The 57,469-nt window shown below is 59.0% G+C and carries 51 protein-coding genes and 1 pseudogene (2 of these 52 only partly in view); 35 read left to right on the plus strand and 17 right to left on the minus strand.

Translation table 11 applies throughout. The features are described from left to right. Positions 1–504, minus strand: partial view of a chalcone isomerase family protein gene (locus tag ACA060_RS17590; protein ID WP_497312083.1) — the 5' portion only. Its footprint begins 30 nt before the window's first position; 504 of the gene's 534 nt are visible here — the first part of the coding sequence; it begins with the start codon at positions 502–504; the stop codon falls past the left edge of the window. Positions 505–668: 164 nt separating this feature from the next. On the opposite strand from ACA060_RS17590, the gene ACA060_RS17595 reads away from it, so the two are divergent. The 3 genes from ACA060_RS17595 to ACA060_RS17605 all read left to right on the plus strand — a co-directional run bounded on the left by ACA060_RS17595 (position 669) and on the right by ACA060_RS17605 (position 3,154). Continuing rightward, positions 669–1,463 carry a hypothetical protein gene (locus ACA060_RS17595; RefSeq protein ID WP_497312085.1) on the plus strand — a complete coding sequence of 265 codons (795 nt, stop codon included), beginning with the start codon at positions 669–671 and terminating at the stop codon, positions 1,461–1,463. 56 nt (positions 1,464–1,519) lie between these two features. Next, complete coding sequence (gene yddG, locus ACA060_RS17600; RefSeq protein ID WP_497312087.1) at positions 1,520–2,443, plus strand: aromatic amino acid exporter YddG; 924 nt, start codon at positions 1,520–1,522, stop codon at positions 2,441–2,443. Positions 2,444–2,566: 123 nt separating this feature from the next. Continuing rightward, positions 2,567–3,154 carry a hypothetical protein gene (locus ACA060_RS17605; protein ID WP_497312089.1) on the plus strand — a complete coding sequence of 196 codons (588 nt, stop codon included), beginning with the start codon at positions 2,567–2,569 and terminating at the stop codon, positions 3,152–3,154. A gap of 3 nt (positions 3,155–3,157) precedes the next feature. Here ACA060_RS17605 and ACA060_RS17610 read toward each other — a convergent pair whose 3' ends face one another. The 3 genes from ACA060_RS17610 to ACA060_RS17620 all read right to left on the minus strand — a co-directional run bounded on the left by ACA060_RS17610 (position 3,158) and on the right by ACA060_RS17620 (position 6,063). Then, on the minus strand, positions 3,158–3,874 hold the full coding sequence (locus tag ACA060_RS17610) for an alpha/beta hydrolase (RefSeq protein WP_497312091.1): 717 nt from the start codon (positions 3,872–3,874) through the stop codon (positions 3,158–3,160). A 184-nt stretch (positions 3,875–4,058) separates the two neighbouring features. Further along, positions 4,059–5,171: a succinylglutamate desuccinylase/aspartoacylase family protein gene (locus ACA060_RS17615; RefSeq protein ID WP_497312093.1), complete on the minus strand. Its 1,113-nt coding sequence runs from the start codon at positions 5,169–5,171 to the stop codon at positions 4,059–4,061. Positions 5,172–5,283: 112 nt separating this feature from the next. After that, positions 5,284–6,063, minus strand: coding sequence for an ABC transporter substrate-binding protein (locus ACA060_RS17620; RefSeq protein WP_109632824.1), 780 nt, complete (start codon positions 6,061–6,063; stop codon positions 5,284–5,286). A gap of 245 nt (positions 6,064–6,308) precedes the next feature. On the opposite strand from ACA060_RS17620, the gene ACA060_RS17625 reads away from it, so the two are divergent. Continuing rightward, entirely contained in the window at positions 6,309–6,956 is a 648-nt protein-coding gene (locus ACA060_RS17625; protein ID WP_497312095.1) for a type 1 glutamine amidotransferase, read from the plus strand. Positions 6,957–7,104: 148 nt separating this feature from the next. On the opposite strand, the gene ACA060_RS17630 is transcribed toward ACA060_RS17625, so the two are convergent. Next, on the minus strand, positions 7,105–7,539 hold the full coding sequence (locus tag ACA060_RS17630; RefSeq protein WP_109632829.1) for a rhodanese-like domain-containing protein: 435 nt from the start codon (positions 7,537–7,539) through the stop codon (positions 7,105–7,107). A 103-nt stretch (positions 7,540–7,642) separates the two neighbouring features. Here ACA060_RS17630 and ftrA point away from each other — a divergent pair, with 103 nt between their 5' ends. Continuing rightward, a complete protein-coding gene (gene ftrA, locus ACA060_RS17635) occupies positions 7,643–8,617 on the plus strand; it encodes a transcriptional regulator FtrA (protein ID WP_497312097.1) in 975 nt (324 codons plus the stop codon). A 117-nt stretch (positions 8,618–8,734) separates the two neighbouring features. Here the strand turns inward: ftrA and cobF are convergent, their stop codons facing one another. Together cobF and ACA060_RS17645 are read right to left on the minus strand one after the other, a co-directional pair. After that, positions 8,735–9,490, minus strand: coding sequence for a precorrin-6A synthase (deacetylating) (gene cobF / locus ACA060_RS17640; protein ID WP_497312099.1), 756 nt, complete (start codon positions 9,488–9,490; stop codon positions 8,735–8,737). After that, positions 9,490–10,050 (minus strand): histidine phosphatase family protein, encoded by a 561-nt coding sequence (locus tag ACA060_RS17645; RefSeq protein ID WP_497312101.1) that lies wholly within the window; start codon positions 10,048–10,050, stop codon positions 9,490–9,492. Before ACA060_RS17645 ends, cobF begins: the two co-directional genes overlap by 1 nt. A gap of 342 nt (positions 10,051–10,392) precedes the next feature. On the opposite strand from ACA060_RS17645, the gene ACA060_RS17650 reads away from it, so the two are divergent. The 8 genes from ACA060_RS17650 to ACA060_RS17685 all read left to right on the plus strand — a co-directional run bounded on the left by ACA060_RS17650 (position 10,393) and on the right by ACA060_RS17685 (position 18,799). After that, entirely contained in the window at positions 10,393–11,247 is an 855-nt protein-coding gene (locus ACA060_RS17650) for a MurR/RpiR family transcriptional regulator (RefSeq protein ID WP_109632836.1), read from the plus strand. Between the two features lie 2 nt (positions 11,248–11,249). Beyond that, complete coding sequence (locus ACA060_RS17655; RefSeq protein ID WP_109632838.1) at positions 11,250–11,894, plus strand: cysteine hydrolase family protein; 645 nt, start codon at positions 11,250–11,252, stop codon at positions 11,892–11,894. Then, on the plus strand, positions 11,891–13,222 hold the full coding sequence (locus ACA060_RS17660; RefSeq protein WP_497312104.1) for a glutamine synthetase family protein: 1,332 nt from the start codon (positions 11,891–11,893) through the stop codon (positions 13,220–13,222). The genes ACA060_RS17655 and ACA060_RS17660 overlap by 4 nt, the downstream gene beginning before the upstream one ends. Then, positions 13,206–13,958, plus strand: a complete 753-nt coding sequence (locus ACA060_RS17665) for an N-formylglutamate amidohydrolase (RefSeq protein WP_109632841.1) — start codon at positions 13,206–13,208, stop codon at positions 13,956–13,958. The genes ACA060_RS17660 and ACA060_RS17665 overlap by 17 nt, the downstream gene beginning before the upstream one ends. A 56-nt stretch (positions 13,959–14,014) precedes the next feature. Further along, positions 14,015–15,364 (plus strand): APC family permease, encoded by a 1,350-nt coding sequence (locus tag ACA060_RS17670; protein WP_497312106.1) that lies wholly within the window; start codon positions 14,015–14,017, stop codon positions 15,362–15,364. 119 nt (positions 15,365–15,483) lie between these two features. Further along, positions 15,484–16,500, plus strand: a complete 1,017-nt coding sequence (locus ACA060_RS17675; RefSeq protein WP_109632845.1) for an arginine N-succinyltransferase — start codon at positions 15,484–15,486, stop codon at positions 16,498–16,500. Positions 16,501–16,561: 61 nt separating this feature from the next. Further along, positions 16,562–17,596: an arginine N-succinyltransferase gene (gene astA, locus ACA060_RS17680; protein ID WP_497312108.1), complete on the plus strand. Its 1,035-nt coding sequence runs from the start codon at positions 16,562–16,564 to the stop codon at positions 17,594–17,596. 333 nt (positions 17,597–17,929) lie between these two features. Next, a complete protein-coding gene (locus ACA060_RS17685) occupies positions 17,930–18,799 on the plus strand; it encodes an isocitrate lyase/PEP mutase family protein (protein ID WP_010455567.1) in 870 nt (289 codons plus the stop codon). Between the two features lie 176 nt (positions 18,800–18,975). On the opposite strand, the gene ACA060_RS17690 is transcribed toward ACA060_RS17685, so the two are convergent. Both ACA060_RS17690 and ACA060_RS17695 read right to left on the minus strand, forming a co-directional pair. After that, positions 18,976–20,217 carry a M20/M25/M40 family metallo-hydrolase gene (locus tag ACA060_RS17690; protein WP_497312110.1) on the minus strand — a complete coding sequence of 414 codons (1,242 nt, stop codon included), beginning with the start codon at positions 20,215–20,217 and terminating at the stop codon, positions 18,976–18,978. 301 nt (positions 20,218–20,518) lie between these two features. After that, the gene (locus ACA060_RS17695; RefSeq protein ID WP_497312112.1) at positions 20,519–21,592 is read right to left on the minus strand and encodes a diguanylate cyclase; all 1,074 of its coding nucleotides are present in this window, start codon (positions 21,590–21,592) and stop codon (positions 20,519–20,521) included. Positions 21,593–21,854: 262 nt separating this feature from the next. Between ACA060_RS17695 and ACA060_RS17700 the strand changes: the two genes are divergently transcribed. The 3 genes from ACA060_RS17700 to hglS all read left to right on the plus strand — a co-directional run bounded on the left by ACA060_RS17700 (position 21,855) and on the right by hglS (position 25,954). Continuing rightward, entirely contained in the window at positions 21,855–23,309 is a 1,455-nt protein-coding gene (locus ACA060_RS17700) for a flavin-containing monooxygenase (protein WP_497312114.1), read from the plus strand. 22 nt (positions 23,310–23,331) lie between these two features. Continuing rightward, on the plus strand, positions 23,332–24,279 hold the full coding sequence (locus ACA060_RS17705; RefSeq protein ID WP_497312116.1) for an alpha/beta fold hydrolase: 948 nt from the start codon (positions 23,332–23,334) through the stop codon (positions 24,277–24,279). A gap of 289 nt (positions 24,280–24,568) precedes the next feature. Further along, positions 24,569–25,954, plus strand: a complete 1,386-nt coding sequence (gene hglS / locus ACA060_RS17710; RefSeq protein ID WP_497312118.1) for a 2-oxoadipate dioxygenase/decarboxylase HglS — start codon at positions 24,569–24,571, stop codon at positions 25,952–25,954. Positions 25,955–26,111: 157 nt separating this feature from the next. Here the strand turns inward: hglS and ACA060_RS17715 are convergent, their stop codons facing one another. Continuing rightward, positions 26,112–26,789, minus strand: coding sequence for a type 1 glutamine amidotransferase domain-containing protein (locus tag ACA060_RS17715; protein ID WP_109632854.1), 678 nt, complete (start codon positions 26,787–26,789; stop codon positions 26,112–26,114). Between the two features lie 416 nt (positions 26,790–27,205). Between ACA060_RS17715 and ACA060_RS17720 the strand changes: the two genes are divergently transcribed. The 9 genes and pseudogenes from ACA060_RS17720 (at position 27,206) to ACA060_RS17760 (ending at position 38,320) form a co-directional block, all read left to right on the plus strand. Beyond that, complete coding sequence (locus ACA060_RS17720) at positions 27,206–27,721, plus strand: Hcp family type VI secretion system effector (RefSeq protein WP_010455578.1); 516 nt, start codon at positions 27,206–27,208, stop codon at positions 27,719–27,721. Positions 27,722–27,852: 131 nt separating this feature from the next. Then, complete coding sequence (locus ACA060_RS17725) at positions 27,853–29,895, plus strand: type VI secretion system Vgr family protein (protein ID WP_497312121.1); 2,043 nt, start codon at positions 27,853–27,855, stop codon at positions 29,893–29,895. Beyond that, complete coding sequence (locus ACA060_RS17730; protein ID WP_497312123.1) at positions 29,888–30,787, plus strand: DUF4123 domain-containing protein; 900 nt, start codon at positions 29,888–29,890, stop codon at positions 30,785–30,787. The genes ACA060_RS17725 and ACA060_RS17730 overlap by 8 nt, the downstream gene beginning before the upstream one ends. Further along, positions 30,784–34,146, plus strand: coding sequence for a toxin VasX (locus tag ACA060_RS17735; RefSeq protein WP_497312125.1), 3,363 nt, complete (start codon positions 30,784–30,786; stop codon positions 34,144–34,146). Before ACA060_RS17730 ends, ACA060_RS17735 begins: the two co-directional genes overlap by 4 nt. Next, positions 34,146–35,246 (plus strand): DUF6708 domain-containing protein, encoded by a 1,101-nt coding sequence (locus ACA060_RS17740; protein WP_497312127.1) that lies wholly within the window; start codon positions 34,146–34,148, stop codon positions 35,244–35,246. Before ACA060_RS17735 ends, ACA060_RS17740 begins: the two co-directional genes overlap by 1 nt. A gap of 315 nt (positions 35,247–35,561) precedes the next feature. Continuing rightward, positions 35,562–36,606: pseudogene (locus ACA060_RS17745) on the plus strand (RHS repeat domain-containing protein); the annotation flags it as partial. A 268-nt stretch (positions 36,607–36,874) separates the two neighbouring features. Beyond that, a complete protein-coding gene (locus ACA060_RS17750) occupies positions 36,875–37,189 on the plus strand; it encodes a hypothetical protein (RefSeq protein WP_497312129.1) in 315 nt (104 codons plus the stop codon). Then, complete coding sequence (locus tag ACA060_RS17755; protein WP_497312131.1) at positions 37,186–37,356, plus strand: hypothetical protein; 171 nt, start codon at positions 37,186–37,188, stop codon at positions 37,354–37,356. The genes ACA060_RS17750 and ACA060_RS17755 overlap by 4 nt, the downstream gene beginning before the upstream one ends. A 361-nt stretch (positions 37,357–37,717) precedes the next feature. Then, positions 37,718–38,320 carry a hypothetical protein gene (locus ACA060_RS17760; protein ID WP_497312133.1) on the plus strand — a complete coding sequence of 201 codons (603 nt, stop codon included), beginning with the start codon at positions 37,718–37,720 and terminating at the stop codon, positions 38,318–38,320. Positions 38,321–38,411: 91 nt separating this feature from the next. Here the strand turns inward: ACA060_RS17760 and ACA060_RS17765 are convergent, their stop codons facing one another. The 7 genes from ACA060_RS17765 to ACA060_RS17795 form a co-directional block, all read right to left on the minus strand. Beyond that, on the minus strand, positions 38,412–39,233 hold the full coding sequence (locus tag ACA060_RS17765) for a VanW family protein (RefSeq protein WP_497318297.1): 822 nt from the start codon (positions 39,231–39,233) through the stop codon (positions 38,412–38,414). Positions 39,234–39,588: 355 nt separating this feature from the next. Continuing rightward, complete coding sequence (locus ACA060_RS17770; protein WP_497312135.1) at positions 39,589–40,167, minus strand: hypothetical protein; 579 nt, start codon at positions 40,165–40,167, stop codon at positions 39,589–39,591. Between the two features lie 271 nt (positions 40,168–40,438). Continuing rightward, the gene (locus tag ACA060_RS17775; protein WP_109632873.1) at positions 40,439–40,681 is read right to left on the minus strand and encodes a hypothetical protein; all 243 of its coding nucleotides are present in this window, start codon (positions 40,679–40,681) and stop codon (positions 40,439–40,441) included. Between the two features lie 62 nt (positions 40,682–40,743). Beyond that, positions 40,744–41,799, minus strand: a complete 1,056-nt coding sequence (locus ACA060_RS17780; protein WP_497312137.1) for a lipocalin-like domain-containing protein — start codon at positions 41,797–41,799, stop codon at positions 40,744–40,746. Next, positions 41,789–44,260 (minus strand): ABC transporter permease, encoded by a 2,472-nt coding sequence (locus ACA060_RS17785; protein WP_497312139.1) that lies wholly within the window; start codon positions 44,258–44,260, stop codon positions 41,789–41,791. The genes ACA060_RS17780 and ACA060_RS17785 overlap by 11 nt, the downstream gene beginning before the upstream one ends. Position 44,261: 1 nt before the next feature. After that, a complete protein-coding gene (locus ACA060_RS17790; RefSeq protein WP_497312141.1) occupies positions 44,262–44,930 on the minus strand; it encodes an ABC transporter ATP-binding protein in 669 nt (222 codons plus the stop codon). Between the two features lie 180 nt (positions 44,931–45,110). After that, positions 45,111–46,808 carry a sulfatase-like hydrolase/transferase gene (locus tag ACA060_RS17795; RefSeq protein ID WP_497312143.1) on the minus strand — a complete coding sequence of 566 codons (1,698 nt, stop codon included), beginning with the start codon at positions 46,806–46,808 and terminating at the stop codon, positions 45,111–45,113. Positions 46,809–47,196: 388 nt separating this feature from the next. On the opposite strand from ACA060_RS17795, the gene ACA060_RS17800 reads away from it, so the two are divergent. The 10 genes in view from ACA060_RS17800 to ACA060_RS17845 are tightly spaced (at most 22 nt apart) and all read left to right on the plus strand, a layout consistent with a single transcriptional unit that may run on beyond the window. Further along, positions 47,197–48,549: a UDP-glucose dehydrogenase family protein gene (locus ACA060_RS17800; protein ID WP_497312145.1), complete on the plus strand. Its 1,353-nt coding sequence runs from the start codon at positions 47,197–47,199 to the stop codon at positions 48,547–48,549. Further along, positions 48,546–49,604 (plus strand): NAD-dependent epimerase, encoded by a 1,059-nt coding sequence (locus ACA060_RS17805; RefSeq protein WP_109632883.1) that lies wholly within the window; start codon positions 48,546–48,548, stop codon positions 49,602–49,604. The genes ACA060_RS17800 and ACA060_RS17805 overlap by 4 nt, the downstream gene beginning before the upstream one ends. Beyond that, on the plus strand, positions 49,601–50,347 hold the full coding sequence (locus ACA060_RS17810) for a sugar transferase (RefSeq protein ID WP_109632885.1): 747 nt from the start codon (positions 49,601–49,603) through the stop codon (positions 50,345–50,347). Before ACA060_RS17805 ends, ACA060_RS17810 begins: the two co-directional genes overlap by 4 nt. Then, a complete protein-coding gene (locus tag ACA060_RS17815; RefSeq protein WP_497312148.1) occupies positions 50,348–50,995 on the plus strand; it encodes a CpsD/CapB family tyrosine-protein kinase in 648 nt (215 codons plus the stop codon). It abuts the gene before it with no gap. A 22-nt stretch (positions 50,996–51,017) separates the two neighbouring features. Continuing rightward, positions 51,018–52,043, plus strand: a complete 1,026-nt coding sequence (locus ACA060_RS17820; RefSeq protein ID WP_497312149.1) for a polysaccharide biosynthesis/export family protein — start codon at positions 51,018–51,020, stop codon at positions 52,041–52,043. Between the two features lie 17 nt (positions 52,044–52,060). Continuing rightward, the gene (locus ACA060_RS17825; RefSeq protein WP_497312151.1) at positions 52,061–53,653 is read left to right on the plus strand and encodes a GumC family protein; all 1,593 of its coding nucleotides are present in this window, start codon (positions 52,061–52,063) and stop codon (positions 53,651–53,653) included. Next, entirely contained in the window at positions 53,650–54,738 is a 1,089-nt protein-coding gene (locus tag ACA060_RS17830; protein WP_256597444.1) for a glycosyltransferase family 4 protein, read from the plus strand. Before ACA060_RS17825 ends, ACA060_RS17830 begins: the two co-directional genes overlap by 4 nt. After that, positions 54,735–56,102, plus strand: coding sequence for an O-antigen ligase family protein (locus ACA060_RS17835; RefSeq protein WP_497312154.1), 1,368 nt, complete (start codon positions 54,735–54,737; stop codon positions 56,100–56,102). The genes ACA060_RS17830 and ACA060_RS17835 overlap by 4 nt, the downstream gene beginning before the upstream one ends. Beyond that, the gene (locus ACA060_RS17840; RefSeq protein WP_497312156.1) at positions 56,099–57,067 is read left to right on the plus strand and encodes a glycosyltransferase family 2 protein; all 969 of its coding nucleotides are present in this window, start codon (positions 56,099–56,101) and stop codon (positions 57,065–57,067) included. Before ACA060_RS17835 ends, ACA060_RS17840 begins: the two co-directional genes overlap by 4 nt. Next, positions 57,060–57,469, plus strand: the 5' end (the start) of a protein-coding gene (locus ACA060_RS17845; RefSeq protein WP_497312158.1) for a glycosyltransferase. The gene runs 727 nt beyond the window's last position; only the first 410 of its 1,137 coding nucleotides appear in the window; its start codon is at positions 57,060–57,062; its stop codon lies off the right edge, out of view. The genes ACA060_RS17840 and ACA060_RS17845 overlap by 8 nt, the downstream gene beginning before the upstream one ends.

Here is a 57,469-nt window from a genome sequence, read left to right on the forward strand (position 1 = left end):
GCGCAACTCGGGATTACGCGTACGTGGGTCGAGCCAGATAGCGAAAAAGGCCCGAGCGAATTGCGGGTCTTTCACTTCGTGTTGCGGCTGCTGGCCGACAAAGAACCGCGCGCCCTGCCCCGGCAAATAAATGCCGGTAATGCGGGTACCGGCTTTTACATCGACGAACGACTGTTGCATCTGCACCTTCCAGCGCTCGAGCTGCTCGGTGCTGACCGAGGCGCCGGACAATCGCTTGATTTCATTGACACTGGCCTGCACCAGATCATCGCGGGAAATGCTGCGTTGATAGATCAGTTCCAGGGCAAACGGCTGGTCCGGCGCCAATGGCCGTGCCGCACTCCATAACCGGGCGTTGTAGACATCAAACCCGAACACCCGAAACTCGCCGGCGCCGATGATCTGCGCGCCGGGCAATGCCTCCTGCCAATTGGCCAGGCTCTGGGTGCTTAACAATCCCAGTAACAACACACTGTGGTGCAGGCGTAATCGGGGTCTGTTCATCGCGTTCTTTTCACCGTGGGCATCTGCTAAAAACTTATACGCAAAGTACCATCTTGTACAATTATTTGAGCTGCAAGCTTTGTATACAAAACTCCTTCACTTCTAGAGCAATCCAATGTCTTCAGTGCTAACGTTGGCGCCTCACTCAGGTCGGAGACGCGTGCGTGCTGATGCTTAAACTGCTGGTGATCCCAGGCTTTCTCTTGTTGATTTCCCTGGCGGGCAAACGCTGGGGCCCTAGCGTGGCGGGTTGGCTGTCGGGGTTGCCGGTGGTGGTCGGGCCGATTCTGTTCTTCCTCGCCATCGAGCAAGGCGAAGTGTTTGCCGCACAGTCAGCGACGGCGGCGTTGTCGGCGATGTTCGCGATGATTGCCTTTTGCGTGACCTACGCCCAGGTCGCTCAACGGGCGGGATGGCCATGGGCGTTGGTGATTTCACTGTCGGTCTGGGCCGCCGTGGCGGTGGTGCTGTCGCTGATCCCACCCTCGCGGGTGTTCTCGGTGATCGCGGCCGCCACCGCGCTGCTGGCGGCGCCGTACCTGTTTCCCAGCGTGCAACCCATCGTTTCCGGCCCGGCGCCGAAGTCCGACAAACTGCTGCTGCGCATGATCGCCGGCGCCCTGCTCACCCTCGCCGTCACGCTGCTCGCCAGCACCGTCGGCGAAGGCTGGAGCGGTCTGCTCGCAGTGTTCCCGGTGCTCGGCAGCGTGATGGCGGTGTTTTCCCAGCAAACTCGTGGCCCGGCGTTTACGGCCGCGCTGCTGCGGGCGACGGCAACCGGCATGTATTCGTTTGCGGCGTTTTGCCTGGTGTTGGCGCTGGCGTTGCCCGAGATGGGCATGAGCGCCTTTGCGCTGGGGGTTGCGGTGTCCGTGGGAATGCTGGGCATCACCCGGCGCTTGCTGGCGCGACCGGCCAACCCGACGACCGAGGCTGGACGAGCCGCGATCAAACGCTAAGCTCCTTCACATCCCGAGGGCCAGGATGTCGCCCGCTACGTGCTGAAGGAACAGACATGAGTCTCACAACGTCGCTCGTCCGTACTCCTCATTCAGCCACCGCCGTTGGCGTCATCGCGATATTTCTCTGGTCCTGCCTCGCGCTGTTGACCACCCTCACCGAAGGCATTCCACCCTTTGAACTGCTGACGTTGAGCTTTGGCATCGCGTTTGCGGCGAGCCTGGTGATACTGGGTCGACGCGGGCTCGCCGGCTTCAGCAGTTGGCGACAACCCTGGGCGGTCTGGGTGACCGGCTTCGTGGGCATTTTCGTTTATCACGCGCTGTATTTTTTCGCGCTCAAAGTCGCCCCGGCCGCTGAGGCCAGCCTGATCAATTACCTGTGGCCGCTGTTGCTGGTGCTGCTCTCGGCGTTTTCGGCCGGGGAGAAGCTGCACAAACGGCAAATGCTCGGCGCGCTGCTGGGTCTGGCCGGCACGGCGTTTATCATGCAACAACACGGCCCGGAGACTGACGCATCGATGCCCATCGCCGGTTATCTCGCGGCCTTTGGCTGTGCGGTGATCTGGGCCGGGTACTCGGTGGTCAACCGACGGTTCAACGACGTACCCAGCAGCATCATCGGCGGGATCTGCGGCATGTCGGCCGTGTCCGGCCTGATCTGTCACCTGGCCTTCGAAACCACGGTGCAGCCTGATCTCGGCCAATGGGCCGCGATTGTGGTGCTCGGCCTCGGGCCGGTGGGAATGGCATTTTTTGCCTGGGACCACGCCACCAAACACGGCAGTCTGGCAACGCTGGGAGCGCTTTCCTATCTCGCACCATTGATTTCGACGTTGTTACTGATCGCCGTGGGACGCAGCCATGCCGGTCCGATCCTGATCGTCCCCGCCGTGCTGATTATCGCCGGGGCGGTGATTGCCACGTCGCGAACAAGCGATAAGGCCCCCGCAACGCGTTCGATTGTTCCGAACGAGTAGAGCAACAACCTCGCGCGTCAATCGAACGGGTTTGCTACAGAACCAGGCCTGACACTGCTGTGCTACGAATCGTATTCCATGGGATGATTGCGGCGAATGCGCGATCATCCCTGGAGTTTTCGAATGTCATTGTTGAGTAAAAAAGCCGTTGTCCTGTTACTGACGGCGGCCGCCAGCCTGGGGGCTTTGAATGCCTATGCCGCCAAGGCCACTGCCAGCGACAAAGCGCCTGCACAAGTCGTCTCGATGCTCGGCGGCAAGTTCAAGTTCACCCTGCCCAAGGGCTTCATCGCCAACCCGTTGCCCGCCGGCGACGCGGCGACCGGTACCGCCGGGGCCACGGGCACCATGTACACCAATGAGGCCACCAAAACCGTGGTGATCGCCGCTGAAAACACCATCCCCGGTGGCGCCAACGTCAAGGACAACGACGGTCCGTTCCTCGACTCCGCCGCGGCCGACTTCGCCACCGAACAAGCCAAGGCACTGCCGGACTTCACCAAGCTCAGCGAAAAAAGCCTGACCCAGAAAGGCACCGGCCTGGGGCTGAGGCAGATCGACAGCACCGCCACCCAGGGCGGTGGCAAAACCCTCGACACCACACTGATGGCCGCGTCCAACACGCGCATGGCGATCGTTCAGGTGATTTCCCGCCTCAGCGACAATGGCGGTCACGAGACGCTGGTCAAACAGATCGTCACCGGCAAATAAGACTCATCGATTGAGGCGCTGCAACCAGGCGCTCAAGTCCTGCATCTCGGTGGCGCTGATGCTGTGACCGACGCCCGGGTAGGCATGAAACTCAGGCTTGAGTGACAGGCTCTGTAACAGGCTGTTGGCGTCGGTGCCATCGATGTAGGGCAGGCGTTTGTCTGCCGTGCCGTGACCGATAAAGATCGCCAGTTTCTGGCGTTTTTCATCCGGTTTGAGTTCGGACCTGAGCACCGGCAGAATCCGCCCGCTCAGCGCCGCGATCCCGCCCACAGCCTCGGGATGACGCAACGCCACCTCGTAGGACATGATCGCGCCCTGGCTGAAACCGACCAGGAACACCTTGTCCGGTTCGGTGTGATATTTCTTCGCCGCCTGTGCGATGAACTCCAGCAACACCTGGCCGCTGGCCTTCAGATCATCGGTTTCACCGTTGTAGGCCCCGCTGCCCTTCTCGCGAAACCACTTGTAACTGCCCTCCTCCATCACCATCGGCGCCCGCACCGACAGGTAGTTGTACTGCGTCGGCAATTCATTCTTGATGTCGAACAGATCCTCCTCGTTACTGCCGTAACCGTGGAGGAAAATCACCAGGGGCTGGTGGCGGGATTCGGGGTTGGCCTGCTCAAGATATTTGAGCGGCAGATCGGTGTGCAGCGGGGTTTCAGCGTGGACGGAGGCCGAGGCCAGCAACGTCAGCAGAGCGAGAAACTTCAACATAAACCTTCCTTCACAGAGCGCAGGATTCGGGGCAGAGCCTAACACCGTGAAGCTTGCCGAGGGACATTCGGTGCTGCTGATGCAGTCATCGCGGGCAAGCCCGCTCCCACAGGTTTTGTGAACACCGCAAATACTGTGGGAGCGGGCTTGCCCGCGATGAGGCCCGAAAAAACAGCGAGAATTTTCAGTCGTTAACCAGTTTCCCAACCCTAATCGGCTCACGCCCCGCCACTTTCGCCTGCCACGTGCCCGGCTGCGTATACCGCCCGCGATCAATCGCGAACAACACACCGCGGGTCCCGGCGCGCACGGTGGTGACGCGGTCGCTCAGCGGATCAACCACCTCAAACAATGCATCGCCCTGCTCCACCCACTCCCCCGAATCACGCAGAAAACTCACCACCCCGTGATGCGGCGCGAACAGGTATTCGGTGCCCTCGAACGGCATGCCTTCGCAGCATTCGCTCGGTGCCTCTGGCCAGGTGCCGGCGATGAAGCCCTGCTCGGCGAGAAACCCGAGAATCGCCTCGCAATTGGCCTGGGCCTGATCCACCCGGGTGTCGCCCATGCTGCCCAGTTCCAGCGTCGTCGCCAGGTTGGCCGGGGGAATCGCCGCCTCGGGGAAAGCCCGCGCCAGGCGCAACCATGGCGAAGAACAGGACTCATCGAATGAACTGCCGCCGGAATCTTCACACAGCAACGCCACCCCGGCCTTCAGGCGCGCCGCCAGTGATTGCCACTGCGGCCAGTGTTGCGGCAAGGCGTAGAGATGAATCGCCGCATCGAAATCGCAATGCAGGTCCAGCGTGATGTCCGCGTCGCACGCGTGGCGCAGCAGCCAGCGGTGCATGGCTTCCAGCTGCGAGGCCGGTGCCGGCAAGTCGTCGAGGACCTGGCCCATGGTCTGGCGAATCAGCGCGATGTTAGCCTGCGCATCGTGACCCAACCGGTCGCCGATCAACGCGGCCACCGGGGTGCTGAGTTCGACGAAGGCGCGGTTGAAGTTCTTGCCGCTGCCCAGCTCGAAGCGGCCCATGTGGCTGCCTTGCAAGTGCTGGTCAAGGCCGATCGGATTGGCCACCGGCACCAGTTCGATGACGCCCTGCAACTGGCCCTGGGTTTCGAGTTCGGCCAGGCGTTTCTTCAGCTCCCAGGCGGTACGCATCCCGGGCAACTCGTCGGCGTGCAAGCTGGCCTGGATATAGACCTTGCGAGTGCCGGCGCCATAACGAAACACGCTGAGGGTGCGTTCGGTGCCCAGATGGCTCCAGGGCAGAGGATGGTCGATGCGTTGCATGGAGACTCCGATATAAGGGGCACTGAAATACAGGGGATCTCATTTCAACAGAGAGAGCGCATAAAAAAAGTGGCAACCGCGTCAACGGTTGCCACTTTTTTGAACGGCTTGATTAATGGCCGTAAACGTCAAAGTCGAAGTACTTGTCTTGCACTTGCTTGTACTTGCCGTTGGCGCGGATTTCGGTGATGGCGGTGTTGAATTTGTCCGCCAGAGCGGTATCGCCCTTGCGCACAGCGATACCGGCGCCGCCACCGAAGTACTTGGCGTCTTCGTAGGTCGGGCCAACGAAAGCGAAGCCTTTACCGGCGTCGGTTTTCAGGAAACCGTCGTCCAGGTTGACCGAGTCGGCCAGCAGCGCGTCAACGCGGCCGGAAACCATGTCCAGGTTGGCTTCCTGTTGGGAGCCGTAGCGAACCAGGTTGATACCGGCCGGCACCAGCACTTCAGTGGCGAAGCGGTCGTGTGTACTGGCGCGCAGCACACCGACTTTCTTGCCCTTGAGCTCGGTCAGCGGGTCCTTGATGTCGGTGCCGGCCTTCATCACGAAACGTGCCGGGGTGTGGTAATACTTGATAGTGAAATCGACGTTCTTTTTGCGATCGTCAGTGATGGTCATGGACGACAGGATCGCGTCGATTTTCTTCACTTTCAGTGCCGGGATCAGGCCGTCGAACTCTTGTTCGACCCAGGTGCACTTCACTTTCATCTGCTCGCACAGCGCGTCGCCGATATCGACGTCGAAACCGGTGAGTTTGCCGTCAGGGGTTTTCATCGAGAATGGCGGGTAACCGGCTTCGATACCGATGCGGATCGGCTTGGCGTCATCGGCCACGGCGGTCAGGGACAACATCGACAGTGCCAGGGCACCAAACATCACTAGCTTCTTCATTTATAACTCCTGTGTGCGGAGGCTTTTATTGGCAGCTTTCGAATGACTTTCGGTCGGTGAAGATCGAAGTGGCCGGCAGTCTAGAGCGGCTTTCACAGGGCAAATTGTGTTTAAGCGACAAATACTTATAGAAAAGTGGCCAAGAAATTCAAAGCCCTTGAAGCGTGCGCCAAGGCGGTGCAAGGACTGTAGGACAAGCCCTTTTTTCAGACAAAACCTACACGCAAAAACTACAGAGAGTACCGATGCCAATGTTGAACCTGATCCAGCATCACCCCGCCGAAGGTCCTGGTGCCATTGCTCATTGGGCGAAGTCCCGAGGGGTGACGCTGAACGTCTTTCGCGCCGACCTCGGCCAATTACCGCCAGTGAGTGCGGCGCCCGTGATTGTGTTGGGCGGGCCTTATGAATCCAACGCCGGGCCGGCGTGGCTGGAAGCAGAACGGCAGTGGCTGGCGGCGAGCCTGGATCAGGACACGGCAGTGTTTGCGATTTGTCTGGGGGCGCAGTTGCTGGCACTGAGTCTGGGTGGGAAAGTGCGGCGGATGGAGCGGACCGAAACCGGCTGGACCACCGTGACGTTCACCGATGGCCAGGCGCTGAAGGTGCTGGAGTGGCACGAAGACGCGATCGACCTGCCGCCCAATGCGCAATTGCTGGCCAGCAGTAATCACTGTGAACAGCAGATGTACCGCGTGGGGCCTACGCGGGTGGGTTTGCAGTTTCATCCGGAGTGGAATGCGGAATCGGTGGCGATGCTTAATGCGCACTTTGGAGAAGAGTCGCCGTTGCCTCGCGGGGAACCGGACAGCGCCGCCCATGCAGCCGTGTTTGAGTGGTTGCAGGTGACACTGGATGAGTGGTGGGATTCTGTGGCGAGTAGGCCTTTGTAGCAAAGGAGCTTTTGTGGCGAGGGAGCTTGCTCCCGCTGGAGTGCGGAGCGCTCCCAAAATATTCGACAATTGCCAAGATTGTGGGGCTGCTGCGCAACCCAGCGGGAGCAAGCTCCCTCGCCACAATGTGTTCAGCGGTGTCTGAATGTCAGCATTCGCAACCGATGGCGGTGGTGGCAGGCCGTTGCGCCGCAACACTCAATTGCAGCCCTTCATCCAGCCACCCGGTCACGCCGCCGATCATTTCCTTGACCGGGTAACCCAGCGCCGCCAGTTTCACCGCCGCCTTGTGCACGCCGTTACAGTGCGGCCCGGCGCAATAGACCACAAACAAAGTGGAGGTCGGGTAATCCGCCAGGCTCTCGGCGGTGAGCAGTCGTCCCGGAATGTTGATCGCGCCCGGCACATGCCCGCGTTCGAACGCCAACGGTCCACGCACGTCCACCAGGACAAAATCCACTTCGCCGGCCTGTTGGCTGCCGTACACGTCGGAACAATCGGTTTCATAGGTCAGACGGTTGCTGAAGTGCATCAGGGCAATGGCCGAAGGGGCTGCGGGAATGGCGCGGACCAGGCTGGACATGGGGCTGTACTCCAAAGTCTTGAGTGGGTGTGAGAAGACTTTATCCGCCCGACGCTTGCGGCTACAGTGGCGCACAAGACACTCACCGGGAACTTTCCGCCAAATGCAGCCTAACCCTGGATTGGTCGCGATTCTGGCCTACGACGGCCTCTGTACCTTTGAATTCGGCATCGCCGTGGAGATCTTTGGCCTGGCGCGGCCGGAGTTCGATTTCCCTTGGTATGAGCATCGTATCGTCGCGGTGGATCAGGGCCCGATGCGCGCCATGGGCGGCATTCAGGTGCTGGCCGATGGCGGTATGGAACTGCTTGAAAACGCCCGCACCATCATCATTCCCGGTTGGCGCGACCGTACCGAGCCGGTGCCGGAACACTTGCTCGCCGCCCTGCGCCAGGCCCATGGGCGGGGGGCGCGGTTGCTGTCGATCTGCTCCGGCGTGTTTGTGCTGGCGGCGACCGGCCTGCTGGACGGTCACGGCGCCACCACGCATTGGCGCTACACCACCGAGTTGGCCGAACGCTTTCCGAACATTCTGGTGGACCCGGACGTGCTCTACGTCGACTCCGGTCAATTGATCACTTCTGCCGGCAGCGCGGCGGGGATCGATGCATGCCTGCACCTGGTGGCGCGGGATTTCGGCACTCAGGTGGCCAACTCGGTGGCGCGGCGGCTGGTGATGTCGCCGCAACGCACCGGCGGTCAGGCGCAGTTTATTCCTACGCCCGTCAGTCCTACGCCGCGCAGCGATTTGTCTCGCGTCATGCAATGGGCCCGGGAGCGTTTGCATGAACCACTGGAGGTTCGCGAATTGGCGAGCGAGGCGGCCATGAGTGAACGGACCTTTCTGCGCCGGTTTACCGAAGCCACCGGCATGCCGCCCAAGGCATGGTTGCAGCATGAGCGGTTGGCGCGGGCGCGGGAGTTGCTGGAAAGCACCGGGCAAAACACAGACCAGATTGCCGAGCAATGTGGGTATCGGTCGGTGGAGAGTTTTCGGGTGGCGTTTCGTGGGGTGGTGGGTGTGCCGCCGTCGGTGTATCGGGAGCGGTTTGGGCGTGGGGTCAACGCGATTATCTGAGGTGTGTTTTAGGGCCCCTTCGCGAGCAAGCCCGCTCCCACAGGGGTTTGTGAACACCGCAGATCCAATGTGGGAGCGGGCTTGCTCGCGAAGGCGTCAGCCCAGACACCTCCGTCCTCAAGGCTTACGCAACAGGTACGTATCCATAATCCACCCGTTTGCCACTCGCGCCGCCTTGCGCACTCGCTCGATCTCATCCGCCACATCCTTGATCTTGCCGCTGATCAAAATCTCATCCGGCGTCCCCAAATAAGCCCCCCAGTAAATCTCCGTCTCCGGGTCCGCCACCTGATGGTAGGAATCCTCGGCATCGAGCATCACCACCAGGCTGTCGGCATCGCTCACCTGCCCCGCCGCCAGGCGTCGGCCGGTGGTGATTTCGATCGAGCGGCCAATGCGATTCAGCGGCACCTTATGCTGCGCCGCCAACGCCTGGACGCTGGTAATGCCGGGGATCACTTCATACTCGAACGCACAGCGGCCCGAGGTCAGGATCGCCTGCAAAATCCGCAGGGTGCTGTCGTACAACGCCGGATCGCCCCACACCAGAAAACCGCCGCACTGGTCGTCGGATATTTCCTCATTGATCAGCCGCTCGAAGGTCTGTTGCTTGGCGAGGTTCAGATCTTCAACGCTGGTCTTGTAGTCCACTTCCCCGCGCTCGCGCTCCGGGCTGTGGACCTCGACGAAGCGGTAGTCGTGCTCGGTGATGTAGCGCTCGCAGATCTCACGGCGCAGGTCGATCAATTTGTCTTTGCTCTGGCCCTTGTCCATCAGGAAAAACACGTCGACGCGGTTCAGCGCCTTCACGGCCTGCATTGTGATGTAGTCGGGGTTGCCGGCACCGATGCCGATGACCAGAAGCTTTTTCATCAAATGACTCCTTCAAGCAAACGCAGCCGCCAGCGGCCGGTGAACCGCAACTCGATGGCCGATAACGGTTCGACATCGATCAGGTTGAACGCCTTGGCCTGCAACACCTGGGTCAATGCGGCGCGAATGACAAAGGGATGGGTGATGGCAAGGAAATGCCCCGGTGTTGCCTCAAGGGACTTGAGCCACTGCGCCACGCGCACGGTGAGCTGCGCGGCCGACTCACCGCCATGGGGCGCCGAGGTCGGGTCATCGAGCCAGGCCTGCAGCGCCTCGGGTTCGGACTTTTGCAGGTCATTGATCCGCGCCCCGCGCCACCGTCCGAAGTCGCAATCCCTCAGTGCCGCGATGATTTCAACATCACTGCCAAACAACTCGGCCGTCTGCTGCGTACGCAACTCCGGCCCGCAGAGCAGCCGTGGCGTCTCTTCGAACTGGCCGCTACGCGATCCCTTCGCCCATTGGCCATAAAATTCCAACGGCTCATTCGTAGGAAAACTCGCCAATTTTTGTGCGACGGTTCGCGCGTGGCACATCAGGGTCAAACGGGTTGCCTGCACGGATTATCACCCTGTCGATGAAATGGAAGACGGCACGATGCTGCCGTTAATGACGCAATTGTGCCGCAAGAAGCGCGATCCAGGGCGTTTCCTTTGAACCAGCTATCACGGAGACACAACCTCGACCAACCAATGAATTTAGGCAATCTCTGACACGTTTGCGGGCGATGGACTACAACGCCAGTCGACTTCCATGTAGCCCCCAGCGCACAGGCTTTTCGCCTCATTTTGGCCCCTGAAAAACCCATGGAAAAATTCACTAGACATGTAGCGCGCACTACATAAATACTGTTTTAGCAATTTATGAAACAAAACCGACACACCCATCCAGCAGGAGCCCGGATGCCCTCTCTCAGAGACCTGATCACCGATCCCGGCCTGGACCTTACGCCGTCGGAACGCAAAGTCATTCGTGCCTTATTGGACCAGTACCCCCGTAACGGGCTGGGGCCGATGTCACGTTTGGCCGAACATGCCGGTGTCAGCGACCCCACCATCGTGCGGCTGGTGAAAAAACTGGGTTTCAGCGGTTACGCCGATTTTCAGGACGCCCTGCTCAGCGACATGGACCACCGCCTGCGGTCCCCCAGCGCCTTATTACAGCTTCGCTCTCATCTTCAGAAAGGCGACGCCTGGAGCCATTATCTGGCGGACAGCCATCGGGCGCTGGTGGAAACCCATGCACTGACCCAGCCCGAAGACGTGCGGATTCTGGTGGAATGGCTGCTCGACACCCGCCATCAGGTTCACTGCTTTGGCGGACGCTTCAGCAGTTTCCTCGCCAGCTATCTGCTCAACCATTTGCGCCTGCTGCGCCCGGGCTGCTTCGCCCTGGAAGACAACGCGCAACTGCCGGACCGGCTGTTCGACGTGCAGCGCCAGGACGTGGTGCTGGTGTTCGACTATCGCCGCTACCAATCACAGGCCCTGCGCGTGGCCAACGCGGCGAAAAGCCGAAATGCCCGCGTGGTGTTGTTCACTGATATCTATGCTTCACCGCTGCGAGAAATGGCTGACCTGATTATCAGTGCGCCGGTGGAATCGGTGTCGGCCTTCGACTCCATGGTGCCGGCGCTGGCCCAGGTCGAGGCGCTGATTGCCTGTCTGACCCTGCGCAGCCCGGAGCTGGCCGATCGCCTGGAAGGCATCGATGCCCTGCGGACCGACTTCGACACCCACCTGCTGGAGGATAAATAAGGATGTTCACGCTCCCCCATCACTCGCCCCGCGACTTGCCGTTCACTGCCAACCACACCGCGCTGTTGCTGGTAGACATGCAACGGGCCTGGCTCGAACCGCAGTTCGACCCGCACCTCAACGGACCGGATGGCGAATACTTCCTGACCCGCACCCACATGCAGGTGGTGCCCAATCAACGCCGGTTGCTCAGTGCATTTCGCAGCGCACGGCAAAACGTCCTGCACACGATCATCGAAAGCCTGACCGCCGACGGCCGCGACCGCTCGCTGGACCACAAGCTCTCGGACATGCACTTGCCCAAAGGCAGCGCATCGGCGCGGATCATCGACGACCTGACGCCTGTCGAAAACGAAATCGTTCTGCCCAAGACCTCCTCCGGGGTCTTCAACTCCACCAACATCGACTACGTGCTGCGCAATCTTGAGGCGCGGCACTTGATCATCGCCGGCATCGTCACCGACCAGTGCGTGGACATGGCCGTGCGTGACGCCGCAGACCGCGGCTACCTGGTGACGCTGGTGGAAGATGCCTGTGCGACCTACACGCCGCAGCGTCATCAAGCCTGCCTGAACGCGATCAAGGGTTACTGCTGGATCACCGACACCCAAACCGTGCTCGGCCGATTGCAGGAGATGCCAGCATGAGCGAACGCCTGTCGCCGCTGCCCATGACCACCATCGTCACCACCGACCTGATCGGCGTGACCCGTGGCCGCTCGTTCCCCACCGATGAACTTGAACACTACGTGGCGACGGGTTGCGGCTGGGTGCCGGCCAACAGCGCCCTGACCCCGCAAGACGTCATCGCCTCCACCAACCCATGGGGCGCCTATGGCGATCTACGCCTGATTCCCGACCTGAGCAGCCGGGTGACGGTGAGCAATGGCCCGGATGCCAAGGCCCCGGCATTGGACTTCATTCACGGCGACATTCGTGAAACCGATGGCCGCCCGTGGGGCGCCTGTCCGCGTACGCTGTTGCGCAATGAAGTGGAGCGTTATCGCGCCGAACAGGGCTTGCAGGTCAACGCCGCGTTCGAACATGAATTCAACCTGGGCAGCGGCAAGGCCGATCAGCTGGCGTTCTCCCTTGAGGCACAGCGTCAGGGCGCCGAGTTCGGTGGCTGGCTGCTCAGCGCCCTGCGCGCCGGCGGCGTCGAACCGGAAATGTTCCTGCCCGAATACGGCAAGCATCAATACGAAATCACCTGCCGCCCCGCCCTCGGTGTAGCGGCGGCGGACCGTGCGGTGAACGTGCGCGAGATTACTCGCGAGATCGCCCGGCAGATGGACCTGGACCTGAGCTTCGCGCCGAAGACGTCCGAGCATGCCGTGTGCAACGGCGTGCACCTGCATGTGAGCCTGCTGGACCTGGACGGCCAACCGCTGATGTACGACGCCGACACGATCAATGGCCTGTCGACTCTCGGCCAGCACTGGGCCGCCGGCATCCTGCATTACTTGCCGGCGCTGTGCGCGTTTACCGCGCCGACACCGGTGTCCTATGAACGATTGCAGCCGCATCACTGGAGCGCGTCCTACGCCTGCCTCGGCCAGCGCAACCGCGAAGCGGCGCTGCGGATCTGCCCGACCGTGAGCCTGGGCGGCAAATCCGTGGCAGCGCAATACAACCTCGAATTTCGCGCCATGGACGCCACGGCTTCGCCGCACCTGGCCATGGCCGCACTGCTGATTGCCGGTCGCCTGGGCATCGAACAACGCCTGGCCTTGAATGCGATTACCGATGAAATCCCCGATTCCCTGAACGAAGAGCAACGCCAGGCCCGCGGCATCGTCACCCTGCCCGCGTCCCTTGCCCAGGCGCTTGAGTGCCTGCGCAACAGCGAAGCGCTGATCGAAGCCCTGCCGAGTGAACTGATGGACACCTGGATCGCCCTTAAAACCGAGGAACTGACGCTGACGGAACAGCTGTCGCCCGCCGAACGCTGTGAGCACTATGCACGCCTGTACTGAATCCGCTGAACGCGGTCTCTTTACCGAGCCCGCGTACACCCTGAGCCGCGAAGACTCGACACACCCGTTGATTCTGGTGTGCGAACACGCCAGCCGTTTTATCCCGGCCAGGTTGAATGACCTGGGCTTGAGTCATGCAGCGGCCCGCGAGCATATCGCCTGGGACATTGGCGCGCTGGCACTGGCGCAAGGTTTGTCCCAGGCACTGGGAGCAACACTGCTGGCGGCCAATTACTCGCGGTTATTGGTTGACCTCAACCGCCCGCGCCATGCCCCGGACAGTATCCCGGCGCACAGCGAGATCTATCAGATACCGGGCAATCAGGATCTGGACGAGGCCACGCGCGAGTACCGCCGCGAATGCCTGTTCAAACCGTTTCATGCCCGGCTGCAAACCTTGATCGACCAGCGTGTCGCGCAAGGGCGGCCGGTTCGGGTGGTCGGCATTCACAGCTTCACCCCGATTTACCACGGCCAGCCACGCGCGCTGGAAGCCGGCGTGCTGTTTGGTGAAGCCAAGGGCTACGCCCAACGATTGATTGACGGGTTGAGCCAGCACCCCTTGAAGGTTGCCGGAAACGAGCCGTACAAAATCAATCCGCTGGGCGACATGACGGTGCCGGTGCATGGCGATGCTCGGGGATTGGAGTCGGTGTTGATCGAAGTGCGCAACGACCTGTTGCGCACCCCTGAAGAGGTCAGTCGCTGGACAGATTACCTGGCGCCACTGCTGTAAAAAATCGCGTAAAACCTGCAGCAAGCAGCTGCTTTCATCCCAAGGAGTAGGGCTTCATGGAAATAGAAGAATTCGGCTACAAGCAAGAGTTGAAACGTAGCCTGTCACTGACCGACCTGGTGGTGTACGGGATGATCTTCATGATCCCCATCGCCCCGTTCGGAGTGTACGGTTATGTCAACGCCGAAGCGCCCGGGATGGTGCCGCTGGCCTACATCATCGGCATGGTCGCGATGCTGTTCACCGCCCTGAGTTACGGCAGCATGGCCCGGGCTTTTCCGATTGCGGGTTCGGTGTATTCCTACGCACAACGCGGCCTCAACCCGCATGTCGGGTTTATCGCCGGATGGCTGATGCTGCTCGATTACCTGCTGATTCCACCGTTGCTCTACGTTTACGCGGCCATGGCGCTGAATCACCTTTATCCGGACATTCCCAAGGTCGGTTTCATCCTGGCGTTTCTGGTCAGCGCGACGTTCGTCAACCTGCGGGGCATCACGTTTACCGCCCGTATGAACATCGTGTTTCTGCTGGCGCAGCTGGTGGTGCTGGGGATCTTCCTGTTCTACGCCTGGAATGCGCTGCATAGCGGCGGCGGTAACGGTCAGCTGACCCTGGCGCCGTTATACAACCCCGACACCTTCAATTTCGCCCTGCTGATGCAAGCGGTATCGATTGCGGTGCTGTCGTTCCTCGGTTTCGATGCGATCTCCACCCTCGCCGAAGAAATCAAGGGCGATCCGGGCCGCAGCGTCGGCAAGGCAGCGTTGATCACCCTGGTGGTGATGGGCGTGATCTTCGTCGTGCAGACCTGGATTGCGACAGATCTTGCGGCCGGCATGGGCTTTACCTCCGCCGACACCGCGTTCTATGAAATCGCCGAAATCGCCGCAGGCAGCTGGCTGGCGACCCTGACGGGCGTGGCCACGGCGCTGGCCTGGGGCGTAGCGGTTGCCATCACCTCGCAAGCGGCGGTATCGCGCCTGCTTTTCGGCATGGCCCGGGACGGCAAACTGCCGAAAGTGCTGGCCAGGGTTCACCCGAAACACAACACCCCGTACCTGAGCATCTACCTGGTGGCCGTGTTGTCTCTGGTGATTTGCTACCTGTTCATCAACTCGGTGGACACCCTCACCTCGCTGGTGAACTTCGGCGCGTTGAGCGGTTTCATGTTGCTGCACCTGACCGTGATCAATTACTACTGGCGTCGGCAGAAGTCCGGCCAGGTGATCCGTCACCTGATCTGCCCGGTGATCGGCTTCATCATCGTCGCGGCCATCATGTACAACATGGGCGTCGATGCACAAAAACTCGGTCTGATCTGGATTGCCCTGGGCCTGGTGTACCTGTTTTTCCTGAACAGGCTCGGCGCCAGCACGGCGTTGCCCGATCCGAGCAACGGCTGACAAGAAAAAGAGCGGCGCCTGACAAGAAATCAGGCGACCGCCGATTTAACGCGTGGAAACCGACAGTGATAGTCAGGTTTGGCACACACCGCCGAACCCTTTGATACAGGAGTACATCCATGCTGGTCTTACGCCCAGTCGAGTTAACCGACCTGCCCCAGTTACAGCAACTGGCGCGCGACAGTCTGGTCGGTGTCACGTCCTTGCCGGACGACACTGAACGCCTGCGACTAAAGATACTCGACTCCTGCGCCTCGTTCGACAAAGACGTCGAGGTGCATGGCCCGGAGAATTATTTCTTCGTACTGGAGGATCTCGCGGCCCGGCGTCTGGTGGGTTGCTCGGAAATCCTTGCCACCGCCGGCTTCAACGAACCGTTCTACAGCTTGCGCAACCGTCACTTCACCAGCGCTTCCCGAGAGCTGAACATCGAACACGGCGTGCCGGCGTTGTCGTTGTGCCAGGACCTCAGCGGCCACACCTTGCTGCGGGGTTTTCATATCGACACGGCACTGGTGCGCACAGCGTTTTCGGAATTGCTGTCCCGGGCGCGCCTGTTGTTCATCGCCGCCCATTCGCAGCGCTTTGCCGAAGCGGTGATCACCGAGATCGTCGGTTTCAGCAGCGAGGAGGCGCAGTCACCGTTCTGGGATGCGCTGGGCAAGCATTTCTTCGATTTGCCCTACGCCGAGGCCGAGCGGCTCTGCGGTCTGGAGAGCCGGACTTTCCTCGCCGAACTGATGCCGCAATACCCGATCTACGTGCCGATGCTGCCCCAGGCGGCACAGGATTGCATCGGCCGGATTCACCCCGACGGCCAGGAGGCCTTCGATATCCTTGAGCGCGAGGGATTTGAAACCAACAGCTACATCGACCTGTTTGACGCAGGCCCGACGCTGTATGCGCGCACCTCGAACATTCTCTCCATCGCGCAAAGCCAGATCGGTACGGTGCAGTCGGCTTCGTCCATTGAGGCGAGCGGCCGTTACCTGGTGAGCAACGATTCGCTGAAGGATTACCGCGCCATCGTCGCCGAGCTGAGTGTCCAGGCTGGGCAACCGGTAGGGTTGAGCGTCGAGATGTGCGCCGCCCTGAGCGTGACCGATGGCAGCCCGATCCGGCTGATTGCCCTGTGAGCATCACCCGGCCTCGTGCCCAACGACAGCGCCCGAACTGGCGCGAAGAAGGAGCTGCATCATGATTGTCCGTCCGGTTCACGTCACCGACCTGCCCGCCTTGATGGACCTGGTGCAACAGGCCGGCCCCGGCTTCACCACCCTGCCGGCCAACGAAGAGCGTCTGGTACACCGGGTGCGCTGGGCCCAACGGACCTTCGCCGAACAGGTCGAGCGTGCGGATGCCGATTACCTGTTCGTGCTGGAAGATGACGATCAGCAAGTGGTCGGCATCAGTGCCTTGGCCGGCGCCGTTGGCCTGCGTGAGCCCTGGTACAACTATCGGGTCGGGCTGACGGTCAGTTCGTCGCCGGACCTGGGTATTCAGCGGCAGATTCCGACGCTGTTCCTGAATAATGAAATGACCGGCCAATCGGAAATCTGCTCGCTGTTTCTGCGTCCCGATCAACGCCATGGCAGCAATGGTCGGCTGCTGTCGCTGGGACGATTGCTGTTCGTGGCCGAGTTCCCGCACCTGTTCGGCGACAAGCTGATTGCCGAACTGCGCGGCAGTGCCGACGAACACGGCTGTTCGCCGTTCTGGGACAGCCTGGGCCGGCACTTCTTCAAGATGGACTTCAGCCACGCCGATCACCTGTCGGGGCTGGGCAGCAAACCGTTCATCGCCGAACTGATGCCACGCCAGCCGCTCTACACCTGCCTGCTCACCGAACAGGCCCAGGCCGTCATCGGCAAGGCACACCCGAACACCGAACCGGCGTTGAAGATCCTCAGCGCCGAAGGATTTGTGCATCAGGGCTACATCGACATCTTCGACGCCGGCCCGGTGATCGAAGCCCCGGTCGCGAAAATCCGCACCGTGCGCGACAGTCAGCCCCTGGTATTGGCCATCGGCACGCCTGACGAACAGGCCCCGGTGTGGCTGATCCACAACCGCCGCCTGGAAAACTGCCGCATCACCACCGCCCAGGCCCGCTTGGTGGGCAACAGCCTGATCGTCGACCGACTCACGGCCAAACGCCTGCAACTGCAACCGGGGAATTCGGTGCGGGCGGTGTTGTTGCCCAATCGACAGCAGCAGGCTGTGGCGGCCTGATCGCCACCACTACTGTGGCGAGGGAGCTTGCTCCCGCTGGGCTGCGAAGCGGCCCCAAAAAACCAGCTCCCCCATTTATCTGGCATACCGCATTCGCCAATTGACGACTGCTGCGCAGCCGAGCGGGAGCAAGCTCCCTCGCCACAGGTAAACCTCCTCGCCACAACCCTCTTCACCACAGACACACCTCCTGGCCACAAAGGGTCCGCGTCTATCTGAGCCACCCCGCAAATTCGTCATCATCTTCCCCTCGTCCGCGTGATAGCCTTTTGTTCCTTCGGCGTTGACACCTTTGCTCAAGCCTTTCCATTCCTTTGTATTGGTGGAACTCATATGTCCAGGCTTTCTCATCAAGATTTGCGCCGTAACTTCCGCGAGCTGTTTGCTTCCAACACCTGCTATCACACGGCGTCGGTCTTCGACCCGATGTCAGCCCGCATTGCCGCTGACCTGGGGTTTGAAGTGGGTATCCTCGGTGGCTCCGTCGCCTCTTTGCAGGTATTAGGTGCCCCCGACTTCGCCTTGATCACCCTCAGCGAGTTCGCCGAACAGGCCACGCGCATCGGCCGTGTCGCCCAATTGCCGGTCATCGCCGACGCCGACCACGGCTACGGCAACGCGCTCAACGTGATGCGCACCATCGTCGAACTGGAACGCGCCGGCATCGCCGCGCTGACCATCGAAGACACCCTGCTGCCAGCGCAATTCGGCCGCAAATCCACCGACCTGATTGGCGTGGCGGAAGGCGTCGGCAAGATTCGCGCGGCACTGGAAGCCCGGGTCGACTCGGAAATGGCGATCATCGCGCGCACCAACGCCGGGATCCTGCCGGTTCAGGAAGTCATCAGCCGTACCTGCCATTACCAGCAGGCCGGTGCGGACGGGATTTGCATGGTGGGCGTGCGGGACTTCGATCACCTCGAACAGATTGCCGAACACCTGAGCGTGCCACTGATGCTGGTCACCTACGGCAACCCTCTGCTGCGTGACGACAAACGCCTGGCGGAACTGGGCGTGCGGGTGACCATTGATGGTCATGGCGCGTACTTCGCAGCGATCAAAGCGACCTACGACAGTTTGCGCGAACAGCGGCAGATCTTTACCCAGGCGTCGGATTTGAGCGCTACCGAGTTGACTCATACCTATACGCAGCCTGAGGAATACATCCGTTGGGCGGAAGAGTTTATGAGTGTGAAGGAATAGCCCGTTCAGCGCGTCTGACGGTGTGAACCGAGCCGACGCCATCGCGAGCAGGCTCGCTCCCACAGGGGATTTTTAGTGGACGCATGATTTGTGTACGCCTGCAATCCAATGTGGGAGCGAGCCTGCTCGCGATGGTGTCAGTTCAGGCACCGCTATATCGCTGACAACAGTGTCAGTCAGCGCTTCGCCAACTCCATAATCATCCGCGACAACAGATAAATCCGCGGCGCCACGCTTTCTACTTCTGCGTACTCTTCAGGCGTATGAATATTGCCGCCAACAATCCCGAACCCATCCAGTGTCGGCGTGCCCACACCGGCTGAGAGGCTGGCATCCGCTGCCCCGCCACTGCCTTCTTCCGTCAACTTGCGCCCGATCTCACCGTAAATCCCCTGGGCCATGGCCATCAGCCGATCCGATTCCGCCGTCTGCGGCATCGGCGGCAGACCGCGTTGTAGCGTGGTGGTGACTTCGGTGTCCGCAATCAGCTTGTCTTTGGAAACCCGCGCCAGGTCCTTCTCGATCCGGTCAAACTCTTCCGGTACCGCCGCCCGCACGTCAGCCTTGGCGGTGGCCTGATCCGGAATCACGTTCGTGCGGTCGCCCGACTTGATCACCGTGAAGTTGATGGTGGTTTTCTTCTCGGCGTCGCCCAGTTTGCCGAGTTGCAGAATCTGGTGCGCCGCTTCCATCGCCGCGTTGCGGCCCAGTTCCGGCGCGACACCGGCGTGGGCGGCTTTGCCTTTGACTTCCACCACCGCCGTCGCGCTGCCTTTGCGCCACACCACCAGACCATCCGCCGGGCGGCCCGGCTCGAGGTTGAGGGTTACATCGTGGGCCTTGGCGGTTTTCTTGATCAGGTCGGTGGCGATGTCCGAGCCGGTTTCTTCGCTGGCGTCGAGCAGGAAGGTAATTTGCGCGTAATCCTTGAAGTCGAGGTTTTTCAGGACTTTCAGCGCGTAGATCCCGGCGACGATGCCGCCCTTGTCGTCCATCACGCCCGGCCCGTAGGCGCGGCCATCCTTGATGTGGAACGGGCGCTCGGCGGCCGAGCCTTCCTTGAACACGGTGTCCATGTGCGCCATCAGCAGGATTTTCGCCTTGCCGGTGCCTTTGAGGGTGGCGATCACGTGGCTGCTTTTGTCCGGTGTGTTCGGCACCAGTTCGATGCTGAAGCCGAGTTTTTTCAGCTCGTCGATGGCGATGTCGCGTACTTGCGTCAGACCGGGTTCATAGCCGGAACCGGAGTCGATGTTCACCAGGCGTTCCAGCAATTTCAGGGCTTGCCCCTTGTACTGTTCGGAATCGGCGAGGACTTGTTTGTGGGGTTCGGCAAAGACCGCCGGGGCGAATACGCCGAGGGCGAGGGTCAGGCCAAGGCTGGTGGCCAGCAGGGAACGAGGGAGATTGAGCGTCATGAATCGGTCCTTGTTTCGTGTCGGGGAACCGAAACCCTACCTCACTGAGCTGCTTGGCTCTATGCCGAATGCGACCCCAACAGAACTGGCACACCGCAATTCCCTTGTGGGAGCGGGCCTTTGTGGTGAGGGGATTTATCCCCGTTGGGATGCGAAGCAGCCCCAGTTCTGCCATTGCGTTTTTCAGGCACGCCGCGTTCAGCGGTTTACGACTGCTTCGCAGCCGAACGGGGATAAATCCCCTCGCCACAAAAGCCCTTTAGCCACATAGGTTCGTTCCCACAGGGATGTTTGCGGGCTTTCAGACCGGGTCGAGCAGTTCGTGCTGGGGCTTGCCGCCAATGCGGCTAATGACGCGGTTGCGGCCGGTGCTCTTGGCTTCGTAGAGCGCCTGATCGGCATCGTTGAGCCACAGGGTGGCGTCGGTGAACGCCGGGTTGAAAGCGGCCAGGCCAATGCTCAGGCTGACTTTCAGCGCCGGGTTCTGCTCGTAGCCCAGGGTGGCGAAGCGATCACGCAAGGCGTCCATGGCCGCCACCGCGCTGTTGAGGGGCAAATCCGGGAGCAGCACGCAGAATTCGTCACCGCCATAGCGCCCCGCCACATCAGTCGCCCGCAGGTTCTGCTTGAGCATTTTGCTCAGTTGTCGCAACACGATGTCCCCGGCGACGTGGCCGTAGGTGTCATTGATGGTCTTGAAATGGTCGATGTCGATCAGCGCAATCGCTCCACCCTGCTGCTGGCGTCGGCACCGCTGGAATTCAACTTCCAACTGGTCTTTCCACGCGCCATGGTTCAGCAGGCCGGTGAGGCTGTCGGTCCGGCTCAGGGCCAGCAGTTCGCGTTTTTGCCGGCCAAGGGTGGTGGCCTGGCGGAAGCAGATCCAGCCCAGCGCCAATGGATACAGGATCAGCAGGGGCAGACAAGCGTAAAGCTGCAAAGGACTGGTTTGCGGGACAAAGGCCGGGGTGAACACCAGCATGCCGACACCCATCCCGAGAATCTGCGCGGCCGTGCCCACCAGCAGGAACCGCAAACCGCCGATCGCCACGTTGTTCATGGCCATCATGGACAGCGTCGCCGCGCTTGGCAGCGGATTGAAGTGCATGGCGGCGACCCAGAAACCACCGAGAAAAGCGTCGACCAGGATGTTGCGATGTTCGGCGTGAAAGGGCACCTTCGCCCGACGCGCCCATTGATAGGCAACATGCGGCCAGAGCACGCCATTGAACAGCATCAGCCCCCAGACCCACGGCGCCGGGTCGAGCGGATACATCGCCGCGCCTACGCACAACAGCCCCAGGGCCAGGCCCAGGGTTCGCGATGTATAGAGCCTTCTGGCCAGTGAAAGTCCTTTTCCTCCCGTATTTCCCATAAGGGCCTCTGCGTCACAGAACGGAACCTGACCACACACGGGTTGCGGGTGTGCTAGGAGTCTATCAGGGCAACGTTAAATAGCCATCACCGGCGGGCAGCCTGAATCCTGCGCAGTTTGTGAGAGCGTGGCTTGCCCGCGAAGCTTTTGGCGGCGTTGAGGGCCCCTTCGCGGGCAAGCCACGCTCCCACAGGGGATGTGTGCGATGTTTGGGCTATACATGAAGAGAGGGTTGGATAAACACGGATAAAAAAGGAGACCCATGCAGACCTTTCAAGTGTTGATCATCGGCAGCGGTTTTGGCGGTCAGTGCGCGGCGATCAATTTGCTCAAGGCAGGCATCGACGATTTTCGCCTGCTGGAACGACGGGACTTTTTTGGCGGCACCTGGTGCCAGAACACCTACCCCGGCGCGGCCGTCGATGTGCCCTCGCCACTCTATTCACTGTCTTTCGCCCCTTACCGCTGGACGCAAATGTTCGCCGATCAGGCGGAACTGCACCACTACACCCAGTACGTGGTGGAGCACTTCGGCCTGCGGGACAAGGTCGAACTGCAAGCCAATGTCGAGCGCATCGAATGGGACGCCGACGGCCAACGCTGGGCGGTGCACACCGGCGCCAAAGGCACGTTTTACGCGCAGTTCCTGATCAATGCCACGGGGCCGCTGAGCCAACCCGTTGTCCCGCACTTCGAAGGTCAGGAACGCTTTCAGGGCAAGACATTTCATACCAACAACTGGGATCACTCCTTCGACTATCGCCATAAACGTGTCGCCATCGTCGGCAGCGGCGCCAGTGCGGCGCAGGTTATTCCAACCATTGCCCCCGACGTCGAGCACCTGCATGTGTTCCAGCGCACGCCGCATTGGGTATTGCCACGGGCCGACCGGACGTTTGGTCCCTTCCAGCGTTGGCTGCTGGGCCTCAAACCGGCGTACGAACTGCTGCGCTGGATGCTCTACTGGCAGTTCGAAACCCGGGTGATTGCCTTCAAATACTCGAAACCAGCCATCCGCATGGTCCAGCAACACGCCCTGCGCTTCCTCAAACGCCAGGTACCCGACCCGCAATTGCGCCGAAAACTGACACCGGACTTCACCATCGGCTGCAAGCGCGTGATTGTCTCAAGCACCCTTTACCCGGCGCTCGGCCGCCGCAACGTGACGTTGTACAGCCGCGAACAAGGCATCGCGTCCATCGACGAAACCGGCATCGTCACCCAGGACGGCCAGCACATCGACCTGGACCTGATCGTCTGGTCCACCGGGTACGACGCCACCGACGGGGTGATTTCCTACCCGGTCACCGGCAAAAACGGCACCCGACTCAAAGACGTCTGGGCCCAGTACCCGCGGGCTTATCTGGGCACCAGCCTGCCGGACTTTCCCAACCTGTTTATCGTCACCGGGCCCAACACCGGCATTGGCCACACCTCGGCGCTGTTTATTATCGAATCGCAGATGAATTACATCCTCGACTGCATTCGCACGCTCAAGGAACAGGGTTTGCGCAGCATTGAAGTGCGTCCCGAGGCAGAACGTACCTACACTGAGATGATCCACCGCGAAATGGAGCGCACCGTCTGGAAGTCCGGGGGCTGCCACAGTTGGTATCAAAGCAAGAGCGGTCATGTGATCGCCATGTTTCCGGGGTTCAGTTTCAGCTATCACCGGTTGACCCGGGCGCTGAAACCCGCTGACCACATTTTGTCCTGAACACGTAAAAGGAAGATGCCTGATGCTTGTGTTGGTTGTCCTTATCGCGGTTTTTGTAGCCTGGAGCTGGCTGAGTTATCCGGCCATCGGTTACTGGCTCTATGACCTGAACATGGCCATGGAGGCCAAGCTGTATCGGCTGCACAAAATCGTCGTACCGATCACGGAAATGACCGTCTCGACCTGGCAAGGCGGGCCGTACGAAGCGTCCAGCAGTGTGCTGATGCTGCACGGCTACAGCGCGGACAAGAACATCTGGCTGCGCTTCGCCCGGCACTTTGTCGGCAACTATCGAGTCATCATCCCCGACATCGCCGGCCATGGCGAAACCGGGTTCAAGGCCGGTGGCGGCTACGACATCCCGCTGCAGGCCAAGCGGATGATCCAGTTGCTGGACGTTTGCGGGGTCGAGAAAGTCCATGTGATCGGCAACTCGATGGGCGGCTACATCGCGGCGTGGTTGGCGGCGACTTACCCGGACCGGATTGCCTCCGTCGCCCTGATCGACCCGGCTGGCGTCACCGCCCCCGAGGCCAGTGACCTGGAGCGGCATCTGGCCAAGGGGCACAACCCGTTTCTGATTCACTCACGGGAAGAATTCCGGCGCCTCTATGCCATGACCATGGCCGAACCACCGTGGGTGCCCGGCGTGGTGCTGGATGCTATTGCCCAGCGTTATGAACAGAGTCGCGATGAGCTGGAAGAAATCTTCAACGACTTCCGCGCCAGCCCGCCGATGGAGCCCAAACTGCCCGACATCAAGTGCCCGGCGCTGCTGCTGTGGGGGCACAAGGACCGCTTGATCGATGTCAGCAGCGTGGCGGTGTGGAGTAAAGGCATCGCGGATTTGCGTGTGGACATCTGGGACCACATTGGCCATATGCCGATGGTCGAACAACCGGCCAATACGGCGCGGTTGTATGGAGAATTCCTGGGGTCGCTGCGCTCGGAAAGCCGTTCTCACCTGTAATCCCCAGCCTTTAGCAGCTGCCTTGTGGTGAGGGGATTTATCCCCGTTCGGCTGCGAAGCAGTCGTGAATTCAGACAACGCAGTGCATCAGACAGACCGTGCGTTCAGGTTTTGCGACTGCTTCGCAGTCGAACGGGGATAAATCCCCTCGCCACAAGTTGGCAACTGCAGCCAGTTGTGCGTCAGTCCTTGGCAGAATGAAGTCCGTAAGATTCTTCGTTTGTCGGCATTGCGGAAGGCTGCGATCTTTTCCCACATCCTTCTCGTTACCGCGCCAGGAATTTTTTTCATGAACCACCCAAGCTTCGTCAGCCCTGACCTGATCCGCCAACGCTTCTCTAAAGCGATGTCCGACATGTACCGCGAAGAAGTGCCGCTGTACGGCGCGCTGATGAACCTGGTGGAGGAGACCAACCGCCATGTGCTGGACAGCGATCCGCAGGTGGCCCGTCAACTGAACAGCACCGGCGAAATCGAGCGGCTGGACCTGGAGCGCCACGGCGCGATCCGCGTCGGCACTGCAGGCGAACTGGCCACCCTCGCCCGGCTGTTCGCGGTGATGGGCATGCAACCCGTGGGCTATTACGACCTGACCCCGGCCGGCGTGCCGGTGCACTCCACCGCGTTCCGCGCCGTGCACGAAGCCGCCCTGCAAGTCAGCCCATTCCGCGTGTTCACCTCACTGCTGCGCCTGGAACTGATCGAAGACCCGGAACTGCGTGCCTTCGCCCAGTCGGTGCTGGATAAACGCCAGATCTTCACCCCGACCGCCCTTGCACTGATCGACCGCGCCGAAACCGAGGGCGGTCTGACCGAACAAGAGGCCCAGAACTTCGTCGAACAGGCGCTGGAAACCTTTCGTTGGCACCACAGCGCCACCGTCACCGCCGAGCAGTACCAGAAACTCAGTGCACAGCATCGCCTGATCGCCGACGTGGTGGCGTTCAAAGGCCCGCACATCAATCACCTGACACCGCGCACCCTCGACATCGACATCGTCCAGGCGCAGATGCCCGCCCACGGCATCACGCCCAAAGCCGTCATCGAAGGTCCGCCCCGCCGCCAGTGCCCGATCCTGCTGCGCCAGACCAGTTTCAAGGCGCTCGACGAGCCGATCGCTTTCACCGATCAAGCCGAGACGCGTGGCAGCCACAGCGCGCGATTCGGTGAAATCGAGCAGCGTGGCGCCGCGCTCACTCCAAAAGGCCGGGCGCTTTATGACCGTTTGCTCAACGCTGCCCGCGATGAACTGAAGGACTTTCCCAACGAGGCCAATGCCGCACGCTACAACGCGCTGATGGCGCAGCACTTCAGCGAATTCCCTGACACCTACGAAGGCATGCGCCAACAGGAACTGGCGTACTTTCGCTACTTCCTCACGGAAAAAGGCCAGGCGGCAGATGAGCTGAAATCGTTGCCGCTGGAAGAACTGCTCAGCGGTGGCTATTTGCGGGTTGAACCGTTGGTGTACGAGGATTTTCTGCCGGTGAGCGCGGCGGGGATTTTCCAGTCGAACCTTGGGGATGCGGCGCAGGTAAATTATGGCGTGCATTCAAACCAGCAGGCGTTTGAACAGGCACTGGGGCGGCCGACCATTGACGAACTGGGTTTGTATGCCGAGACGCAGCGGCGTTCGATCGAACAGTGTTTTGCCGCGTTGACTCCCGCTATCTAAGGCGCGACACGGACCTGTAGCAGCTGGCGAAGCCTGCGTTCGGCTGCGAAGCAGTCGTAAACCGGTAAACGCGGTTTATCTGACAAACCGCAGCGCCTGATTTCACGACTGCTTCGCAGCCGAACGCAGGCTTCGCCAGCTGCTACAGGTCCGGTGTTTAGGCTAGTTTTGCCAACAACGCCTCAGCCGCAGCCTCGGACGACGCCGGGTTCTGGCCGGTGATCAGCAGGCCATCGGTGAGCACATAACTCGCCCAATCCGCACCCTTGGAGTACTCGCCGCCCTTCTCCTTCAGCATGTCCTCCACCAGAAACGGCACGACCTTCGTCAGTTGCACCGCCTCTTCCTCAGAATTGGTGAAACCCGTGACTCGCTTGCCTTTGACCAATGGCTGGCCATCCGCACCTTTGACATCACGCAACACACCCGGCGCATGGCAGACCGCCGCGACCGGTTTGCCCGCCTTGATGAACGCTTCGATCAGCGAGATCGAATAGCTGTCTCCGGCCAAGTCCCACAGTGGACCGTGACCGCCGGGATAAAACACGGCGTCGTAATCCTCGGGTCTGACGGTGCTCAATACAGCCGTCGAAGCCAATGCGGACTGCGCCGCGGAGTCTTTACGAAAGCGATCAGTGGCAGCCGTTTGCGCATCCGGCTCGTCGCTTTTCGGATCCAGCGGCGGCTGGCCACCCTTGGGCGAGACCAGGGTCAGTTGAGCGCCGGCATCTTTGAAGGCGAAGTACGGTGCGGCGAATTCTTCCAGCCAGAAGCCGGTTTTCTTACCCGTATCACCCAATTGATCGTGGGACGTTAAAACCATCAGGATTTTCATGTCGTTCTCACTCCACTTCCAGGTTGTTCGGACGCTCGACGGCGCTGTTTTTATGGACCACTCGGCCCGTCGATTCGTTGCACCGGATGCGCGGAGCCATCGAGTGATAGCCCCTAGCCTTGATGCGCAAGAAGTTGCGCACCCCTTGTGTCGAATGGCCCTTGCGAGGCGCTGATCGCCCGGCCTGTCAGGCCTTCCAGTCGAGTGCGCAAGAAGTTGCGCAGTGGTGCGCAAGTTCTTGCGCACATTCCTTCGAGTTCCTGATTGAACATCTTTTCAAGGCCCTCAAAACAATCTCAACCACCTGATTTACATAGCTTTAACCATTTCTGGCACGGACCTTGATAACAGTCATGCACCCACCGGGCGATACCGCCTCCCGGGCACTCTCACTTTATTCAGCAAGGAGCACATCCATGGCTACTCCAGCGTACATGTCCGTCACTGGCGAAAAACAAGGTCTGATCACCGCCGGCGCATTCACCGCCGACTCGGTTGGCAACACTTACCAAGAAGGTCACGAAGACCAGGTCATGGTTCAGGCTTTCAGCCACGACGTGATCATCCCGCGTGACCCACAGTCCGGCCAGCCAACCGGTCAGCGCGTACACAAGCCAGTCGTGATCACCAAGGTCTACGACAAGGCTTCGCCACTGCTGCAAGCCGCTCTGACTTCCGGCGAGCGCATGAGCGAAATCGTTATCCAGTGGTACCGCACTTCGGCTCAAGGTACCCAAGAGCACTACTACACCACCAAACTGGAAGACGCGATCATCGTCGCCATCAACAACAAAATGCACAACTGCCAGGATCCGTCGAACTCGCACTTCACTCACCTGGAAGAAGTGCAATTCACCTACCGCAAAATCACCTGGACCCACGAAGTATCCGGTACTTCGGGTTCCGATGACTGGCGTATGCCGGTCGCCTAAGTCAGGCTGACCGTCACAAGCATCGGCCAGCTCTGCTGGTCGATGTTGTTTCCGCCCTTCCAGAATTTCGCGTCCGTTGACCCGGTTTCCGGGTGTCAGCGCATGCCGCAGCACTGCACGAGGAACAAGGGATGTTCGCGCCGGCCAATCAAACTCACTTTGCCCTGACCATCGAAGGTCTTTCCAGCGACTTTCAGGTCTTTTCCCTGCAAGGTCGGGAAGCCATCAGCCAGCCTTTTGTGTTTGAGGTGGAGCTGGTCAGTGAACAGCCGTCCCTGGACCTCGAGACCCTGCTGCACAAACCGGCCTTCTTGCAGCTCTCGCCTGACGGCAGCGGCATCCATGGCCAGATCTATCGCGCCGCCCAGGGTGATTCCGGCAAACGCCTGACCCGCTACGCGGTGACCCTGCGCCCGCAACTGTCCTACCTCGCGCACCGCATCAACCAACGCATCTTCCAGAACCTTACGGTGCCGAAAATCATCGGCATGGTCCTTGAAGAGCACGGCATTCAAAGCAACGCCTATGAATTCAAAGTCGGGGCGATCTATCCCGAGCGCATCTACTGCGTTCAATACGATGAATCGGACCTGCAATTTGTCCAGCGCCTGTGCGAGGAAGAAGGTATCCATTACCACTTCCAGCACAGCGCCACGGCCCACAAACTGGTGTTCGGCGATGACCAGACGGTGTTCCCGAAACTCGCACCCGTGGCCTACCAGCAAGACTCCGGCATGGTCGCCAACAACCCGGTGATCAAGCGCTTCGACCTGCGCCTGGAAACCCGCACCAGCCGCACCACCCGCCGCGACTACGACTTCGAAAAGCCGCGCCTGACCCTCGAAAGCGAAAACCGCGGCGACGCCCTGCCCGACCTCGAAGACTACGACTACCCCGGTCGCTTCATCGACCGCGAGCGCGGCAAACACCTGGCCAAGCGCAACCTGGAACGCCACCGCAGCGACTTTCAGCTGGCCGAAGGCAAAAGCGATCAACCGTTGCTGGTCAGCGGCCACTTCCTGGCCCTGACCCAACACCCGAAAGCCAAATGGAACGACCTGTGGCTGCTGACCGAAGTCCTGCACGAAGGCAAACAGCCGCAAGTGCTGGAAGAGTCGGTGACCAGCGACACCACCCGCCTCAAGGGCGATTTCCACCAGGGTTACCGCAACCGCTTCCAGGCCACCCCGTGGGACGTGCCGAACCGCCCGCCGCTGACGCAGAAGAAGCCACGCATCCTCGGCAGCCAAAGCGCCGTGGTCACCGGGCCCAAGGGTGAAGAGATCCACTGCGACCAGTACGGCCGCGTCAAAGTGCAATTCCACTGGGACCGCGAAGGCCAGGCCGACGACAAGACCAGCTGCTGGCTGCGCGTCTCCTCCGCCTGGGCCGGCGCCCACTACGGCGGCATCGCCATCCCGCGGATCGGCATGGAAGTGCTCGTCACCTTCCTCGAAGGCGACCCCGACCAACCGCTGATCAGCGGCTGCCTGTACCACAAGGAAAACGTCGTCCCGTACCCGCTGCCGGCGAACAAAACCCGCAGCACCTTCAAAACCTTGAGTTCCAAGGGTGGTGGCGGCTTCAACGAACTGCGCATCGAAGACAAGAAAGGCCAGGAACAAATCTTCCTGCACGCCCAGCGCGACTGGGACGAGAACGTCGAGCACGACCAGAAAATCCGCGTCGGCAACGAACGCCACGACACCGTCGAGCAAAACAGCTACAGCGAATTCAAGGCCGAAGAACACCACACCGTCTACGCCGACCGCAAAGTCGAGGCCCGCGCCAACGACCACCTGACCGTGGGTGTGAACCAGCACATCAAGATCGGCACCGGTCAGTTCATTGATGCTGGACAGGAGATTCACCTGAGCAGCGGCATGAAAGTCGTGCTTGAAGCGGGCAGTGAACTGACACTGATCGGCGGTGGCAGCTTTATCAAGATCGATGACGGCGGCGTGACCATGAGCGGGCCGGTGATCAACATGAACTCCGGAGGTGGGCCGGGTAGCGGGACGGGGGCGGTGCCGTTGTTGCCGGGGGTGTTGAAGCAGGCGGATGCGGATAAGGCTGGGCAATTGTTGGTGCCGGCACAGCGGCAAGCGTTGATGCAGAAGAAGCCGATCTGCGCGATCTGCGAGAAGGCCAAACTGGAGGCGCAAAATGCTTAAGTCCGATTGTCCCCTGGAAAATGGGTTGCCTCAAGGATTGCCGTGGAATGGCACGGTCGGTTTGCTGCTGGATGGCGTCAGCGTCGAAAAACTGCCCCAGCACCTTTATCAATGGTCAGACGATCCGATTTTTGAGCCGCTCTACCTCGGTACCCCGTGGGCTGAATTGGGTGACGTTTCGCCGTGTCTGGTTCAGATAAAAGCGCAAAACAATCCCATCCTCGCGAAATTTCTAGCTGAGTCCCGCCAGGAATGGGGCTACCTGGTGTTCAGCGATCAACCCTGGGCACAAATGGTCGAGCACTTCCGCTGGCTGACCAGCGTCATGCACCCTCAGGGTGAAGAAGTCCTGCTGCGCGTCGCCGACCCTGCCGTCGCTCACGCATTGCTCAGCCACGCCGAGAGCATCAAGGACCCTACCCTGTTCGGCCCTTGCTCGCAGATCGTCGCCGCCGACGCGGCGCTGGGCTGCTGGCACATCAACCAGCGACCGGGCAAAGCCCCCGAGCCCAACCACAGCAAACGCTACCGCTTGAGCGACGAGCAACTCAGCCAACTGGACGAAGTGAATTTCCGAAGCATCGTCCTGCGCCTCGACCAACACATGCACGAATACTTTCCGACCTATCAGGCACAATCGACGCCGTTGCAGCGTTGGGAACATCTGCACGCAATGGCATCGACCTCGTATGATTGCGGCTTCAACACCGAACTCGACATCACACTTTATGCCAACATTCACGGGTTTCTCGGTGAGCGAGCGCTGGAGGAACATCCCGACCTGGATACGGTACTCAAGACCCCATCGGAACAAACACCCGCTCAACGACTCGAACGGGTCGCTGATATTGCCCAGGAACGGGCTGAAACCCCGCTAAGGAGCCAAGGATGACAACGCCAACATCGACCGGCAAAAGCCCGAACAACGTTGCAAAAAGCCGGGACGACGGCAAGTGTGCCATGGGCGGCTGCTCGCTGATGAAGGCTAAAATCCAGCTCATCCCACTGCGTTACGGTCTGGTCGAACGACTCGACCCGTCCAGCGCACTGGCGATGCCGTACAAAACCACTTCTCGCCCACTAGGCATTCGCTTGATGCGCGACGGATGGCTCTACATCATCGTCGATAAAAAACCTCAAGCCGTCATGCACGAATACCGAATCCAGAACGGCATCGTGACCCAACTGCTATGGGAAAAAGGCGAAATCACCGCAAACACACGCGAAAGCAACGTGGGCGAAGCCGTGCTGGTCTTCCCGCGTCTGAGCAAGCTCTACGTCAACTACTCCGAGGTGCAATGGACCGCCGCCAAATGCGCGCAGGTCATCAAGCACAAGTCCGAGCGTGAGTACTTCATGCAAAAGGTCGATCTCACCAATGCAGATCCTGAGAAAGGCGCAGCTAATCTACTGACTCCAAGTCAGGCGGAAAAGTGGATTGCGGAGATTGCGGAACAGCCGAGTAAAGAGCCGGCGGTTACGGGTGCCAAGCCTGAGGAGAGCAAAGACTATCTGTGGGAGCAAACACCTCACTTCAAAAAAACTCAGTTGGGTGCGCTCAAAAAGCAAGTAAAGGCAGAAAATGAGCGTGACCATCTTTACTTGGTCGTACAGGATGACTTGGGCGTGTTGCGCGATCTCGCTGAGCATCAGGATTTGGTCACTGGCTGGATCAGTGACTGGAGTGACGCTGAGGCCAATCAAAAGAAGTATGTGTTTGGCTGTTATATCGAGTCGCTATATAGGGTAACCGGCGATACGATACTTAAAGCCGCTCAAGGCGATCCGCGCTTTGCCGAACTCAAGGACGAAACCACCGAAGAACAGCGACAGTCCATCGTCGATTACGTCAATATCAAAAACCAAACTCATTATTCAGGTGCGGGTACACAGCGTGGTGCTGTCGCAGCTTCAAAGTTGCGTATGCGCACAAGTCTTGGCACTTTGTACACCAAGTATGAAGACTTGATCGATTCTATTGACGACAATGCAGATGATGCGCTAGATGGTGCAAAAATGGGGCAAGACGGCATCAATGACCTAATTGATCGCCCCGCTATGGAAGCTTTCCTGAAACAGCAACGAACTCAACTCAGCCGCTGGAACAGGCGATTGGACTTGATCACAGATGACCGAGTCAAATTAGCAAGCGAAAAACGCTTCCATCGCTCCGCCTGGTACTTCGACTCTAAGCTGTCTAATCAAATAGAAACATCTTTAGCCACTGAATATGCATGCTTGAAAGATATTTGCCGAACAGACAAGGCGACTGATGCGATCGCAGAGCTGATCGAAAAACAACCCGGCTTTACAGTACCTACATTCTTCACCCTGAGCCTTACAGATCAAAAAGATTTTTACGCGAAGATGAGCTCGATTGTAAAAACCGTACGCGATATCCCTCTTTCCACTGGTGACTACAAGGGAATAAAGGATCTTAGTGTCGAGTTCAAAAAACTATTGAATCAAGACCTTCCCGCAGCAATGAACCTCAGCGAAGACGGCATAACTTTCGACCAAACAAGAAGCACTGCATACGAACCAGCCAAACAACTTCGATTAGCGAACGCCCTTGAAGAGGCCATGCAAAGCGTGCGCAGTGGCCAGCCCATTGATCCAGCGAAAGTTCTACGCCACATTCCCGGTGCAGCGTGGATTGACGTACTAAGAACTTTCGGCAAACAAGGGATGACCTTGGAGTTCGCGTCGGCGGAACAAGCTCGAGCGTATAAAGCGGATTCAGAAAAAGCCGGCGAGATTCGTAAAAAAATGGCTTCGCTAAAAAACGAAATCAAGCAGATGCTGGCGAATGAACGTAAGGGTAAAGCACCTAAAGGCAGTCATCGTGCATTGATTGCACAACGCAAATCCATTCAACAGATGCTCCCTCCCCTGGAAGCAAGCATTGCTTCCGCTATGAGGCTGGTAGGTGAAGGGCCCAGCAAAATCGGATTAAAGATTAAGGGCCTGACCAGCGCACAAGAAGTCGAGTTCCACCGTATGGCAGAAGACTATCGATTAAACCGCCCGGACAAAGTGAAAGGTCTTGGAAAAGATATATTCAAATCGGCAGGTGGAGATATTTTCGCGTCAGCGGTCATGGTAGTTCAAATCATGAGCTTTCTAACTGTTCAGTCGGAGTTCTCTCGTAAAAAAGATGTTGATTTTTCTGACAAACTAGCAGTAACAAACTCATTTTTCTCAATGCTAGGCGGGATATTTGCTGCCGCTCAAGGGATATCGATAACAACCTTAACAGCAGCGCAACGCAATTACTCAAGCGCGGCCGGAAAAATCAAATTGGCGGCGCGTTTTGGCAGACTCACAGGTGGACTGGGATTAGCCGCGTATGGGTTTGGAGCGTCGGCCGCAGCGATTAGCTTGTATGGAGAGAAAGGTTCAGTAGTCAAATGGACAGAAGCGTTAAGATCAGGTGACGGGGGCAAACTGGCTGGTGCTTCTATGACTCTTGTTGGAGATTCTGGACAACTTGCTGTTAATGGTTGGGCAACGGTTCGTACGGGCCAATATATGTACGAGGCCGCGTCTAAAGTCAGCGAAGCGAGAGCAGTTGCGTGGGCAACAGCAGGTGGCAGAGTCCTCAGCGTGGCGGCACGTGCAAATTTGATCGGACTTGGACTCACAATTTTGCAGCTCGGCGGTGAGTGGATCTACAACCATTACAACAAATCAGAATTGGACAAATGGTTACAGCAAGGTGCATGGGGTAAAAAAAGTCTGCAGCGCCCACTGGAAGTGGATCGCCTGCAATTGGCAGACATTACTGCGGCACCTCAAGTAGGCTTAAAAAATATTAATGGCCAACCAATGGCTGTGATTAGTATTCCGGGTATCACGACTAGTGAGTTAGACCACGTAAGTTTCGAACTAGAGGCATACTGGCTAAACAACTCACCCCATTACAAATGGGAACCGTGGACCGAGCCAATGGTATATCAACTAAATCTTCTCAGCACTCCCGACGAACCACTTAAAATAGGTCTTGAGATTTTTCAACACGAAGCTAATGCGATGCACGGGTTAGCTATTAAACTGCGCTATCATCCTCTCGCTGGAAATAGCGCAATCCGTGAGAAATTCTTTCAGACAATGACGCTTAACGCAGGGAAAGAAAAAACGATTCCTTCTATTCCCGCCTTACGCGTCCGCAATGCCAGTGCGCCATCATTGGTCGTGACTACTGATCTTCTCAACGTGCCTGGCCCCACCCAACGCCCCGGTAAAATTTGATGCCTTTACAGAACCAATTACCTCGTGACGATATGCTTGGACTGAGCAAAAAAAGACCAGTATCCGGTGAAACACGTAGTTTTTTGACTGGAGAGGCTGTTTTCCTTTCTCCACTTCCCGTACCTACGGGTAGCACTCCAATGGATCTGGGCGGTAGCTTCATCGAGGTCAATGAGACCTATCTCGATGTAGGTAGCAGCAACTTTGGCAAGGCATTTCAGGCAAGAGCGATGATCGGCCTTTGTATGGGCTTTGTAATTGCATGTCTATTAGTTTTACCGACGATCATGGGATTTTCGACCTTCAACAACCCTTTTGGCCGTGATTTTTCCTGGTACTTCAGCGAGTTCTTTGAGTCGGGTTTATATATTTCAGGATGGGGAGGAACAGCGTTCGCGGCCCTTGGTCTGTACGTCGTCATAAGCACGACACGAAAAAAATCTCAAACCCGTCCTATACGCTTCAACAGGCAACGCCGTGAGGTCTGTTTTTTCGCGGACGGGTCTGATGAGCCTGTGATTCAGCCATGGGAAGGGATGGTGTCCTGGCTCTCGGTCAGCACTGGAGTCACCGGTGTAGGCGTCATTAGCACTTATACATTCGGCATGGCTTTCGACGATCTAAAAGCCGATACGGTGCATTTTGTAAACCAAGGTGTAATGACCCCAACTCATGGTTTGAGTAAGTGGGAAGCGATCCGCCTCTACATGGAGAAGGGACCGCAATACTGCCCGAATAAAGCACCTTACGAGGGTCGCCATACTTTCGATCAAGAACGTGCAAATATGCACGAGGAGTACCAACACAACGAGCGTTCCGCTCTGAGCATTGGCTGGTGGTATTTTTCTCATGCAATCACTTTGTGGCGCTTTCCGTACTGGGTAGCGGAATGGGATCATCGTTTCAGCATGAAATCTCTACCTGCATCCATTGCCGAATGGTCCAAATCTTTGCCCTCTGAAAAATGGGCCAAACCCAGCGCCGCTCTAAAAGAACAAAGCATGAAGATCGAAAAAGCCTTTGCGCAAGGGCAAGACTTCATGACGTACTTTAAGGCCAACCTAAAGGAAGCCAAGGCAGAAGAATCAAAAAATTATTAAATGGAGTTGATTAGCCGTGTCCACGCATGAATACAGTCGACTACCCCGCCGGAGAATTTGGATTCAGGTCCGGCGTAAAGTAAACGTCGACGACGGCCACTGGCTTAAGAGTATGACCTGCAAGACCGCCTGATCACTGATCACTGATCACTGATCACTGATCACTGATCACTGATCACTGAACACTGAACACTGAACACTGAACACCAAGGCTGGGGCACCACGCGTTACGAGTACGACAAACTCGGCCAACTGAGCCACTGCCGCCTCCCCGACGGCAGCAAGCTCGACTACCGCCACCAATCCGGTGGTCGCCTGAGCAGCATCGACCTCAACGGCTCGCGCCTGACGACTCACCAGTTCAGCGCCGGCCGCGAGCAGCAACGTCAACAAGGCCTGCTGCTCAGCCAATACCATTACGACGAACAAGGCCGCCTGCAAGCTCATAGCGTCAACCAGCAGGATCGCAACCTGTTCCAGCGTCGCTACGCTTACGATGCCAACGGTAACCTCGCCGGCATCGATGACAGCCGAAAAGGCAATCGTAGCTATCATTACGACCCGCTCGACCGGCTGATCAACGTTCGTGCCACCGCGCCGGAAAGTTTCGCCCATGACCCGGCAGGCAACCTGCTCGGCCAAGGTGATCAGCAGGCTGCAAGCCTGGCCAACGTCAAAGGTAACCGCCTGCTGATGCAGGGTGATCGACATTACGACTACGACGCCTATGGCAATTTGAGCCTTGAGCGCCGCGGCACCGGGCAAAAGCTCGTCACCGAATACCGCTACGACTGCCAACACCGCCTCATCGGCGTCAGCCTCTCCCCAGCGGCAGCATCGCAAGCTACAAGTACGACGCCTTCGGCCGCCGTATCGCCAAAACCGTCGACAGCCAACCACAGAGTTCCTGTGGCAAGGCGAATGCCTCATCGCCGAAAGCGCCAACAACCGCTATTGCAGCTACATCTACGAGCCGGGCTCCTTCCGGCCCTTGGCGATGCTCGATGGCGAAGGCCCGCTCAAAGCCGAGCCGTTCTACTACCAACTCGACCACCTCGGTACCCCACAAGAACTCACCGACTACAGCGGCGAGATCATGTGGTCGGCGAAATACCGCGCCTACGGCAACCTCGCCTCCCTCGACGTCGCCGAAATCGAAAACCCGCTGCGCTTCCAGGGGCAGTACTTCGATGGGGAGACGGGCTTACATTACAACCGGCATCGCTACTACAATCCGGGCACTGGACGGTATCTGACGCCGGATCCGATCAAGCTTGCGGGTGGGTTGAATAACTACCAGTACGTGCCTAACCCTACGGGGTGGGTGGATCCGCTGGGGTTGAGTTCGGGGTGTCCGGGGCCTGATTGCAAGCTGCCCAATAATTCGGCAAATGCAACGAAACCCGATAGCATTCCGATGTCTCAGGCTAAGTACGATGAAGTGATTAACCTTGAAAAGGGAAATCGGCCTGCCGATACTCGTGAATATTTGCCGGAGCAATACGTAAACATGCACGAAGAAGCCTTCAAGAAATCAGGGAGGCTCCTTTGTCGTTATTGACGAATGGATTGAACGCTCCAGCTATCCAACATTCCCTCCTAGGAAATTTGTAGGATTGCCCTCCGAAATGGACAATGTGGTTGCTAAGTACAAAGCTAGTGGTGGTAATTGGGAAGTGCTCAACAGGGAGCTCAATCTTGGCTCTGCAGACCTTTCATCTGCCAAAATCTATCTCGTCAAAATCAAGCCTGATGATCCTAGATTTAAATATGAAATTCCAAATGGCAATGAAGCAGGTGCTTATCCAAAAGAATGGGTGCCTGGAGGCGAGACAAAAAGTGGAACAAAGGAAGCAGCTCTGATTGGATCTGAAAAAATCAATCACGGAGCGGACATTAATAAACTTTTGAGACAATTTGATGACTGGGAACAACTTCAATGATCAGCAATTTTGAAATAGCGTTAAACAGAGATGAATTCCCAGAATACTTCAGAGGTATCGGCATTTATTTCACAAAAGATCCTGACTGGGGAACTCAGTTACACATCATTAACTGGCAAGGACTTTGCGGCTTTCTCAAGACACAAAAAATCCAGCGTCAGTTCTAAAAAATGCATTTGAAAAATACGTAACGACTGTAAAAAGCACCGTAGAAGACGCGAACGATCTTCTCGAAAATATAGGGTGCTATTACTACATGCGAAAAAAAGCCCCAGCTTTATCGGAAGATGGATTTGACCTAATCAGGGATATGTCTAGCAAGGAAAAACTGACAATATCTAAATGTATGGAATTCCTGCGCCAAGAAATAAACAAAACGACGAACGCACAGGACATCGAGCTTTACAACAGGCAACTATCAAAGCTGATTAATGATGGCGGACCAACTGATTTAGAGAATCTTTAACAATAAAAATCTCCGAAAAAGCGGTTAAATAGACGGATTTATTTCATGACAGGAGCCTACCGATGCCTTATTCCGAACTGAAAAATGCAATTCAGCGTGCCGGCTTCACCATTAGCGAATTCTCGGACCAGCGAGTATTTTTCGGCTGCTGGTCACTCACTGTCGAAGGTTATGGACATAGCTACTTGATCGTCAACGAAGGACGTGAGGGTTGGATGATGTTCTATCTTAAGGAGTCAGGTGGGGCATTTATTGAGCTGGATAAAAAAGAATCTGCCTGGATGGACGACATTGACAGGGCGACCCAATGCCTTATCTGGCTTTCCGGCTCCCGCCTACCTCAGGAGTCCAAGGTCCGAAATTATTACGTAATTGCCGAAAAGGATCTTGTACCGGAGCTCCCCCATAGTTCTGAGTGGCCAAAGTTGATCGGGTATTGTTACGCCGATGACTATTTTCTTTTTTTTGAAGGCAAGGGACATGGATTGGGTGGATCTGCTGTCCCAGCTCACAAGGCCAATAATGCTGAATGGTTGAAACTTTTCTCTGCGTTAAATGCAGAATGGTTCTTAGAGTTACTGGAAACTTCCCGGTTCGCGTCGGAAGAAGCATTTACCCTGGCACTGACCGCCAAAATTGGCTCGCTTGAAGCTCGGAAATATTAAGAAAAATTTAGTGTTCAAGCACGCCTGTATCCGCTTCTACAGGCACAAATTTAAACAACAAAAAACGTGAGATCTTATGATCACCCGTTTTTCATCCATTCACCACCAACAAACTCTCCCCAACCTCATACTTAACAACCACCCGATTTCTATAAAGCCGCTCATTCCCCAACACCTCACTCCCTTGCCCCTTACTCCTAACCTCCCGCCAAATCTCATTCTCCCGAAACACCCTACCCCCCTCGCGCAAAAACCGATGCCCAACCTGGTAAACGTGATACCGAAACTCCCGCACCCGATCACACAACAATTCCCCCTCCAACTGCTGCTCACCAACCTTCAACTTCAACTGAAAATGCCGATCCGTCGGGTTATGCAATACCAGATCAACGTAGTTATAAAAAATCGCCGCCCCTGAACCGAACGGCAGCACCCGTCCTTCATCAGGAAACGGATCGAAGCTGTGGTTCGAGCGTTCAACCACCACCAGCGGCGAGTGAATGGCCATCCAGTGGATGAGGTTGCTCAGTTGGCAGATGCCGCCGCCGATGCCGCTGCGGGCTTCACCAAATGACAGTTCCATGCCTTCGACGTAACCGCGTTTGCGGGTCGGTCGGCCGACCAGGTGGCAGAAGGAAAAGTATTCGCCGGGCGCGATGACTATGCCGTTTATTGATGAGACGGCCAGTTTGAGGTTGATGACTTTGTTGTGTTGCAGCGCAATATCGGAGTTGCCGAGTTTACGTATCAGCTTGGAGGTGTGTTTGAGGTAGCGAAACGGCAAGCGGGATTCGGTGTTGATCGATACGGCGTATTGCCGACTGGAGAAGCGCCAGGCTATTTGCCGAAACAGTCTTTTTTGCCACACGCGCAGCCAGTAGAGGGCCGGGTGATAAAGGGAGAGTGGTTTCATCCGTGTCAGAACGGCGGCGGCCGCTTTCATCCTTTTCTGAAAAATGCCGCGCATCTTATCGTATTGCTGCGGGTGAGTATCGTACCCGGGAGGTGTTCGCCCAGTGTAATGGCCTCGGCAATCCATGCACTGGTAAAGAGCCCTGCCACTGGGCGAACGGGAAGTATTTTAATAGAAGTTGGCGAAGTTGTCCGTACACATAATCATGAAATTTATCGATACAACATTAATTAAATGTCATCTTAAATATTATTTGTACGACAACAAAAACTCACCAGTTCGACCATTAAAACTGATTGTTCTTATACAAAAAAACTGTACGAGAACAATCAATATATAGAGCTAATACTCAACTTCAGTGTTTGCTGGTCACTGTGAGGATATCGGTGTAGGTCACGACGACACTCTGTCCAACTTTCAGGTCTTTCAATTTTGCTTGAACTTCGGGCCGTACAACGTCGATGGTTTTGGACTGACCAGCAGGGTTTTCGAAGGTCAGCTGGTTCTTCTTCAGGTCGATTTTGGTGATTTTCAGCTGAACCTGCACCTGACGGTAGGCTTCGCCGCCCGGGTTGTCACTGCCGGGGGCGGCTCGGACTTCTCCGGTGCGCTCGACAGTGCCTGGCAGGCCTTTGTCGACATCGGTGTCGAGGTAGGCGGCGACAGCGCTGGTGACCTTCACGTCGACTTGATCGCCGACTTTCAGGTTATCGAGGTTTTTCGCCTTTTCAGTCAGTTGCACATGGACCTGGCGACCTTCCGGCCCTTCCAGGACGACCCGGTGATTCGCCGCATCGACCGATACGACTTTGGTGGTGACCTGATCCGCTTCCACAACGGCCGACAGCGGAATGTCCGCAGCCATGGCGCCAAGGCTGCCGGTGGAAAGCAAGGTGGCGAGGGTGATGGCTTTGGTCAGTGCGTGAAGTTTCATAGGCGGTACATTCCCTGTGATGAATGGCAGCAGACGGCTCTGGCCCGAGGGTCAGCGCCGACTGTGCAACTCAGCATAGACGCAGTTCAGGGAGTTTTTGCAGTTTCTTGCGCGGTGGATTCGCCGCTTTGCGTGCCCTTGCCGCTTTCCTTGCGCCGGGTCGGATCGGTGGGACGCAGGGCGTCGTTGTCGCGCTCGACTTCGCCCGGTGGTCGCGGCTCATCGGGATGTTCAGCGGTGTCGGGGGATTAGGGTTTCATGGTGGTTCTCCTCAGGCTTCGGGGTCATCGACTTCTTGGGCGACGTTCACCGCGGGCGAGTCTTTATGGGATTGCTCGGCCTTTGCCTTCAAGGCCTGCCATTGTTCCAGGTCGATGGCGCCCTGCCCCAGCAAATCGTCGGCCACCCGCAGCAGTTCGCTGTAATGGGCATCGGGGGATTGCTGCCAGTAGGCCTTGTCTTCGAACAGGCGCTGCCAGGCATCGAGGTCGGGTGGTTTGAGGTCTTCGCTCATGACGGGCTCCATTGAACGGACTTGTTAACTTAGGAGGCCGTCGCCGAACCGAGAGTTCCGACTCAATACCCGGTCATTTCGAGGTAGCCGGTGCCGCCGTTGAATTGCACCGGGCCTTCCCAGTAAGGAATGCGCAAATCCATCCAGGCATTGGGGTTGAGCGCGCTGATGGAGATGTCGAGGTGTTTGGCAGGGATCTTGATCGACCAGCGCACCGGCATATCACGCCCGGCAACTTTGGCGGTGTCCTGCGGTGTGAGGCTGATGTCGGAAGCATCCAATGACTGAGTCTGGCCTTGGGCATCAATCCAGGTGCCGGTGAGGTAAGGCGCGCCGTCCTTTTGCCGCATGCGGTAAAGCATGACCTGTTCGCCGCTGTCCAGGTGCAGCGAAAACCAGTCCCAACCCGTTTGATTGGCAGTCAACGGCTGGCTGCTCCATTCCCGATCAAGCCACGCCGGACCGCTGACCTGATAAGTCTTGCCATCAATCTCCAGCGCACCACTGGCCTGGAAAAACGGCTGGCTGTAGTAATACGACGCCTGCCCCTGTTCGGATTTCTGACTGAAACCCTTGTCACCCTGAAGCACCAGCGGACGGGTGGACGTCAGCCGCAGTTGGTAGCTGAAGCCCTTGTCCCGCGCGCTGAGTTGCAGATCCGCCAAGGCATCGGAACCCTGGCTACTGAAGTGCCAATCGTCGATCCAGGCAGTGAACGGTGCGAGGCTCACGCCCGCCTGACCCACGCCGCCACGGGCGTAGCGTTCGGCCGCGTGATGGGCGGTTGCCGACGTCACAGCGGCATGTCCCAGCCAAATGGTCTGATTGCCCCAGCCAGGCTGCTCCGGAACAGCTTTCAATGCGCTGCGAAACAATGTCCATTGCACGCCAAACTCGCGGCCCTGATCGTCCTTGAGATTGGCGGTGACGTACCACCATTCGATGCGAAAGCCATCGTGAGGACCGTGGTCTGCCGGAAAGCTGAATTCCCGGCCCGGCACCACCGGTGTGAATACGGAGGCATCTCCCCCAAGACCTGCGAAGCCCTTTTCGTCAGGCGCCGTGTTGTCGCAGCCGCTCAACAACGCCAATAGCAACAAGCCGACCTTAATCCTCATGCGCAAACGTCCTCAGCAGGTCCGCCGGTTGCGTGCGGTACAGCGAATACAGCGGCCACGCCGACGCCAGTAATGTCGCGAGCAACGCCAGCCCCATCAACTGCACCAGCTGCAACGGAAACACCCGCAACGGCAATCGCCAGCCGAACGCCTGCACGTTGATCACCGTGTCCAGGCACCACGCCAAGGCAATTCCCAACGGCAACGCCAGCACCAGTGTCAGCACCGCCAGCAGCCAGGTTTGTCCGAGGTTGAGCAGCATCAACTGTCGACGCGTCACGCCCAGCGCCCACAGTGGCGCGAGCTGGCCGAGACGGCTTTGGCTCTGGGTCAGCAGGCTGATGAACAGCGCCACGCCAGCGACGGCCAACGTCAGGCTATTGAGCGCGGCGGTGGCGGCGAAGGTGCGTTCGAAGACTTGCGTGGACCAACCCTTGAGCCGCGCCTGATCGACGATGCGGCTGTCGTCCAGGCTAAAACGGGCCTGCAGTGTTTTGAGGAACGGCGGAATCAGCGCCGGTTCGATGCGCAGGTTGAAACGATTGGGCGTGAGCTGTGGCCAGCCGCGCAGCAGATGGTTGGCGTTCACCAGAAGATGGCCCTTGGGATTGCCGTAGTCGGCGTAGATCCCGACGATCCGCGGCGACCACGGGCCGCCCGGCGTGGGGATGGTCAGGTGATCGCCGAGCCGCACCTTCAAGCGCCGGGCCAGTTGCTCGCTGAGCATCAGCGCATCGTCCTTGGCCAAGCGGTCCCAGGGGTTGTCGCCCAATGCTTCCAGCAATGGCCAATGCTGGCGATAGGTCGGGTGATCGATCACGCCGAAGATATCCGCCGGCCAGCCTTGTAGCTGGATCGACACTTGCCAGTTGGGCAGCACGGCGGTCAATGAAGGCTGCTGTTTGAGCCAGGTGTGCAGTTCTCGGGACTGGGCCGGATTTTGTGGATTGATGTAGAGCTCGGCGGTCAGGCGTTGTTCGAGCCAGTCGCTGAAGGTCTCGCGGAAACCGGCGGTCATGCTGCCGGCGCCGATGTTCGCCGCCAGTGCCAACAGCAGCGCCATCAGCGCCAGACTCAGCGCCGGCAATTGCTGACGGCAGTCGGCGAGAAACCATTGGCCGAGCACCGAATGACTGCGGCTCAACGCCAGGTTCAAGATCAGATTGAGCACCACCGGCAAGGCCAGCGCGGCGCCGACCAACAGCGCCGCCATCAGCACAAAACCACTGGCCAGGCTGTCACCCCAGAACAATGCGATAAGTGCGATGACCGCAGCCAGTGCCGCGACCCAACCCTGACGCCGCAACCAGCGCGCGTGCGCCTGATGCCAGGCTTGCGGATCGGCCAGGGCCAGCAACGGCAGACGCGCCGCCCGCAACAGACTGTTGGCACCAGCGAGCAGCGCGCCGAGCAGACTCAGGCCCACACCGCTGAACCACCACCACGGACTGAGGCTCAATTGCCCCGCCACTTCCGCGCCGTATAACCCTCGCAGGCTGGCGGCCACATCCGGCAACAGCACACTGGCCAGCAAGTAGCCGCTGGCGACGCCGGCAATCCCGCCGATCAGCGCCAATGCCCCAAGCTCAACCGCAAGACAGGTAATCAGCATACGAGCGCTGACCCCGCAGGCGCGCAGGGTTCTGAGCAATCCCCGGCGTTGCTCCAACGCCAGTCCGATCGCGGCGTGGACGATGAACAGGCCGACCACAAAGGACAGAAAGCCCAAAGCATCGAGGTTCAAATGAAAGCTTTCAGTCAGCCGCGAGAGATTGTTTTCTTCATCGCTGGTTTTGAGCTGCAACTGGCCTTTGTATTGATCGGGCAGTATCGCGCTGAAATCCTTGGGCAGCAGCAGGCGCGACAGTTGCTCCGGCAGGCCGAGAATCTGCTGCGCGAAGCCTATGTCCACCAGCAACATGCCAGGGGCCATGTCGGTCTGAACATGCAGCGGCGGCAATGCCACGCCGCTCACGCTCAGCGGTTGTTCACCTTCCTGCAGACCCAACGTCTGCAAGGTTTGCGGTGAAATCCAGGTGCGGCCCGGAGGGGTGAAAAATTCGACAATCTGCTCGATCGCCAACGACCGCCCCGCCACCGCCGAACCGGCCGGCAGCGACACCGGTTCGATGCCCATTAGCTGCAAACGTTGATCTTCATGGCCCTTGAGCGTCACCCGCCCTTGCAGCACGGGCGAGACCGGCCAGCCCGCGCGGCGCAGGTCGACAAACAGTTGCTGGGAGAAAGTCGCGCCACTCGGCGAGTTGAGGCTGGCCTGTGGTTCACCGCCGATCAACTGACTGGCTCGGGCATAGCTTTCCCGCGCCTGACTGTTCAGCGCCTCCACGCCGGTCAACAAACTGGTGGCGAGCCAGAGCCCGGTCAGCACACTGAAAAATTGCACCGGGTGCTGCCACCAATGGCTGAGCAGCACCCGCAGCGTTTCGCGAAAGACTCGCACCTCAGTGCTCGCCCGCGCCAGCCAGACGGCCGCGGTGCAGCACCACTTTTTCCGCTAGGCGTGCGGCAATGCGGTGGCTATGCGTGACCATCAACAAAGTGGTCGGGCTGTCGTTGAGCAATTCCAACAGCAGCTTCAAGACCTCATCGCTGGTGGCCTCGTCGAGGCTGCCGGTGGGCTCGTCGGCCAGCAGCAATTTGGGCTGCGACGCCAGGGCGCGGCCCAACGCGACGCGCTGTTGCTGCCCGCCGGAGAGTTGCTCGGGATAACGCCGCAGCAAATCACTCAAGCCCAGCCGCTGCACCAGATGCGCCTGCCAGCGCGGGTCATGCCGCCCCGCCAGCCGCGCTTGAAACGCTAGATTGTCTTCGACGCGCAGGCTGCCGATCAGGTTGAACTGCTGGAACACCAGGCCGATTTCAGTCCGCCGCCAATTGGCCAGTTGCCCTTCGCTCATCTGATCCAGACGATGCTCGCCGCTTTGGATGCTGCCCTGATCGACCTTGTCCAGCCCGGCGATCAAGTGCAGCAACGTGCTCTTGCCGCTGCCCGACTCGCCCATCAATGCCAGGCTGCTGCCGGGTTTCAATGTCAGGTCGACACCTTGCAGCACCGGCAATGGACCTTGCGGAGTGGCGTAGCTTTTGAAGACGCCTTGGACCTGAAGCATGAAGGGAGGCTCGCTGAAGTCAGAGCGCCTAGGATAGCGGACGGTAGCGGCACCGCGTTATCGTTCTTCGCGGGCAAGCCACGCTCCCACAGGACCGCGTCGTTCACAATATTGGTGAACAACGCAGTCCTGTGGGAGTGAGCCTGCTCGCGATGAGGCCAGTTCAGACAACCCAAAACCTCACTGCCCCACCGCCACGCTCGTCGCCGCCTGCCCCGGTGTAACAATGCTGTTCAGATCAATGTGCTTCCACTCAGGTTTGGCCCCCAGCCGCGCATTGAACCGATAGTTGAACGTAAACTCGTCCGCCGTCGGCACGCTCAATGGCTTGCCATACACCGACTCGATCCCCGCCAGGTCATACCCCATCAACTGCAGCAGCGTCGGGAAGATGTTGTAGTGACTCGATCGGTCCTTGTTCCCGGCCAGCGCCTTCTGCCAATCCAGTGTGCGCAACTGATCCCCTTGAATCACCACCAGCGGCACCAGGCCCTCCTCCTGCACCGGATCACCGCCACAGTGCAAATTCAACCCGGGATTGCCCCGTTCATGCAGGTCCTGCCCATGGTCCGAGGTGTAGATCAGCAGCGCATTGCTCATGTCCGCCTGGGCAAACACCCGTGAGAAAAACTCCCCGACGTTCCACAGCAACGTGTTCTTGTAGGCATTGCGATAGAGCACCCAGTCATCCGGCTGACCGTTGAAACCATCGCGCTTTCCGGTGTCCGCGATCTCGACAAACTGGCCCCGAGGCAAGGTCGGACGATAGGCCATGAACGCATCCGGGTATTTGTCGTGCACCGGGAAATGCGCGCCCACCTTGTTGATCACCACCAGCTCGGGCTTGCCGTCGTTGAGCAACTCGATCAGCTTCGCCGCAGCCGCCATGTCACGGTCACGCACGCTGGTCTGGTCGAATTGCACAAATTCGTCGATGTCCTTTTTCTCGGCTTCGTTCATCAGGTTCTGCAAGTTGCCAGCCGTACGCTGGGCATCGATGTAGACGGTGCGCAGGCCGGCCTTCTTCGCGTACTGCCAGATCGACGGCATCGTGCTGTTGATGCGCATGTAGTCGGCGCGGGTGCCGCCGTAGCGCAGGGTGATGTTGGTGTCGGCGCTGCAATTGGCAATGGACGCGGCGTAACCGTAGTTGAAGATCGCGACGCCCGGGCGCGGTTCCTTGAGGTTGCTGTGCACGCCAAACGGCGCGTTGATGTCCAGGTAATTGCCGGAAATGCTTTCGTCGATGATCAGCACGATGTCGTGCCCCGGCGATGAATCGTTGCGCGCCAGCTTCACCGGCTCGCGCGGGCCGACCGTGTTGTGCAGGGCTTCATAGGTGAACAGATTCAAATAGGCCAGCGGCGTGTACATGATCGGCAGGCCACGGGCGCCCTCGCCCGCTCGCACGAACAACACCGCACTGAGCAGCAGCACCCCAAGCACCGGCGCCGCCACCAGCAACGCGCCGGGCAGCGGCATGCGCCGACGCGGTTTGAGTCCGATGCCGAACAGCAGCAGCAAGCCGCCGAGCACCCCACTGATGATCGCGTCGCGATACTGGTACGCCGCCTCCTGGATAAATCCGCCGGAGTACACCATCGACACAAAGCTGCTGTAGGTCAGGTAATCGGCCGTGACGCGCGTATAGACATCGAAAAACACCGCCGAGAAAAACATCGCCAGGGCAAACACATGACGGATCAACGTCTGGCGGATGTACGCGGTCATGAAAAGCGCCACGGTCAGCGCGATAAACATCCCGCCAAAGAGCAGCACCGGGAAACCGATCCCCATTGCGCTCAGGCGTTCCAGGTAATAGTCGTAGTTCTTAACTAAATAGAGAACTAAGAGCAGTTCTTTGAGGTATCGAATCATAGTATTTCCGATTCTCGCGGCCGTTCGTTGGCCAATAGATTGTCGGCCATTTTTTGACACTAGCACCGGGCCATCAAAGCGCAAGAAATGTCGGGTTTTTACACAAAGCGTCAAAAAAACGTTGACTCAAATCTGACACACCCGACCGGCTGTAACCCCCGTGTTTCAAGCCCTACGACCGTTTATCGTTTTCTTCCAAATGTAAAAAACCCGTCAAAACCGCGGCAAATCCAGCAGCGGCAAGCACTTGATGGCAAAACGCCCCAAAAATGGGCCTGTTATAGCCACTTAACATGTCATTTTGCTGACACGTTTTCCCAACGCTGGGCTATACCCCTTTTGACAGTCTTATTTAAGTTCTTTCAACCGTCTTACGAGGCACGCCAATATGGACGTGAGCGTATTTGGTACGGGCTACGTCGGCCTGATACAAGCAGCGGCACTGGCCGATGTCGGACATCGTGTCTTATGTGTCGACATCGATCCTAACAAGATCAAGCAACTGCAACAGGCCGTCCCGCCAATCAGCGAACCGGGGTTATCCGGCACGCTGGAAGAAAACATCAAGGCCGGTCGTCTGCTGTTCACGACCCAGGCCAGCGATGCGGTCGAACACGCCGAGCTGATTTTCATCGCCGTCGGCACGCCCGCCGATGAAGACGGTTCCGCCGACCTCAGCCACGTGCTGAATGTGGCCCGCCAGATCGCCAGTTACATGGAGGCCGATCGCACCCTGATCATCAAGTCCACCGTGCCGGTCGGCACCGCAGACCAAGTGGCTGCCACCGCCAACGAAGAACTGCTTCGTCGCGGCAAGAGCGCCCTGAATGTGCGGGTGGTCTCCAACCCCGAATTTCTCAAGGAAGGCAGCGCCCTCGCCGATTGCATGCGCCCGGACCGGATCATCGTCGGCACCGACGACGAGGAAGCCCGCGGCCAGCTGAGCGAGCTCTACGCGCCGTTCTGCCGCAACCATGAAAAGATCATGTTCATGGACAACCGCAGTGCCGAGCTGACCAAGTACGCGGCCAACGCGATGCTCGCCACGCGCATCAGTTTCATGAACGAACTGGCCAACCTCACCGAACTGCTGGGGGCTGACATCGAAGCGGTGCGCAAAGGCATCGGTTCGGACCCGCGCATCGGTTATCACTTCATTTACCCGGGTTGCGGTTTTGGTGGCTCGTGCTTCCCCAAGGATCTGCGCGCCCTGCTGCACACCGCCGAACACAACGGCATGCCGTTGCGTCTGCTGCGTAGCGTCACTGACGTCAACGACAGCCAGCGCCACATCCTCTTCAGCAAACTGAAAGCGCAATTCCCCAACGGCCTGGCCGGCAAATCCATCGCGATCTGGGGCCTGGCGTTCAAGCCCAACACCGATGACATGCGCGAAGCCCCCAGCCGTTACCTGATGGAAGCGCTGTGGGCCGAAGGCGCAAGCGTGCAGGCCTATGACCCGGAAGCCATGTCTGAATGCCGGCGCATCTACGGCTACCGCAACAATTTGCACCTGTGCGCCACCCGCGATGACACCCTGGAAGATGCCGACGCCTTGGTGATCTGCACCGAGTGGAAGAACTTCCGCGTGGTCGACTTTGACTTGCTGGCGAGCAAACTGCGTTCGCGGGTGATCGTCGACGGTCGCAACCTCTACAACCCGGAACAGGTGGCGGCAGCAGGTTTGCACTACAGCGGCATCGGCCTTCGGCACATTGTTCCCGAGGCGCCGCGGCCATGAAGATTCTCGTCACCGGAGCGGCCGGTTTCATTGGTGCCCATTGCGTGTTGCGGCTGATCCGTGACGGGCACGATGTGTGCGGGCTGGACAACTTCAACGATTACTACGACCCGCAACTCAAACACGACCGCGTGGATTGGGTGCAGGAGCAGGTTGGCGCTTTCCAGCTCGCGACGGTTGACCTGGCCGACGGTCCGGCCATCGAGGCCCTGTTTGTCCGTGAACAACCCGAGGTGGTGATTCACCTCGCGGCCCAGGCCGGGGTGCGTTACTCGCTGGAAAACCCTCGGGCTTACCTCGACAGCAATTTGAGCGGGTTCCTCAACATCCTCGAAAGCTGCCGCAACCACCCGGTCAAACACCTGATCTACGCCTCGTCCAGTTCGGTGTACGGCGCCAACCAGCACACACCTTATTCGGTGAAGGATGGCGTCAACCATCCGCTGTCGCTGTATGCCGCGACCAAGAAAGCCAACGAGCTGATGGCTCACAGCTACAGCCACTTGTTCGGCATTCCCTGCACCGGTCTGCGCTTTTTCACCGTGTACGGGCCTTGGGGTCGGCCGGACATGTCGCCGATCCAGTTCGCCCGGGCAATTGCCGAAGGGCAGCCGCTGAAGTTGTTCAACTACGGCGAGCACCAGCGCGACTTCACGTACATCGACGACATCATCGAAAGCATCGCGCGCCTGATCGAACGTCCACCGCACGCCAACGCCGAATGGGACCGTGAACAACCGGACCCGGCCAGCAGCATGGCGCCGTGGCGGATCTTCAACATCGGCGGCCAACACCCGGTGGAGCTCAAGGATTACCTGGCGCTGCTGGAAAAACACCTTGGACAAAAAGCCCTCGTCGAGTTGCTGCCGCTGCAGCCGGGCGACGTGCTCAACACCTGCGCCGATGCCAGTGACCTGGCTCGGGCAACCGGATTTCAGCCTTGTATCGAGCTGGATGAGGGACTCGGGCGCTTCATCGCCTGGTTCCGTGATTACTACCCACTGCCTATCGCCCACGCGCCGCTAGCGGCTGAACTTCAGCGGAGGATTCTATGACTGGACATGAAAAAACGGTGCCCCTGCAACAGATGCGCCGGGACAAGCGCCTGGACCCGGAGCACCGAATGCGCCTCGATACCGCGATCCATATGCAGGGTCGTGGCTGGATGACCGGTCGTGACGGCGGTCGGCCATGGACACTGTCACGCACCAACCGCGTTGTCGCCTGCTTAGGTGCGCTGGTGATTCTGCTGCTGATCTCGCCCATCCTGCTGGGCCTGGCACTGGCAATCAAACTCAGCAGCCCGGGACCGGTGATGTTCGTGCAAAAGCGCACGGGCTACCGCGGTCGCAAGTTCGGCATGTACAAGTTCCGCACCATGGTGGCCAACGCCGAGGAGCTCAAGGAGTCCTTGCGTCACCTGAACAAGCATGGCGCGGACGCGATCGATTTCAAGATCGACAAGGACCCGCGCATCACCGGCATCGGCGGTTTCCTGCGGCGCAGCAGCCTGGATGAGCTGCCGAACCTGTTCAATGTGGTGATGGGCGACATGCGCCTGGTGGGCCCGCGCCCAACCTCGTTCAACGCCTACCGCTACAAGGACAACCACCTTGCACGCCTGAGCATCTACCCCGGCATGACCGGCCTGTGGCAGATCTCCGGGCGCAGCAATATCGACTTCGACCAGCGCGTTGAGTTGGACCTCAGCTATATCGCCGAGCAGAGCCTGTTGCTTGATCTGAAGATCCTGTTGAAAACCCCCTTCAAAGTATTCAGCGGCCACGGAGCGAGTTAAATGGACGGTTCATCAGCCAAAAGCCTAAGCATTGCCAACCCGAGCGAGTCCAACCTGACTTCGACCGTGCTCGATCAAGATCTGCGGATCCTATTTCTGACCGCCGCCAACCCCGGCGCAGGCACCACCACCAGTGCTCTGGCGCTGGCCAGTCAGTTGGCGCAAATGAGCAGCGGCGAGGTATTGCTGGTCGATGCCAGCCAGTCAGCGACCAACCTCACGCAGCAGCTGGGGCTGACCAAGGAGCGCGGTTTTCGCGACCTGCTGTTCAACACCCAGAGCCCGCCGCTGTTGCAGGACTGCGTGGTGAACGTGTCCAGCCTGCCCTTCCACATCTTGCCCAACGGCCGGTATGTGCGCGGCACCGAACACCTGACACCCGAACGCCTGGGCCCGTTGCTCGATCAACTCGGCAGTCAGTATCGCTTTGTGGTGATCGATGGCGACGCGGTGTACTCCGCGTCCGACACCATGATCATCAGCACCCAGGTGGACGGCGTGATCATGGTCGTGCGCTCCGAAGACACGCGCTGGGAAGTGGCCCAGGCGGCGGTTCAGCGCCTGACCCAGGCCGGCGCGAAATTGGTCGGCAGCGTGTTCAACCGGCGCAAGTACTACATGCCTAAGTGGCTCTACAAAAACCTGTAAGCAATCGCCAAAGGATGACGACATGAACGCCAAAATGCTTGTCCTGCTGTTGCTGCCGCTTGCAGGTTGCTCCAGCACTTCCGAAACCCAGACCATGCCGGTGAATATCCTCACGGCCTCACCGGCCAACGCCCAGGCCACCGACATGCCCAAGATCGAACAGACCTTGCGGCCACAGGATGTGCTGGATGTGATCTTTCACATCAGCACCAGCGGCTCGGACGCCTACCGCATCCAGTCCGGTGACCAGATCGGCCTGAACTTCACCGCCGCCAGCCAGCTCAACGGCAATCAACTGGTGCTGCCCGATGGCACCATTGAACTGCCGGGCGCCAACACCTCGGTGAAAATCGCCGGGCTGACGTCCGAACAGGCGCGTGAGGAAATCCAGCGCGCCTACCAGCGCAAACAGCTGTTCCAGCCTAACCGCAACCAGTTGTCCGTGCAGGTCATCAGCCCGCTGAGCAACGAGTCGAACCTCAAAAGTGCCCTGAACCACCCCGCTACCGGCATGAGCCGGGAGATCACCGTGGGCACCGACGGCTACGCCAGCTTCCCGGAGATCGGCGCGGTGCCGCTGCAAGGCATGACCGTCAATCAACTGGAAACCTTCCTCAACCAACGCTACGCGAAGCTGCCAGGGCGGATGACCGTCGACGTGCTGCTGAAGTCCACCGCCGGCAACGAAATCTATGTGCTGGGCGAAGTGGCCCAACCGGGTTCCTACCCGATTCGCCGGCCGGTCTCGGTACTTGAAGCGCTGACCCTGGCCCGAGGCTCCAACGTCAAGGCGCGGCTCGATTCGGTGATGATCATGCGCCGCAATGGCAACCAGGTGCAGGCCGTGCGCTACGACGTCGAAAAGGCTTTGGCCGGCGATGCGTCGCAGATTGCGTACCTGCAACCGGACGACATGCTCTACGTGCCCAAGACCAAACTGGCCAGCGCCGGTGAACTCGCGCGGCAATTGGCAGACGTGGTGTTGTTCCAGGGCGTGGGCTTCAGCTTCGGCTACCGCGTCGACAACAAAGACAGTGACAGCAACTAACTCTCAGGTGACCGACCATGAATCCAAAGGAAAACTACCTGCACGAGTTCTTCAGGATCTTTTTCGCCAACAAGCAGTTGGTGAAACGAGTCTTCCTGATCTTTGCAGTGATCGCCCTGGTCTTGCCGCTGATGCTCAAACAGAGCTTCGATATCACCGCCCAGGTGATCGTGCAATCCAAAAAACTCTCACAGGGAGACGCCACCACATCCCTCAACCAGGAGAACGCCTCTTTCATTCCACCGTCCCTGGCGGACATGGAAACCGAGAGCAATATCCTGCGCTCGCCAGCCTTGATCCGGCAGACCATCAGCGAGTTGCGCGACAAGGGTGAGTACACGCCCACCCCTGGCGTCTTCAACAAACTGGTGACCCAGCCGTTCAAACAGTACGTGACCACGCCGCTGCGCGAATACGTGATCAACCCGATGAAAGACGCCCTGGGCCTGGAAACAGATCCGGTGCGCGACACGGCGCTGGATGCACTGACTCAACAGGCGATGGACAGTCTGAAAATCGAGACCCTGCCAGGCTCCAACGTGATCTCCATCATCTACAGCTTCGACAATCCGGCACAGGGCACCAAGTTTGTCGCCGCCTTACTGCAGAACTACCTGACCAGCCGTCAGGCACTGCAATCGATCGACTTGCCACAGTCGTTCTACGAAACCAAGAAGAAGCAATACCAGGTGCGTCTCGATGGCCTGGAAGGCACTCGGCTGGGCTTGCTTGAAGCGGTCGGCTCGTCCGATCCGAAGGAAGAAATCACTTTCCGCCTCAACGCCATCAACACCGAGGAGCAAGCGCTCAACCTGTACCGCGATCGCCTGCTGCAAAGCCAACGCTGGCTCGAATACCTGAAAACCAGCCTGGCCGCGGCGAGCAATTCGAAACTCAACGATTACACCTTCCCCTACACCTTCACCACCACCGTGGACAATGTGGCGTTCGAGGATCGTGAGATCAAACAGATGGGTGAAGCCCTGACCACGCAGGTCAGCCGCTACATGAACGACCTGGCAATCTTCCAGCCCGGCAGCGAACCGATGTTGCTGACCCGCGAGCAAATCGCCCGCACCCGTCAGCAGTTTCTGAAAGTGGTCAGCAACCGGATTCAGGAGCGCAACACTGACCTGGCGATTGTCAGCTCGGTGATCGACCAGAAAACCAAGCGCATTGCCGAGTTCAAGGAACGCATCCACCAGTTGCAGGAAACCCAGAGCAAGCTGCGGCAGATGGACACCGAGATCAACGCGTTGCACGCGGCGTTCTCGACGTATGCCCAGCGCTTCGCCGAAAGCAGCAGTGCACGCTCGCTGGACAACGACCTGTCCAACGCACGGGTGCTCAGCCCGCCGTATGAGCCTACCGAAGCGGCGTTCCCGAAACCGATGCTGATCATTCCGTTCGGCTTGTTCACCGGTCTCTTGCTGGCGATCGCCCTGGTCTACGTGCGTGAGTTCTTCGATCACCGTTTCAAACACCCAGCGCAAATCACCCACGAACTGGGCTTGCCGGTGCTGTTGGTGATCAACGATCAGAACGCGGATCCGACCAACCCGCACAGCAACTGGTCCGTGCCTGGCCTCGTGCATTGGGTGCGCAATTGAACGCGCCGCTCATCCCTTCCCTGCCGATCATTCATTTGCTCAGCAGCGGCGGCTTCTACGGGGCTGAGCGGATGCTGCTGGACCATTGCCTGGCGACGCCGGGGCAGCACCAAGTGCTGTTTCTCGATGCGCCGCCAGACTTGATCGCGCGGTTTCGCCAGGCGGGGGTCGACTGCCGGGGTTGCGCGGGGCTGGGGGAACTGCTGGCGCATTTGCGCCAGCGCCGGGCAGAACGGCCGTTGATCAATACGCACAACTTCAAGGGCCTGTTGTTTGGCTGGGTGGGCGCAACGCTATTGCGCCTGCCGCTGGTGATTACGCAGCACGGTTTCACACCGCGCAGTCGCAAGCAGAAGTTCTATACCTGGCTGAGCCTGCAACTGTGCCGCACTGCGTCGGTTAATCGCGTGGTTTGCGTCGCAGAAAGCATCGCCGTGTTGTGCCGCCAGGCCAGCGTCAGGGCGGAAAAGCTGCAAGTAATTCCCAATGGTTTACCGGCGGCTCCCGGACTGCCGCCGCACAACGTGGGCCGCCAGCGTTGGCTGGCGGGTTATGTCGGGCGGCTGAGCAGTGAAAAAGGCCCGGACTTTTTTCTCGATGCGCTGATTCCACTCTGCCGGCAACACCCGCAACTGGACGCCGTGATGCTCGGCGACGGCCCGGAACGGGAAACGCTGCTGGCGCGTATCAACGAAGCGGGTTTGCAGGACCGCATCACCCTGCCCGGTTATCAGACCGACATGAGTGTGTGGTGGCGACAACTCGATGCGCTGGTGATCAGCTCGCGCACCGAAGGCACGCCGATGATTCTGCTCGAAGCGATGCAAGCCGGCGTGCCGGTGGTGGCGTTCGGCGTCGGCGGGATTCCCGATGTGCTGCAAGACCGACACAACGGCCTGCTGGCGACACCCGCCGACAGCGCCGCCCTCGCCCGCCAGATCGGTTCGTTGCTGACTGAACCGACCATGGCTCGCGAACTGATCGACAACGCAAAACGTACGCAATTGGACCGTTACGACCTCAAGGCCCTGGCCGAACGCTGGTCGCAACTTTATCTCCGTACTGCACGGGAGGCACGCGCGTGATCTTTCCGCTCTCGATCGTCAGTTTGTTCGGCCTGGTCTCCCTCGGTTTGCTGGCCAGCCCTTATCCGTTTCTGGCGCCGGGGGCGGTGCTGGGCCTGGTCGGTGTCGCGCTGCTTTACCGAAAACCCACCTGGGGTTTGCTCGGGATTGCGGCGCTGGTGCCGTTCGAAGGTTTCTTCAAGGACAGTTCGCTGTCGGGCACCAAGTTCCTCGGCGCGTCACTGGCCGTGATCCTGATGCTGCAACTGGCCATCCACCAGATTCCCTCCGAACGCCTGCGCAGCAACATCTGGCGCTACCTGATCTGGTTCATGGTCTTGTACCTGCTGAGCGTGATCAACACCGATAACATGGGCATGTCGATGGCGCATCTGCGGGAGCTGAGTGTCGGCCTGGTGCTGTTTGTGATCACCCTGCTGATCGGCCGCGAGCTGAACATGGACCTGTTCGCCAAAATGGTCACCCTCAGCGTCACGGCGACCTGCGTGCTGGCGATGTTCTCCAGTAAATATCAGGACCAGGGGCGCGCCGCCGGCCTGCTGGAAGACCCGAACGCCTTTGCCATGCTGATCGCCTTTGCCGTGCCGCTCGCCTTGCTGCTGGTGGTGCGCAGTCCGCACTTTTTGCATCGGTTGTTCTGGGTCGCTTGCTGCATTCTGCTGCTGGGCGGCATGACCAAGACCGAATCCCGTTCGGGGCTGGTGGTGCTGTTCCTCAGCCTGATGATCGGCGTCTGGCACTACCGCCTCGAGCTCAAACGCATCCGTCCACGGCATCTGGGGTTTGCCATGCTGGGCCTGGTGATCGTGATTCCGCTGGCCCTTTATGCGATGCCGAAGGGGTACATCGAGCGCATTCAGTCCTTGAGCATCTTGAGCGCCGGCGCCAAGAGTCAGGACCAATCCCTCGGCCGTCGCGCCTCATACATTGTGGTCGGCGGCGAGATGATTCGCGAGAACCCGCTACTGGGCACCGGCCCCGGCACGTTCCCGCTGCACTACGCCACCACCGGTTACGCCAAGGCGTTTTCGGCCAACCGCAAAATCGGTGACCTGTACCGTCGCGCCCACAACACCTACCTGGAAATCTTCAGTGAACTGGGGATTCCCGCCGGCCTGTTGTTCGTCGGCATGCTTGGCCTCGGCTTGTACAACCTGGTCTGCGCCCGTCGTGCATGGATACAGCGAAGCAACCGCGAGCAAGCGGATCTGCTGACGCACCTGAGCATGAGTTTTCTGTCGCTGGCCCTGTTCCTGATGTTCCTCAGCGCACCCAACCAGAAGTACGTGTGGATCATGCTCGCCCTGACCAGCGTGCTGCGTTTGAAAGCCGAACAAAGCCCACTCGTGGAGGCCAAGGCATGAGCCGCGTCAGTATTGTCATCCCGATGTACAACGAAGCCCATCACATCGCCCGGACCTTGCTGGCTGCGCAACGCGCCGCCATCGCCGCCGGGCTGGAATGTGAACTGATCGTTGCCGACAACGGCTCCGAAGACCAAGGCCCGCACATTGCCCGGCAACTGGGCGCGCAAGTGCTGGTGCTGCCGGGCTTGCTGATCGGCGCCCTGCGCAATCGCGGCGCCGCTGTCGCCACCGGCGAATGGCTGGCCTTCATCGATGCCGATGTCGAGATGCCCGAGGACTGGCTCACGCTGTTGTTGAAAATCGAGCCTGCGGTTCAGGTCGACGTCCTGGGACTGGATTTGCACACGCCGGCCGAAGCCCCGTGGTATGCCAACGCCTGGCAACGTCGCACCTTGCGCCCGAACAACGAGACGGTGCAAACGGTGCGCTGGCTGCCCAGCTCCAACCTGTTGATGCGCCGCCCCTGGTTCGACAAGGTCGGTGGCTTTGATGAAAACCTGCGCACCGGCGAGGACAAGGATTTCACCATGCGCCTTTCGCACGCGGGCGCGCGCCTGCTCTCGGTCAACCAGACCGTCGCCCTGCATTGGGGGTATGAGTGCAGTTGGCGTGAATGGATGGGCAAGGAATTCTGGCGCCAGGGCAGTCATCTGCAGCTCCTGCGCAGCCACGGGATGAGTCTGCGGTTGCTGCGCTTCCCGTTGATGTCACTGGCTGCCTGGTTCCTGGATTTCCTGGCCATCTCCGCGCTGCTTGATGGCTTCCCTCATCATGCGGTGCTCATGGTGTTCCTGACCAGTATTCCGGCGCTCGCCTTGAGCATGCGCCAGACCCTCAAACACCGCGATCTGCTGTTGACCTTACAACTCTGGGGCCTGCACTGGTTGCGTCTGCACCTGGCCGGCGCCGCCTTCATCCTCAGTCTGTGTCATTGGAAAGCCAGGAGGCCTGCCCGTGGCTGAATTCATTTTCTGGTTGTGCCTGTTGTTGCCGGTCTACGCCTACCTGGGTTATCCGCTGCTGCTGACAGTGCTGGCGCCGTTGTTTGCGGCGCGGAGTCACGCAATAGCTGAACCGATGAACATCAGCATCGTGATTGCCGCGCACAACGAGGCGCGGCACATCGAACACAAGCTGCGCACCTTGCTCGCCCAGGATTATCAGCCGGCCTCGCTGCAGATCATTCTGGCCAGCGACGGTTCGACCGATGACACCGTCGCCTGTGCACGCAAGGTCATCGACCCGCGCATCACTATTCTCGACCTGCCCCGCCAGGGGAAGGCCGCGACCCTGAATGCCGGCGTTGCGTTGAGCACCTGCGATATTCTGGTGTTCACCGATGCCGACAACCAATGGTCCCGCGA

Source organism: Pseudomonas sp. LBUM1671, assembly GCF_059695685.1.

What these genes read in the sequence shown, in the direction of transcription:
- yddG (WP_497312087.1), top strand. Translation starts at nt 1,520, where the DNA reads ATGAGTCTCACAACGTCGCTCGTCCGTACTCCTCATTCAGCCACCGCC.
- ACA060_RS17825 (WP_497312151.1), top strand. Translation starts at nt 52,061, where the DNA reads ATGAATCCAAAGGAAAACTACCTGCACGAGTTCTTCAGGATCTTTTTC.
- ACA060_RS17675 (WP_109632845.1), top strand. Translation starts at nt 15,484, where the DNA reads ATGCTGGTCTTACGCCCAGTCGAGTTAACCGACCTGCCCCAGTTACAG.
- ACA060_RS17725 (WP_497312121.1), top strand. Translation starts at nt 27,853, where the DNA reads ATGTTCGCGCCGGCCAATCAAACTCACTTTGCCCTGACCATCGAAGGT.
- ACA060_RS17700 (WP_497312114.1), top strand. Translation starts at nt 21,855, where the DNA reads ATGCAGACCTTTCAAGTGTTGATCATCGGCAGCGGTTTTGGCGGTCAG.
- ACA060_RS17685 (WP_010455567.1), top strand. Translation starts at nt 17,930, where the DNA reads ATGTCCAGGCTTTCTCATCAAGATTTGCGCCGTAACTTCCGCGAGCTG.
- ACA060_RS17750 (WP_497312129.1), top strand. Translation starts at nt 36,875, where the DNA reads ATGGACAATGTGGTTGCTAAGTACAAAGCTAGTGGTGGTAATTGGGAA.
- ACA060_RS17625 (WP_497312095.1), top strand. Translation starts at nt 6,309, where the DNA reads ATGCCAATGTTGAACCTGATCCAGCATCACCCCGCCGAAGGTCCTGGT.
- ACA060_RS17695 (WP_497312112.1), bottom strand. Translation starts at nt 21,592, where the DNA reads ATGGGAAATACGGGAGGAAAAGGACTTTCACTGGCCAGAAGGCTCTAT.
- ACA060_RS17735 (WP_497312125.1), top strand. Translation starts at nt 30,784, where the DNA reads ATGACAACGCCAACATCGACCGGCAAAAGCCCGAACAACGTTGCAAAA.
- ACA060_RS17805 (WP_109632883.1), top strand. Translation starts at nt 48,546, where the DNA reads ATGAAGATTCTCGTCACCGGAGCGGCCGGTTTCATTGGTGCCCATTGC.
- ACA060_RS17690 (WP_497312110.1), bottom strand. Translation starts at nt 20,217, where the DNA reads ATGACGCTCAATCTCCCTCGTTCCCTGCTGGCCACCAGCCTTGGCCTG.
- ACA060_RS17795 (WP_497312143.1), bottom strand. Translation starts at nt 46,808, where the DNA reads ATGATTCGATACCTCAAAGAACTGCTCTTAGTTCTCTATTTAGTTAAG.
- ACA060_RS17760 (WP_497312133.1), top strand. Translation starts at nt 37,718, where the DNA reads ATGCCTTATTCCGAACTGAAAAATGCAATTCAGCGTGCCGGCTTCACC.
- ACA060_RS17670 (WP_497312106.1), top strand. Translation starts at nt 14,015, where the DNA reads ATGGAAATAGAAGAATTCGGCTACAAGCAAGAGTTGAAACGTAGCCTG.
- ACA060_RS17655 (WP_109632838.1), top strand. Translation starts at nt 11,250, where the DNA reads ATGTTCACGCTCCCCCATCACTCGCCCCGCGACTTGCCGTTCACTGCC.
- ACA060_RS17610 (WP_497312091.1), bottom strand. Translation starts at nt 3,874, where the DNA reads ATGTTGAAGTTTCTCGCTCTGCTGACGTTGCTGGCCTCGGCCTCCGTC.
- cobF (WP_497312099.1), bottom strand. Translation starts at nt 9,490, where the DNA reads ATGAAAAAGCTTCTGGTCATCGGCATCGGTGCCGGCAACCCCGACTAC.
- ACA060_RS17615 (WP_497312093.1), bottom strand. Translation starts at nt 5,171, where the DNA reads ATGCAACGCATCGACCATCCTCTGCCCTGGAGCCATCTGGGCACCGAA.
- ACA060_RS17800 (WP_497312145.1), top strand. Translation starts at nt 47,197, where the DNA reads ATGGACGTGAGCGTATTTGGTACGGGCTACGTCGGCCTGATACAAGCA.
- ACA060_RS17775 (WP_109632873.1), bottom strand. Translation starts at nt 40,681, where the DNA reads ATGAGCGAAGACCTCAAACCACCCGACCTCGATGCCTGGCAGCGCCTG.
- ACA060_RS17730 (WP_497312123.1), top strand. Translation starts at nt 29,888, where the DNA reads ATGCTTAAGTCCGATTGTCCCCTGGAAAATGGGTTGCCTCAAGGATTG.
- ACA060_RS17660 (WP_497312104.1), top strand. Translation starts at nt 11,891, where the DNA reads ATGAGCGAACGCCTGTCGCCGCTGCCCATGACCACCATCGTCACCACC.
- ACA060_RS17815 (WP_497312148.1), top strand. Translation starts at nt 50,348, where the DNA reads ATGGACGGTTCATCAGCCAAAAGCCTAAGCATTGCCAACCCGAGCGAG.
- ACA060_RS17740 (WP_497312127.1), top strand. Translation starts at nt 34,146, where the DNA reads ATGCCTTTACAGAACCAATTACCTCGTGACGATATGCTTGGACTGAGC.
- ACA060_RS17620 (WP_109632824.1), bottom strand. Translation starts at nt 6,063, where the DNA reads ATGAAGAAGCTAGTGATGTTTGGTGCCCTGGCACTGTCGATGTTGTCC.
- ACA060_RS17705 (WP_497312116.1), top strand. Translation starts at nt 23,332, where the DNA reads ATGCTTGTGTTGGTTGTCCTTATCGCGGTTTTTGTAGCCTGGAGCTGG.
- ACA060_RS17765 (WP_497318297.1), bottom strand. Translation starts at nt 39,233, where the DNA reads ATGAAACCACTCTCCCTTTATCACCCGGCCCTCTACTGGCTGCGCGTG.
- ACA060_RS17780 (WP_497312137.1), bottom strand. Translation starts at nt 41,799, where the DNA reads ATGAGGATTAAGGTCGGCTTGTTGCTATTGGCGTTGTTGAGCGGCTGC.
- astA (WP_497312108.1), top strand. Translation starts at nt 16,562, where the DNA reads ATGATTGTCCGTCCGGTTCACGTCACCGACCTGCCCGCCTTGATGGAC.
- ACA060_RS17605 (WP_497312089.1), top strand. Translation starts at nt 2,567, where the DNA reads ATGTCATTGTTGAGTAAAAAAGCCGTTGTCCTGTTACTGACGGCGGCC.
- ACA060_RS17810 (WP_109632885.1), top strand. Translation starts at nt 49,601, where the DNA reads ATGACTGGACATGAAAAAACGGTGCCCCTGCAACAGATGCGCCGGGAC.
- hglS (WP_497312118.1), top strand. Translation starts at nt 24,569, where the DNA reads ATGAACCACCCAAGCTTCGTCAGCCCTGACCTGATCCGCCAACGCTTC.
- ACA060_RS17630 (WP_109632829.1), bottom strand. Translation starts at nt 7,539, where the DNA reads ATGTCCAGCCTGGTCCGCGCCATTCCCGCAGCCCCTTCGGCCATTGCC.
- ACA060_RS17755 (WP_497312131.1), top strand. Translation starts at nt 37,186, where the DNA reads ATGATCAGCAATTTTGAAATAGCGTTAAACAGAGATGAATTCCCAGAA.
- ACA060_RS17820 (WP_497312149.1), top strand. Translation starts at nt 51,018, where the DNA reads ATGAACGCCAAAATGCTTGTCCTGCTGTTGCTGCCGCTTGCAGGTTGC.
- ACA060_RS17840 (WP_497312156.1), top strand. Translation starts at nt 56,099, where the DNA reads ATGAGCCGCGTCAGTATTGTCATCCCGATGTACAACGAAGCCCATCAC.
- ACA060_RS17650 (WP_109632836.1), top strand. Translation starts at nt 10,393, where the DNA reads ATGCCCTCTCTCAGAGACCTGATCACCGATCCCGGCCTGGACCTTACG.
- ftrA (WP_497312097.1), top strand. Translation starts at nt 7,643, where the DNA reads ATGCAGCCTAACCCTGGATTGGTCGCGATTCTGGCCTACGACGGCCTC.
- ACA060_RS17770 (WP_497312135.1), bottom strand. Translation starts at nt 40,167, where the DNA reads ATGAAACTTCACGCACTGACCAAAGCCATCACCCTCGCCACCTTGCTT.
- ACA060_RS17720 (WP_010455578.1), top strand. Translation starts at nt 27,206, where the DNA reads ATGGCTACTCCAGCGTACATGTCCGTCACTGGCGAAAAACAAGGTCTG.
- ACA060_RS17790 (WP_497312141.1), bottom strand. Translation starts at nt 44,930, where the DNA reads ATGCTTCAGGTCCAAGGCGTCTTCAAAAGCTACGCCACTCCGCAAGGT.
- ACA060_RS17715 (WP_109632854.1), bottom strand. Translation starts at nt 26,789, where the DNA reads ATGAAAATCCTGATGGTTTTAACGTCCCACGATCAATTGGGTGATACG.
- ACA060_RS17665 (WP_109632841.1), top strand. Translation starts at nt 13,206, where the DNA reads ATGCACGCCTGTACTGAATCCGCTGAACGCGGTCTCTTTACCGAGCCC.